Genomic DNA, 57,671 nt, shown 5'->3' on the forward strand with positions numbered 1-57,671 from the left:
TTGTTAGCTCTACCATACTTATTTGATAGCTATGAGCATTGGGAAAAGGTTGTAGATGGTGAGATTGGTGAAGAAATGGCGAAATTAGTGAATGAGAAATCAAATAACGATTTTAAAATTGTCGGATACTGGTCTGCAGGCGTGCGCCACTATTATGGTAAAAAGCCACTAAACTCCATTGACGATATGAAAGGTTTAACATATCGTACGCAAACATCAGGTGTTCTAGCAGATTATTGGAAAGAAGTTGGTGCCATCCCTACATCAATCGCATGGGGTGAGTTGTATCAAGCATTGCAGCAAAATGTAGTTGATTCATCTGAAAACTCATATCCATATTTCGTTCAACAAAATCATCATAAAACGAATAATGGAAAATACATCTCAGAGACAGGTCATGATTACACAACAAGATTTTTATTAGTAAACGGTAAGAAATTTGATTCCTATTCAAAAGAGCAACAAGAAGCGATTTTAAAAGCAGCAGATGCATCTGTTCAGGCTGAAAGAGAAGCGTTATATGCACAAGAAGATGAGTACAAGGAAAAAGCAATGGCCGAAGGTGCAGAAGTAAACGAAATTGATCGTGCGCCATTTATTAAACTAGCAGAGCCGTTACAAGAAAAAGCAGCCAAAGACATGGAAGCAGAAGAATTACTGAAGAAAATTAAGGAAATGAAGTAAATAGATTTTATAGCTGATAAAGGGGGGAGTATTCTTCCCTTTATCTTTCATAAGGGGGTAGACGATAAGCATGATCAAAATTCTAGAGAAGGTTCAGCTCACTGTTGGTGTTTTAAGCTTATCGATATTTTTTATCGCAATTATTATTCAAATTACAACAAGGCACTTAGGTATTTCGATGATTTGGACAGAGGAAGTAGCAAAGTACTCATTTATCTGGTCTGTTTTTATGGGAGCAGCTGTCATGGTAAACAGAAGAGAGCATTTTAGTTTTGACTTTCTCGTTCAAAAGCTCAAAGGAACCAAAAAAACAGCTCTACTCATTGTCATTGATACGATCGTATTCTTATTTACGGTTGCGTTATTCTACTATGGTATTGAAGCAGTACAGAACTTCTGGAACTACACTTGGACGTCTTTACCGCAATTGAAAATGGGATACGTGTGGGTGGTTATTCCCATTACAGGTCTTACGATGGCCATCTACTCTCTTAATCATTTAATTCATCACTTCAAAGAATTAAAGAGAGGGGGAGCTAAGGCATGACGGCTATTTTATTAGTTGCGTTGTTTCTTATCTTAATGTTCATTGGCGTTCCAATCGCGTTTGTCATTGGAGTCGTGGCGTTACTGGGAATCTTTACCGTTCCATACATTCCAGAAGTAACTGTTCCGATGAAAATGTTAAATGGGATTAACTCGTTTGTATTACTTGCGGTGCCACTCTTTATCTTAGCAGCAAATTTAATGAACAGCGGGAAGATTTCACAGAAGTTAATCGATCTGTCAATGGCGATTGTTGGTCACATCCGAGGCGGATTGGCTCATGCGAATATTCTCGTATCCATGATTTTTGCTGGAGTATCAGGTGCAGCACAAGCAGATACAGCGGGTGTTGGAAAAATCCTCATTCCTAACATGAAGCAAAAAGGCTATGACACGGAAACAGCCGTTGGGGTAACAGCTGCTTCTTCCACAATCGGAGTCATTATTCCACCAAGTATTCCGATGATTATCTTTGCTGGATTAACCAATGCATCAATTGGAGCGCTGTTCTTAGGAGGGATTATTCCTGGTATTTTAATTGGTCTAGGGATGATGCTCTTTATCTACTTGCGCGCAATCAAAAAGGGCTATCCAAAAGCAGAGCGAGCAAAGTTAAAAGAGTTATTGAAATTGGTCTACGAAACCCTACCAGCGTTAATTACGCCTATTATTATCATTGGGGGAATCATCTCAGGGTTTTTCACTGCCACAGAAGCTGCAGCGGTTGCATCACTTTATACGTTAATCATTAGTATGTTTTTCTATAAAACCATTAAGCTATCTGATTTACCGAAAATCATCACCGACACATTAGCGTTAAGTTCACTATCGTTATTCGCGCTTGCCGCAGCAAGTGCGCTTGGAGAGCTATTGAGCTATTATCAACTCGCAACGCTGGCACAAGACTTCTTTGTTAATAATGTAGGACAGAAGTGGGTATTTATTGCCATCCTCATTGTCTTCTTCTTATTTGTAGGGACGTTCATGGATGCCATTCCAGCCATGATTTTATTCGTTCCAGTTATTTTACCAACCGCTCTTCAATTTGGCATGGATCCTGTTCATCTAGGATTAATTGTCGTGATTACGTTAGCAATTGGGCTTGTCACACCTCCTTATGGTCTGTGCTTACTGTTGGCAGCCAAAATAGGTGGGTTGAGCATTGAGAAGTCATTTGGAGCGGTGATGCCATATATCTTAATTGTACTTGTCGTGCTTCTTTTCGTCGCCTTCTTACCGAGCGTGGCGTTCTATTTACCAAAGCTTATTAATCCAGGCTTGTTTTCATAATCCAACGTACACAGGAGGCTATCATGGTTAAACGAGAATTTTTAAATCATAACGGTTCACTAATGTTAGTTAAAGTTCAATTAGCAGCAGGGTTTAAAGGAGAGGTAGATCAGCATCCGGAAGAGCAACTAAGCTATATTGAAAAGGGAAAACTTGAGTTTTATGTAAATGGTGAAAAGCGAATTTTAGTAGAAGGCGACACACAATACATCCCCTCAAACGTGAAACACCAAGTACACGTATTAGAGGAATGCGTCATTTTAGATATCTTTACACCCATTCGTCAAGACTTGGTAGAGAGTCAATAAACAACGGTTTCTAAGTAAGTTAAACAAAAGAAGAAGAGTAATAGACAACATTCTTTGTGACGGAATTTTAGGAGTAAGGGATGTTGTGGGCTGAGCCAAAAAGGGACATTATTAATCCCTTTTGTCTCAGTCCTTTTTTTATACGTTCATCCAATCATACAGGCCATTCAAAGCAGGCTAAGAAACTACATAGGAAAAATAACCTAGATAAATTTAAGACGAAAATAAATAAATTTCATCATTCTGACATTTTTTAACTGTGTTATAGTTGAAAAGGTCGATAATTTCTATACGATAATGTTAAACGGATGACACGCTCTTTGTAGAAGGTAGTTATCCATCTAGATAGACCTTTGTGAGGGCGTTCAAAGGCTTTTGAATAGCCAATTGAAAGCTCTCTTTTTATAAAAGTGACATTAGGTTTAGATGATTAATATAAATGAATGAGTAAAAGCACAGAGATGACCTAGTAAGCTCACAAACATATGTAATGTAGAAAAATCGTATCCATGATTTAATAGATTACACATACAAAAGAAGCGGAAGTATCAAAGGAGGATCGACGTTGTCTTTATTTCATTATTATGGTCTGTTAAGAGAGAAGCAAGAGCAGTTTCAGCGCTTGCAAAACTGTCATAACCAACTGCAGGAGATTAAGCAAGAATTTTGGAGTTTTAGAAAGTCGGTTGTGGATCCTGAACTTTCACCGGCGACATGGCAAGGCTCACTTGCGGATCGATTCAATGATATTCGAACGGAAGGAATTTTTCATTTCTACCAAGATATTGAGTCAAATCAACTGACTCATATCTTATCAACGATTCGTAATCAAACGAGAATGCTACAAAATGAGATTGAATCCATTCAGCAAATTATTCACTCACTGGAGCTACAAATGTTAGAAGAATAATTGGGTCGTCGGACAATCATGTCATTTTTTGATTAACTATCAAAGCGATATTCATTAGGGATGAAGGCACTGGGTGTTTTCATTTAGAAGATTTTCTTGTGAAGCTAAAAAACCTAATAGTAAAGTAGTGATGATAATGGGAGAAATAAAATTTAAGTTTCATGACATTGAACAAGTAGTAAAAGCAATGGAGACTGCTTCCACATCTTTTGAGCCTCAGCTGCCAAAAGATGTTGTGAAAAACAATCAACTAGATGTTGTTGAGGAAATGGCGCATATGAACATGATGCTAGAAAAATTGATGACAACCTATAAAGCTCTTTTAGCTAAAAACGAAGCCATGCTTAGACATTCTGTAGAGGCAATGAAAGAAGCAGATGAGTCCTTGAAAACATCGATGTCATTAAAAGGTGTGGCGGAGGTAGAGAAATGAAAGTTTTAGATGTCTCCAGTCTGTATGCATCTCTTGAAGAAACAATTAAAGCAATTGACGAGAAAATCGAAGGATTGGAAGTAATTGAAGCATCGATGGTAGAACTTATCCATTCAAATGATTCGTTTAATGGAAAAGGGGCAGAGGCCATTAAACTTTTTTATCAGTCTTGCCATCAGCCGTTTTTATTCAAACTCAAGCACGTTCTAAGTTCTTATCAAACAAAGTTACTGGTTTGTAAAAATGCGATGAATTCGTTAGAACCAGATGAATCAGGGTTTATTCGTCAGGAATTCTTACAAGGTGAACTGATCAATAAGCTCATTGAAGTTCAAAACTATACAAATGACGTCACAATGGATGCCAATCAACTCATTTCGAGTGTATCAGATATTATTCAGCTTGAGCCGTTAGATGACACAGCATTCAATGACCATGTTTTAAAAGGGAAACATGCGGTTAATGATACAGTGAGTCACCTCGAAAGCTTTGATTTACAAAACACGTCTTCTTTGAATGAATTGATGGGTGATGTCAACGTCTTAACCACCTATATAGAAGAAATGAGTACGAAAGTAGGCATGAGTCCAAGCAGACTTGACCACTTTCATCCACTTCAAGCATTTATGAGTCCAGCTCATGCGTCGTTGCTGGCAAGCGTAAGATCAACACCTATGTATTTCTTTATGAACGGGACAATCCCTGCAAACCAATCGAATCAATCGATTTATGCCTTAAATCAATATGGCACCTCTCCGTATCACCTTTTAGGCTTAAATTTTGTTTCAAGCGGTAAAGCCTCAGAAAAAACAGTGGAGCCAAAACCTACACAGCTTGCCGGAGAAAGCGTAGAAAATGGAGATTTTACATTTGAAACGGCTGCTGGTAAAGTAGAAAACGATTGGTCTGGCTTAGATGGAGACGGTCAACTTGGAGGAAGCAGTCAGCTGACTGGTATTCATGCAGGAGTCAAGCATGATACCGCAATTGTTGATAGTAGCTTTAGCCAAGATATTGGAAAAGCTGAAGCGGAAGCAAGTATTGGTGGAAAGAGTGTGCTACCATTATTGAAAGCTGGCGGAACGGCTTATGCAGCGGAAGTACGATCTCAGCTTGATAAAGAAATTGACTATGTAGGTCGTACAGGACTAGAAGCAAAAGGAGAAATCCTCAAGGCAAGTGCATACGCTGGCGTCGATAATAGCTCCGTTGGCTTTGGTGCGAAAGCGGCAGTAGCAGAAGGTGAAGTGTCGGGGATTATCCCTATTCCATTTACTGACTACAACATTAAAGGAACAGCAGGAGCTTCTGCATTTGGTGCAGGAGGCGAAGCGAAAATTGGAAAAGAAACGATGATTGATCTTCGCCTTTTAATTGGAGTGAAGCTAGGCATCAGCTTTGAAAAAGAATAAGGCTACTACATAAGTCATTTCTTTTTCTCCTTGAGTATGATAGGACAACCTCGTTTGAAAGGAGCAACTGGACAATGGCAAACGAAATTAATTCTTTAGTAATTGACAAAGGAACGGATTTGTTACCAATTGGAACAGTCGTTTTATTAGATATCATTGCACAACCATTGATGATTTATGGAAGAATGCAACAGCAAGCAAATAAAGAGGGCGCATGGGATTATGTTGCGTGTCCTTATCCACAAGGACATATCTCAGACGAAACAAATGTGTTTTTTAACCATGTTCAAATTAAACAGGTCGTTTTTAAGGGGTTCGAATCCGAAGGTGAAAAGCTGATGAAAGAAAAGCTTAGATCGTTACAAACAAGGGACGAATCAGATGAAAGCCATCATTAATTGGTTGATTGAACCATATCACATCGTTCGGTCAGAGTTTCAAACGTTTGCATCCTTGAAGAAGCAGGAGTCGACCCCTAAAGAAGAAAAGATGAGGATTTATCAGCTACAAGTCTTTAACATCCTGCTATTGGTCGTGTACTCATTGTTTTTCATTGCGTTTTTTGTATATATCGGCATGATTTTTATCGTAAAATGGTATGCCCTGTCAGGCATCATCGTTGGCCTTGTCATGATGAGTGTTATTAAATTTATTCAAAAGAAACGATATTTAAAGCGTCGTAACGCATTTATTAAAAATGATCCAACATTAATCGAATCTTAAAAGGCAGAGAGGACAGGTTCCGTTGAAAAAACTTAGTTTAATCATCCTGGCGATTCTTTTCGTACTTGTTGGCTGCAGTGAAGAATCTTCGTCTGACAAGCAATCTAATACAGAACAAGCAAAACCTGCAGATTCATCAAAAGAGAGCGAGTTATCTTTTGAAGAAAAGCAACAAGAGATTGTGAATTTTATTAATGAAGACATGAACGAAATTGCAACGTATGAAACAAAAGCAAATGAAGCACTCGCAACCGTTTCAGGGGAAAACTTTAAAAACGATGAAGAGTTACTCACGGTTTTAACGAATGAGGTTATTCCGGAATATGAAAAGGCCGTTGAAAAAGCAAAATCACTTGATGTAAAAGTAGAAGAGCTAAAGCCAATTGTTGCTCAGATTGAAGAAGCGACAGGTATTTATCATGAAGCCCTTCTTCTTGAAAAAGAAGCCCTAGAAAAGAGCGATAAAGCGCTCATTGAGCAATCAAATGCCAAAGGCGACGAATACGTCCAAGCGATTGCTGCCTATCATGAAGAAATGAAGAAGCTCACAAGTGAATACGACATTGATTATAAGCAAGATTAACGCTACTTACTCCAGTCCTTGATGGGCTGGAGTTTTTTGTATGCAAAAAATATTTCAGAAAATTCTAATCAATCCTTGCGTTAGAAGTATTTCATTCTTTATAATCAAAAAAAGAAGTTTTTCCTTCGTCTTAAAAGAAAGGAGTTCAACATGTTTGCTCAAATGATTAAAGAGAACTATTCCTCGTTGTCACCAGGACAGAAAAAGGTGGCAGAGTTTATCGTAAACCAGATGGATGAGGGAGCATTATTAACAGCTTTTCAAATCGGACGAAAGGTTGGCGTGAGTGAGACAACGGTTATTCGTTTAGCATATGCATTAGGGTTTAGCGGATACTCTCACATGCAGGAGGCGATTCGCAAAGACTGGCTTTCAAGCAAGCAAGCGGTTGAGAGTGAAGGAAATCCTTCATCTACAGAAGAGACGAATGAAGAGCAGCTGTTTCATTACGTGATTCATAAAGAGCGTGCGATTCTACAGCAACTTCTTCAACAGTTGAACACGAATGAAGTATGGAAAGCGGTTGATGCGTTCATCCAAGCAGACCGGGTATACATTGGGGGATTCGGTAGCTCTTATGCAGCAGCTTATTGGTTTTACTACACATTAAAACAGCTAAGAGAAAACGTGTTTATCTCACAACCAACAGGGTTTTCGCTAGAAGATATATGTGAATTAAATGAGAAATCCGTTGTTGTGCTCTTTTCGTTTCCTCGTTATCGAAAAGAGTCCATGGCGTTAGCTGAGTTAGCGAAAAAGCAGCAAGCCATGATTATCAGTATGACAAATCGCCAGCTCTCACCGGTTGGCCAGCTTGCTGATGTAACATTAACAACAGAAGAACAGATGAATTCAGATTATCATTCGATTGCGTCAGTGGTAAGTTTACTAGAAGTTCTCATTGCTGGTATTCATCATAGGGATCGAGAGCGCATTAGTCAGCGTCAACAGAAATTAGAGTTTCTTTATACAGGTCAAGGATTATTTCTAGAATAAGGCTTCTTTATATGACAAAAGGGGTGGGGAATGGATGAACAGTGTACCAAAGATTCATGAAAAAGTAGAAGTAAAGTCATTTAATACGAGTGATTATTTGAAGTTTTTGATTCCGTCGTTAATTGGAATTTTATTGTTTATTGTACCGATTTCGTCTAAGGAAGGGATTACGATTCCCGTTGCATTTTTAGCGAAACAAATCAACGGAGCTATTGGGGAATTTGTTCCGGCGATGACGGTGTTTGTGATGGCCTTATCGGTGATTGGATCGGCGGTCGCCGTTTTTTTTAAACCAGCTATGATTATGAGAAGTTCTCATTTAAGCGCATTGTTGAATGTTAATAAGTTCTGGTTTGTGACGCGCATCGTCGGATTGATTGCAGCTGTTATTGCACTGACTCAAGTAGGGCCGGAAATGGTTTCTTCAGAAAATACAGGTGGCTTATTGCTTTATGAGTTGATTCCGATTTTATTTTCGACATTTTTACTAGCGGGTCTTTTATTACCGCTTCTACTAAATTTCGGATTACTTGAATTCTTTGGAGCACTGTTAATCAAAGTGATGCGTCCGCTGTTTAAGCTACCTGGTCGTTCATCATTAGATTGTTTAGCATCATGGGTAGGAGATGCAACAATTGGTGTGTTACTCACAACAAAGCAATACGAAGAAGGGTACTACACGAAGAGAGAAGCAGCTGTTATCGCAACGACGTTTTCCGTTGTCTCGATTACGTTTACCATTGTCGTTATTTCATATTTGAATTTAGAGCCTTATTTTATTCATTACTACGCAACGATTATTTTTGCAGGACTTGTTGCGGCGCTTATTATGCCTCGTATTCCACCGCTATCGAAAAAGGCGGATACTGCGTATGAACAGACTGAGTTAAAAGAAGAAACAGCGATTCCTCCAAACACATCGATAGTGAAATGGGGGATGCAAGAAGCGGTCACAAAAGCACAACGAAGCAAGGGCGTAGCTGGAACATTAAAAGAAGGAATCCAAAACGTACTCGACATGTGGATTGGCGTTTTGCCGGTTGTGATGGCGATTGGAACGGTGGCGCTTGTTGTCGCAGAATATACACCGTTTTTCACGATTCTTGGAAAACCATTTGAGCCCATTTTAATGTGGATGCAAGTACCTGAAGCTGAAGCAGCAGCACAAACGATGGTTGTTGGCTTTGCTGATATGTTTTTACCGGCTGTGATTGGAAGTGGAATTGAAAGTGAGTTAACCCGATTTGTCATCGCGTGTGTGTCTGTGACGCAGCTTGTCTATATGTCTGAAATGGGTGGCTTATTACTTGGCTCAAAGCTTCCTATCAGCATCAAAGATTTAATCATGATTTTCTTACTACGTACAATTATTACGCTTCCAATCATCGTTGTGATTGCCCATTTTATTTTTTAACGGAGGTATGAAGCATATGATTTTTGAGACAATTGAGAAACAGAAAAGTAACATCTTACACACGTACGAAGATCTTCATGAGCTAGCCGAACCGAGCTGGCAAGAAGAGAAAACATCGCATTATCTTCAAGAGAAGCTAATCAACGCAGGATTACACGTTGAACGATATGAAGGGCATTTCGGTTTTATCGCTGAAATCAAAGGACAATCGAAAGAGGTGATTGCCCTTCGTGCTGATATGGATGCGCTTGTGCAAGAAGTAGACGGCGTTGTGTGTGCGAATCATTCGTGTGGCCACGACGCACACAGCACGATGGTGTTACATACAGCCCTTGCCCTTGTTCAAAGCAAGCAAGCGTTTCAGCATACGATTCGTTTTCTTTTTCAACCAGCAGAAGAAAAAGCAGCAGGAGCACTACGGATGATTGAAGATGGAGCACTTGAAAATGTAAAGTTTCTTGGAGGTATTCATCTGCGCCCTTCGCTTGAGCTTCCATTCGGAGCGGCTGCACCAGCCATCTTGCACGGTTCAACAACTAGCTTAACAGGTGTTATTAAAGGGCGTCCGGCACACGCGGCAAGGCCAGAAGAAGGGAATAATCCAATTGAAGCAGCCGCTTTATTAATTCAAGAGCTACGTCAAATAGAGCTAAATGCGTCTTGTTCAATTAAAATCACTGAATTACATGGTGGTGAAGCATCTAATTTAATTCCAGAGACGACTCGTTTTACATTCGATCTTCGCTCTCGTACAAACGATGTCATGAATGAGCTTATTGAAAAAGCCCAGAAAATTGTTCAACAAGTTGCAGCAACAACCAAAACGGAGATTATAACAAACCTAGAAGACTATTCACCAGCAGCTACTAAACATCCAGAAGCAATAAAGCTTGCTGAAAAAGCAATTTTACAGGTGCTTGGTGAAGTCGAGCCTCCATGTGTATCTCCGGGAGCTGAAGATTTTCATTTTTATACGTTGAAGCAGAAAGAATTAGTGGCAACCATGATTGGATTAGGATGCGATTTAAAGCCAGGCCTTCATCACCCACATATGACATTTAAAAAAGACGCACTTATTTACGGAACGAAAATACTCACGCAGCTACTACTAGAAGCAGACAAGAAACAATGGTAAGGAAGGGGGAGCGTCATTGAAACACTCAGATTTAGCATCACTAGTAATTCGCTCTCTTCATACAGTTGAAGAGTTAGAGCAGGTATACGAACTAGAATCATTGATTTGGAGTCCAGAAGACGCAGTACCCGTCAATCAAACAATCACAACCGTAAAGAACGGGGGCTTTTTACTAGGAGCGTATCTTACTGACAAACTGATTGGCTTTCAATACAGCTTTCCTGGATTTGACGGAGAGAACCTGTATCTTTGTTCGCATAGTTTAGGATTACACCCTGATTATCGCTCGTTAGGAATCGGAGAGAAATTGAAAATTGCTCAAAAACAAACGGCCATTGAAAAAGGATATAATCTTATCACGTGGACATATGATCCGTTAGAAACGGTGAACGGAAATCTTAATCTTCATAAGCTACAAGCAGTGTGCTCAACGTATATTAAAAATGCATACGGTGACATGGATGACAACTTAAATGCAGGTTTGCCAACCGATCGACTTTTAGTTCAGTGGTGGATAAAAGACTTAGAGAACCAGAAAATCAAAAGCTATGATTCTAGCATTTCAAAGACAATTGAAACGAGTAGCAAAGGGAAGTATCTTGTTCCCGAACAAGTAGATATAACGAAAGAAGAGAATACGTTGTATGTGCCAGTTCCAGGTAATTTTCAAGAGATGAAACAAGAGCATTTTCAGCTGGCGTTACAGTGGAGAGAAGCAACAAGACAAGTATTTACACACTACTTACGTGCAGGGTGGATTGTGACGGACTTAGTAAAAGATCTTAAACAACATGCATATGTGTATCGATTAGAAAAAGGGGATAGAGCGTATGGAGATTAAAAGCATTGTGTTGCGTCAGATTAAAATGGATTTGCTGCACCCTTTTACAACAAGTATTGGAACGGAATACGATAAAGATATTATTTTAGTCGAAGCCAAATCGACGAGTGGACGTTCAGGGTGGGGTGAGTCGGTTGCCATTATGGAACCCATCTATAACGAAGAAACGGTACAAACAAATTGGCATATGATGAGTGATCATTTAATTCCGCTTTTACTAAAAAAGTCAATTGAACATCCAGATCAAGTGTCGGAGCGTTTTACACGTATTCGTGGTAATTTTAACGCAAAAGCAGCAATAGAATGTGCGGTTTGGGACTTGTATGCAAAAGAACAAAACATGTCCTTATCAAAAGCACTTGGTGGCGTGAACGAGAAAATCGAAGTCGGTGTAAGTGTTGGGATTAAAGAATCAGAAGAACAATTGCTTCAAGAAGTAGAGCGCTATGTAAGCGAAGGGTATAAACGCATTAAAATTAAGATTAAGCCAGGTTGGGACGTTCATATTCTCAAACTAGTACGTAATCAATTTCCAGATATTCAGTTGATGGCGGATGCAAACTGTGCGTACACATTAGATGATATTGAACACCTTCAAGCATTAGATGAGTTCAACTTAACCATGATTGAACAGCCACTCGATTATGATGACATCATTGATCATGCAAAGCTACAGGCAAAGTTACGTACACCAATTTGCTTAGATGAAAGCATATATACAGTCGAAGATGCCCGAAAAGCCATTGAGCTCGGAAGCTGTAAAGTAATTAACCTGAAAATTGGGCGTGTAGGTGGGTTAACAGAATCAAAGAAAATTCATGCCCTTTGTCAACAGCACAATATTCCAATGTGGTGCGGTGGCATGCTTGAAGCTGGAATCGGAAGAGCGCACAATATAGCAATCACAAGCCTTGCGAACTTTACGTTACCGGGCGACACTGCTCCATCTGCTCATTACTGGAAAGAAGATATCATCGAGCCAGAAGTGACAATGGAAGATGGGTATATTCGTATTCCAAACGGTCCAGGAATTGGCTACGAGCCGAACCTAAAGCGAATAGATAAGTTAACGTTGTATAGTAAGACGTTTACAAATAGAGAAGTGTAGGAAGCTGAAAAGAACTTGTGAATGTACAAGTTCTTTTTTTAGTCTTAAGGTAATAGTTAAAAAGTCTTACAAAGTTATTAGACTTCCTGTATAATAAACACGTTAAAACAAAAAATACCATATTTAGCAAACTTATTTAAAGATAAGGACGCAAAGCCACGGGCCTAAGGCATTCGCTATGGTCGCCGGGTTGCACAGTTTAACCCTTCGTCTTTTTTATATTACGAAGTTTTTTTATTTTTATCAATTTTAATAGAGGTGACATAGAGGATGAGCTCAAATGTAGTTGAAAAGCCAATAGAAATAACAAAAGTATTGAATGAATTAGATATAAATCGTAAGCAAATTGCCTGGAATCCACTTGCGAATCGTTATGCGAGAACGTTAGAAAGAGTTGAGCGTATTTTACAAGAAGGAAGTCTTGAGAATGTCATAGATAAAGGATTTATCTCAAAGATAGAGGCATTTATTAAGCAATGTCGTGAACCAGAGTTTCATATTGCCATTATCGGAGTTGTTAAAGCGGGGAAATCCACACTTATCAATGCATTATTAGGAATGGAGCTTGCTTCTACATCTGTTACACCAGAAACAGCAGTCTTAACAAAAGTTCGTTCGGGGCACGGAAAAAATAAAGTTAAGATTCGCTTTTATAATCAGGTGGAATGGAATGCATTGTGGAGAAGTGCAAATGAAAATAAGCACTCTACATTCTTTAAAGAATACAATGCTTTACAAGCTGATCACGAAAAAGTTCAGTGGGTCAATCATGAAGAAGTCACGCTCTATCCAACCTCTAATGAAGAATTAAAAGAAGTTGTGAAAGAATGGACATCATCAAAAGATCCAAAGCATTATTTTGTTAAAGAAGTAGAGATTGGCTTAGCTGATTTTAACCTTCCTGAACAAGTTGTCTTTGTAGACACACCTGGACTAAATGATGCAGTTCGCTATCGTTCAGATGTGACACGCAACTACATTGATCGTGCCAACGCAGTTATTTTATGTGCCTTTTCAAAAACATTAAACACAGGTGATCTTCAAACGATGTATAACGTATTTGCCAATTGTCGAGAGAATCCTGAAAAGGTATATACGATTGGAACTCAGCTTGATTTATTAAATGAACCACAGAAAGACTGGTCTTTAATCAAAAAGCAATGGATTTCCTATCTAGAGGGTGAAGATTGTTACGGGTCTTCGTTTACTGCTTCTAAAAATATCTTTGGTTTATCTGCCCATATGTATAACCAGGCAATTCATTATCACAAGCTCAGTAAAAAAGAACAGAGAAAGCTTGAATTTTCTCTTTTTAACTATGATGAAGACGTTGAGGACGTCGTAGAAGAAGCAAAGAAGTACTCTGAAATTCAGACGTTTAAAGAGAATTTATTTATGGAAATTGTTCAAAATCATGAATCGCTATTAATTGAAGAGTTACAATCACGTTTTCAACATTTACAAAATGAGCTTATTGATCGTCTTGTATACATAAAAACATCACAATCAGATTTATTAGAATCCACTGGAGAAGACCTAGAAGTAATCACGGCAAAAGCGAAAGCAAAAGCACAAGAAGTAAAAGAAGTAAAAGAAAATCAAGTAACATTGCAAGATATCTTAGCTAAAGTGGAAAGCAATAATGCAGGTTACTTAAAAGAGTTACGAAAAGCTTCAAAAGTATTAGTGTAGGAGGGGATTAAAAAATGGGATGGTTTTCATCATTTGTAAGTGGAGCAGTAAAAGCAGTTAAAGCAGTCGCACAGGTTGTTGCACCAATTGTAAAAAGTCCGGTTCCACCAATCTTTAAAGAGCCAATCATTTTTAAAGTAGCAAAGAAAATATATGAGTACTTTCAAGGTCGAAAATATGACAGCAGCAATGCATCAATAGAAGAAACGAAAGATATGAACCGAGACTTAGCTGAATATGCGAAAACATTTTTTAACGAAGCGAACAGGGTGGAAGAAGAACTTATGGATGTAGCGAATGCTTACTTCGATAAGGTCATTGCACAGCTTGAAGAGATGCAAGAACATGATGAATTTTTAAAAGAACTTCCTTTCAAGCAAATGAAGCAAGATGTACGCAACCTTCGTAAAGAGATGAGAGGTAGAATGAAAAAGAGTATTTCTCTTTCTTACTCACTCGACAATGAAGACTTATTAGCCATTTTGAAAATTGACTCAGATAATGAGCGCGTGCAACAACTTGAGAGTTATTCAAAAAAAGTGATGAAGGATGCTATCGATCAATTTTTAACGAAGATTGAAGAGTTAAGTGATATGCAGATGAATCTAGTAGAAGAATTAATTTTATCTAAAGTATCACAACTCTCTCTTGTGATGGACGAAGAAAGTGCGTTGCTGACTGAATTATTATCTGCTAAACAGCAAGATGAACAAGAATTAAAGAACTTGAAAATAAAAATTTCAGCAACAATTGAATTATGTGATACGGCGTTAAAAGAACTACAGTCTGCTTAGAAAGGAGGTAACAAAATGGGGTTATGGTCTTTACTTGGAATTGCGAGTAAAAAAGAAATCAATGAGTTAAATGAAACGATTAGTAGAGAACGAGCTGAACTTGAAAAAACGCTGATTCAACAATTTCAAGAACAAAAAGAACAGAATGAACAATGGATACAGGCATTTGAAAAAAGCCTACATGAACTGAAAAATGAGCATCGTGAAAAACTGAATGTAGTAGAAGATCATGTTCAGGCTGTAACTGAACGAGTACATGATTACTCTAACTTAGTGAAATCTCAAGGAGAAGATATAGCTGAAAAGCTGCGTGTTATTAGTGAAATCGCAAAGATTCAATGGGCAAGTACTCTTATTGATTACGTAGATGAGCTTGTACAAACGGCAGAAATCGAAAAACAACGAGAAGGAAACACTAAGCATCCTTACCATTACCAATTTGGAGAAGTGACAGATTTGTTTCATGCGATTTGTAATGAAACGCAACAAGCTGGAATGTATATTGATTGGAAAAACACAAAACAAACGGTTCAAATCTTTTTACACGAAGACGATGCTAGGCGAAACGTTAATCAAATTGGTGCGATTCAATATGAAGGAAGTAACGACTTCGGTCGAAAAGCGCCAACAACAGTAAGCTGGCGATTCAATCTCGCTCAATTGCCGTCAGGCTTAAAGCGTGATCTAGAAGCGATAGGTGGACAGTCATCTCTAGCTTCTTACTTAGAAATAACTACAAACTACGTTACATTTAAGTTTAAAGAAGAAACGTTAGAGACACATGAAGCAATCAAAAAAATTGGTCGCATGTTAAGAAAATGTGTGTTAGTTACAAAATAAGAAATAAAGAAGGCTACACAACATGTAGTCATGTTTAGTACAAGATATCGAGCAAGAACAGAACAGAGATAACAACACTTTTTAACTAATAGATTCTAGTGAAATCTAGAAGGTTCGGTGAAAACGCCCATGCATCAGAGGTGGATAATACAATAGGCTAGTTGACTCTTTCAATCTAATGTGGGCCGAATATAGTAGAAAAGGAACGTACCTCACTTCAGGTAGGTTCCTTTTCTACACACAAAAAACAAAAAACCTTTCCATCAACCACTACGCCATTTAAAAAGCCGTCACAGCAATACACCGCTTTTCCGCACTGTCCACATGTTCCTACGTATTCTTTCACACGCTTCTCCTCCTTGAGAGACTTCTTCTCTAAAAGAAAAGAGAACCCTGTTTTTCTCCATAAAAAAATAGAGCATGGAAACCATATCGTTTAGCTAAGAAACATGTAACCGAATTAAGAACAGGATTTTCGTGAGTATCTACCGAATGTACACAATTATATTGAAGGTAAATGGAGTGATATTTAGATGGAAAAGTGGATTGAAGAGCTTTTTAGTGAACATGTACTTGAAGATGCTGCATCGCGCTATAAAGCAGATGCGATACATGCAAAAAAGCTAGGTGATTTTGAAAACTATGTCTTTGAAGTGAAAAAGAATGAAACGCCGTATATTTTAAGACTTACCCATAGCTCACACCGGAGTAAAGAAGAAGTAGAGGCAGAATTACAATGGATTAATTATCTTCATGAACATGGAGTAACTGTGTCACTCGTTCACCATTCTGAAAATGGGCATCTTGTTGAAACCATTGATGTGAAGGGTTCTGCCTTTTATGTCTGCCTGTTTGACAAAGCACCAGGTGAACCAGTGCGAGCCAATGATGCGCTAAGCTCAACGGTATTTGAAAAGTGGGGACAAATCACGGGTAAAATGCATCGCGTCACAAAAAGCTATAAGCCAAAAGGGACAAAGCGTGCACGCTGGGATGAAGGAGACCTTTTTGACTTTGGCCGTTATGTAACGAATAAGAAAGACGCAGACATTGTAAAAGCTGCCAATGCATTAGTAAATCAAATCAAGCAGCTTCCTGAAAGTGATGATGTATTTGGCTTGATTCACTCCGACATTCATCCAGGAAACTTCTTTTATCATGAAGGAGACATCTACGTTTTCGATTTTGATGACAGCTCGTATCATTATTTAATAAGTGACATTGCTATTCCACTTTATTATCATATCTGGTTTCATCATCGAAATGAAGATGTAGAAACTCGTTCAAAAAGGGGAGAAGACATGCTCGTTCACTTCTTATCAGGGTACTTACGGGAACACGACATGTCAGATGAATGGATTTCACGCATCCCACTTTTCTTAGCTCTGCGTGACTATGAGCTTTATGCCGTTTTTCATAAAAAGTGGGATGTAACGGCGTTGGATGAGCGAGAAGCAGCGCTTTTAGACCAAATTCGTGATCGGCTTGTTCGGTATGAACCGATTGTTGAGCTGAATTACAATCAAATTATCCGAACAGTAAAAGCGTAAAAATACAGGTGAATAAATCCATGACCATTCTGTTTAATTCTAAAAAATAAGGGAACATGTTTCATAAAACTAAGAATTAGAAAGGAATGGGAACATGGGAAAGAACCGGAAAGATGAGCAGCTTGAACAATATCGCGTGGATGATACAGGAAAGCATTTAACAACCAATCAAGGCTTAAAAGTAGCAGAAGATGAATTTTCCTTAAAAGCTGGCCAACGTGGTCCGACCTTAATGGAAGATTTTCATTTTCGTGAAAAGATGACACACTTTGATCATGAGCGTATTCCAGAGCGTATCGTTCATGCCCGTGGATTTGCCGCTCACGGTGAATTCGAAGTGTATGAATCAATGAAGGAATTTACGAAAGCGAAGTTTCTGCAAGATCCATTGGTCAAAACGCCGGTCTTCGTTCGCTTTTCAACCGTAGCGGGTTCTAAAGGATCGGCTGATGCGGTACGTGATGCCCGTGGATTTGCGACGAAATTTTACACCGAAGAAGGAAACTATGATTTAGTTGGAAACAACATTCCCGTCTTCTTTATTCAAGATGCCATCAAGTTCCCAGATCTCATTCATGCGGTTAAGCCTGAGCCTCATAATGAGATGCCACAAGCGGCCTCGGCACATGATACGTTTTGGGATTTCGTCGCGAACAACCAAGAGTCCGCACATATGGTGATGTGGGCGATGTCTGATCGTGCCATTCCGCGCAGTTATCGAATGATGGAAGGGTTTGGTGTACATACATTCCGATTTGTGAATGAACAAGGACAAGCGCATTTTGTTAAATTTCATTGGAAGCCAGTTCTAGGCACGCACTCCATGGTGTGGGATGAGGCGCAAAAAGTAAATGGAAAAGACCCTGATTTCCATCGTCGAGACTTATATGAAGCAATTGAAAATGGAGATTATCCAGAGTATGAGCTCGGTGTACAGCTCATTAAAGAGGAAGATGAGTTCAGCTTTGATTTTGATGTACTAGACCCAACAAAATTATGGCCAGAAGAAGACGTACCCGTAAAGATTGTTGGAAAGATGACACTAAATCGCAATGTCGATAACGTATTTGCTGAATCAGAACAGGTAGCATTTCATCCAGGTCATGTCGTACCAGGCATTGATTTTTCAAATGATCCACTTCTTCAAGGTCGTCTATTTTCATACACGGATACGCAGCTGATTCGTCTTGGAGGTCCTAACTTTCATGAGCTTCCAATTAATCGACCGGTCTGTCCATTTCACAATAATCAACGAGACGGCTATGGACGTCACACAATTAATCGGGGGCAGGTAAGCTATCATAAAAACTCACTCGCGCAAAATACGCCATCGCCAGCAAGTGAAGCAGAAGGTGGTTATACTCACTACCAAGAGAAAATGGAAGGTCATAAGGTTCGTGCGCGTAGTGAAAGCTTTAAGGATCATTTCTCTCAGGCAGCAATGTTTTGGAATAGCATGAGTGCACCAGAAAAAGAACACATTAAAAAGGCGTTTAGCTTTGAGTTAGGAAAAGTACAAAGCAAATCCGTACAGCAGCAAGTCATTGACATGTTTTCAAATGTGAGTATTGAGCTTGTAAAAGACGTTGCAGAAGCTATTGGAGCCGATATTCGCAAGCAAGGTGGTTCAACCGTTACAAAATCATCACCAGCACTTAGTCAGGAGAACACGATGAAAACAGCGAAGACGCGTAAAGTCGGTGTAATTCTAGGCGATGGTTTTAACGGAAAAGACGTAACCTTGGTTCTTGACCAATTAAAAGATAGTGGAGCTCAAGTTGAACTCATTAGTGATCGTCTAGGTAAGCGGGTAGGACTCGATGAAGTTGAATTTGACGTTGACCATACATTTTTAACAAGCGATTCTGTCTTATTTGATAGTCTTTACGTTGTTGGTGGAAAAGATGTTAGCAATCAATTTAAGCAACAGGCAATCTATTTTACTAAAGAAGCCTTTTCTCACTACAAACCAGTCGGAGCTACACATGATGGAATGAAATGGTTTGAAGAGCTAGGAATAATTGATCAAACAGGGGTTGTCACAAATGAAGACGTGAACAACTTCGCTGGTGAATTTACTCACGCCATCATTGCACATCGCCACTGGGATCGTCAGCTTGTTTAAATAAACAAAGGCCACTGCAGAAACAATAAACTGCAGTGGTTTATTGTTTTGAAAGTGTTGCTGGATGCTGTGTTTCATTTCTTCTTTATGCTCTGCAAATTGTCGATGTCGATGACCATTTCCTCCAGACGGATGTGGAAAACCATGAAGAATTGAATGTGCGTAAATCACATGACGTTCTGCGAGAAACGTCAAATGTCGAGCTGCTTGTTCGGATCACGATTTAACAAAAATGCATCACGTTTTAAGTCTTCTTACTCAAGCGGTAGCGATAATGATTGAATGCGTTTTTTATACTCATTGAATTTTGAATACGAAGCAAGCGACAATGTATTCATCTCCTTTCATCTATTTCTCTCACATGCTTAGTTTACCCCTAAACTTATTCTAGCAAGATCTTATATCGCTTTAATAATTGATTAAAATAGACAAGCGGTGTATAGTCGTAATGGTAAAAAATGAAATTTATCAACCTAAACTGTTTATAAAAGGCACGTCACTGAAAGTAGAGTTAGTTCCTGACATGTCAGCATATGGGGGGAGTATAGATGCAAGATTATTATGACCTTTTTATCCAGAATGGATTTGAGTTAACAAAAGAAACAGCCAAAGCAGCCGAGTTTACAAGTCTTGGTCACAAAGAGGTTGTTTATCTTCTGTTAGACCGTAAAGACATGACGATGGTTCTACATCCAAAAACAGTTGAAGCTAGCAAAAGTTTGCAACGTAAATGTGAGGAAAAGAAGTCCCATAGTACAGCTCTGACACAGTTCCCAAAAGAAATACATAACGGACAAAATCCTATTCAATATGGTTATGCATTGAAGCTAACGACAGTAGGAGAGCTGGACGCTTTTCTTGCAGGGTTTAACTGTCGAGACCATTTATGATAACTCGACACGTACGAAGGTTGAGGGAGAAAGGATGCTTATTCTTTCTTCCTCAACCTTTCTTATTGCTTTTTACGTATAGAAAAGTTTCAAACAATAAGACATTCAATGAATCTTTTGCGCTTGCTCTTTCGTACAACAGAATAAAGCATGAGAATCATTGATTCATAAAAGATAGAGTTGATTTTTTTAAAAAATAAAGGTTGGTATCAGGAGTGATTAAATGTACACGCAAGTAAGTCCGCCTCAGCGGCAATTAGGAAAGAATGCAGTAAAAGTATGGGTCATAAGTGAAGTCATCATGAATCTCGTTTGGTTTATAATCCTTGGTGTGTTGTTTTATTTAGATCATCGATTTGAATGGAAAGAGTGGATCGGTTGGGTGTTAATCGGCATCACCATTTTATCTGTTCTCACTTCGATTTGGTCGATTGGCTTTCAGCCGATCTTACGCTACAAAAGCTGGCGCTATGATGTGGATGAAGAGTTTTTACGATTAAAATCAGGTATTTTTAAAGTAGAGCATCAGCTTATTCCAATGACAAAAGTACAAGCGGTTTCAACAAAACAAGGTCCATTGCTTAGAAAGTACGGGCTTTTCTCTGTTACGGTTTCAACGATGGCAACATCTCATGAAATTCCTACTCTTCCTGAAAATGTAGCAATTGAGCTGCGAAATCAAATCGCACAGTTTGCAAAAGTGAAGGAAGTGGACGAATAATGGACATGAAGAGACACCATCCTGTTCTATTAGTTTTTAAACTATGGAATATAGTGAAAAACTTCTTTTTTGTTTTTCTTTATTTGTTTGTCATTAAAATGCAGTCACAGTCGCTATTCATTGTCTATGGTCGATATCTATTCATTGGACTTTTTGTTTTTTCTCTCTTTTATATAGTAGTAAAGTGGCTAACACAAACGTATGAGTTAGATCACACATCGTTTCACCTCTATGAAGGCATTTTCAACAAATCCAAGCGCACGGTTCCATTTTCAAAAATTCAAAACGTCAATCGTCATACGTCGTTTTTTCACCGTCTTTTTCAAGTGACGTCCATTCGCTTTGAAACAGGTATGACAGGCGATGAGGCAGAAGTAGAATTTCGGGTTATTTCTCAGGCAGAAGCAAATGAAATGGAAGACTATATCAAGAGTCGTGATGAGCAGCTCATTCAGCCACTCGAATCAAGCGATGATGAGTATGTAGATCAAGAGCATGAAGCTTCTCAGTCCAATCGAATCGTTCACTTTCAACCTACAAAAAAAGATTTAGTGAAAGCTTCCTTTACGTCATTAAGCTTTTTTGCTCTCATTCCAATCATCGGTTCCATTTATTCTAATCTTAATGATGTTTTTGAAGTTGATGGGCAAGTAGAAGGGTTAGTTGTAGGCGTGATGGACTCTTGGTTTTTGATTATGCTTATCGCTATGGTTCTTATCCTTGTGTCAGTAGCATTTGGCGTGTTACGAACGATTTTAAAGTATGGTAAATATGAAATTTCATCCGATGAAGAGCGCATTTATATTAAGAAAGGAATTATCGAGGAAACGTCCTTTTCCATTTCTAAAAGCAATGTGCAAGCGGTTCAAATCATTCAATCACCTCTAAAGAGAGTGCTAGGTTTAGCGGAAGTGAAGTTAACAAGTGTTGGCCTTGGCTCTGAAGAAGATATTGAGGTCAATTCGCTTTATCCATTTTTACCTCTTCAGCGAGCATATGAGATGATTTCAGAATTGCTGCCTTATTACGAAGTTACAAAAGAGATGTCACACCTGCCTAAAAAATCGTTGTGGATTCGCCTTATTAGGCCTAGTTGGATAGGGATTTTGTCAACGGTTGCCTTAGCTTATTTTAAACCAAAAGTCTTTGGGATTGAACATTCTTGGATGTGGCTAGTGATTGCTTTGTTTAGTGTAATTATCTTGTTTCGTCTTTTTGATTTCTTAAATACGCGATACATCCTCAATCACTCATTTATTCAGATCAAAACAGGAGGCTTTACAACCAATTTGTTTATTTCAAGAAGAGAGAAGATTGTGGAGGTTCATGTGAGGCAAAGCTTGCTTCAACAATCATTAGGTCTCGCCTCGATTGGAACAGTCAATCGAGAAAACCCTGTACATCATACAACAATTGATGATGTACCTGTGGAGCTTGCAAACTCTTTTTATGAGTGGTATAGGAATCGCAACAGAACGAAACAAGTGTAATACGACTTTTATAAATCCTACTTGATTACGCTAGACTAGACGAGCTCTTCTCTTATCCGATATAGTAAGAGAGAAAGGTCGAGTTTTGTCGAATTTGGTGTAAATCGAGAGTAGGTGAAGAAGTGAAGAATAAAGATAGGTTCATAGTGAGTTTATTAGCTATGATTATCACTGTCTTATTCGCATGTGTTCAAATATTTATTGAAGGGATGGCTCTTCAATTTGTATTCATTGCAATGATGGTGGTCTCACTTTTATGGTGGGGATTCAAAAAGATGAACACCTTACAATATAAAATAAAGAGTTTAAACGAAGAAAAAGCCAAAATGGTAGCAGAACACTATTCATTAAGCTTAAAAAATGAAAACTATGAATCATTGTTTCATTCATTAGATGGGGCTGTGTTTTCAATTAATATGGTTCACCAAACGGTCACCTTTTCAAAAGGGATTGAGCAAATCTATGGGTACTCAGATGAATTGTATCGAGACAATCGGCACATTTGGAAAGAGAGACTTCATCAAGAGGATTATGAGAGGATCGCCAACCACGAGAGAAAGATCGTAGCAGGGCAAACATCTCAGGTTGAATATCGAATTATCCATGCTAAAACGAATCAAATACGATGGTTGAATGAGCTTGTGACACCAATGAAGACATCTTATGGTGTGATTTTACGTTTGAACGGGCACATCACAGATATTACAGAGCAGAAACGAGCAGAAGTGGAGCTGAAGCAACTAGCATATTACGATGATGTAACCGACCTTCCGAATCGAAAAGCGCTACATCGTCATCTTAAAAAAGCGCTAGCGCGTTCAAAGCGAAATGATCATTCTTTTGTCATCATGTTCATTGATTTAGATGGATTTAAAAATGTGAATGATACGATGGGTCATGAAGCAGGCGATCAATTATTAAAAGAAGTATCCGTACGAATAAACGAATGCATTCGAGAAGAAGACTTGGTTTCCCGTATTGGTGGAGATGAATTTGTCGTGGTGTTTGAAGAAACAGCGAGAGAAGAAGTTGAAAAAATCGCGAAACGTCTTTTAAAGCATGTTGCTCTTCCCTATATGATTCATGAAAAAGAAGCAAACATTTCCTTAAGCATTGGCATTAGTGTCTATCCAAACGATGGGGAAACGAAAGAGGTTCTTCTTGAGCATGCAGACCAAGCGATGTATTGTGCCAAACAAAATGGTAAGAACGGATACGTCATGTACAAGCCAGAACTAAATGAAATGGATTTTAAAAAGGTAAGCGTGTGGGACAGGTGGATCGATTCCATTCAAAAATCAAAGCTATTCAACTAAATAGACACTATCCGACAACTGGACCGTCATAAAAACTCAGTCATAACAAGAGTTTAGGTGGCGGTCTTTTTCTTTTTTCATTTTTTGTCAAATTCCCATTATGTTCTAAATTATTATATGAACAACACTTCACCTTTAAAAAACCATCTATAGCGCGGTTTGTTCAGCTTATCTTATCTGAATTATTACAGTTATGTAACATGTAAAGATTTTGCCGTTTTATTTTTACATTCCTTTTATAGTGTCTTTACTTTTGTACGATAACGTTATAGACAGAAGGACAAATACTAACTAAGGAGAGATATGATATGAAAAAGTCATTTAAACATAAATTATTACCCTTTGCAGTAATGTCTACTCTTGCAATCGGAAGCTTGACGGGCTGCGCAGCAGTTGAAGATAAGGTTGGAGCAGAAAAAGGTTCAGCAGAACAAGCTGTTACTAACAACCAAAGCATCACTCATGCGGAAGCCGTAGCAAAAATAAAAGAAGAAAACCCAGAAATTAAAAATGTCATCTTTTTAATTGGAGATGGAATGGGTCAGCCTTATATGACGGCTCACCGTTATATGAAAGATAACCCAAAAACACCTGAAATTGAGTTAACATCATTTGATAAGCATTTCTTAGGTGTACAAACGACACACTCAGAAGATGAAAAAGAAAACATTACAGATTCAGCTGCAGCGGCAACAGCGATGTCTGGTGGTAAGAAGACATATAATAATGCCATTGCCGTTGATCATAATCATACACCAATTAAAACGGTACTAGAGCAAGCCAAAGAAAACGGCATGTCTACAGGACTTGTATCAACATCTGAAATCACACACGCAACACCAGCGTCATTCGGTGCGCATGATGAAAGTCGTAAAAACATGGATGAGATCGCTGATGATTATTATGATGAAAAGGTTAATGATGAGCATAAAGTTGACGTCCTATTAGGTGGAGGAAAGCTGAATTTCGTACGTGATGATCGTGACTTAACGAAAGAGTTCAAAAAAGATGGCTACAATTATGTGACAAACATGAAAGAATTAAATAAAAATAAAAATGAGCAAGTGCTAGGCTTATTTGCTGATGAAGGATTAGACAAGGCGATTGACCGTAATAAAGAAACACCTTCGTTAGAACAAATGACTAACTCAGCTTTAAAACAATTAAGTAAAAACGACGATGGTTTCTTCTTAATGGTCGAAGGAAGCCAAATTGACTGGGCTGGCCATGACAATGATATCGTGGCAGCTATGAGTGAAATGGAAGACTTTGAAAAAGCATTCAATTCAGCAGTTGAGTTTGCGAAAAAAGACAAGCACACGTTAGTTGTGACAACAGCGGATCACTCAACAGGTGGCTTCTCACTAGGAGCAAACGATGAAAAGGGTGAGGGCATTTATAACTGGTTAACAGATCCAATTAAAGCAGCGAAGAAAACACCAGACTACATGGCTAAGAAAATTGTTGAAGGTGCAGATGTTGAAAAGACATTACGTGAAAACATTAAGCTTGAGTTAAAACCAGAAGAAATTGCTGCAGTAAAAGAAGCAGCGAAAACAGGTGACGAGCTAAAAATCGACGATGCAATTGAAGACATCTTTAACAAGCGTTCATACACAGGCTGGACAACATCAGGTCACACTGGTGAAGAAGTAGGCGTATATGGATATGGACCAGGAAAAGAAATGTTCTCAGGATTCATGGATAACACGGAACAAGCAGAAAACATCTTCTATATTCTAGAGAATATGCAAGGTAAAGACAAAGATAAAGACGAAAAAGACGAAGATTAAAAAGAAACCGCTCTGTTTGTACAGAGCGGTTTTTTCTTATCTCTTCTTCTTACGCGGATCTAACACAGGAACGTTCTTTTTTACAACTTCTAATTCAACTTCGACATGAATGTGTTTTTCATCCACTTGCTTCACATTCATTACTTTTCCTTTACGACCTTTTACTTTTACTTCGCTTCCTTCTGCAGGTATGTCTCGACAGAGCTGATTCAATAGCTCCACGTTGTTCTGAATAAAGTGTACAACGACCATGTTGTTTACTCCCCTTCATCCCTAGAAAATAAAAGCTGTTTATCTTTTTATAAAGGTATTTCCTAAAAGGGAAGTTCAGACCTATAAATTTCGTAAGTAATCTGCTAATAAGGAATATAAAGCTTCGTCATGAAGTTAGAAGGGGCATGTAAAGGGGAAGAAAAGAAGAAGAACGTACATCATTCTACATTATTTTTCATCTTGCAACATAAATTTTTCGACTTTTTAGATATTAAAAGTTTTATCCACATGTAAAAGCGTTTGCAAAACCTTATTTTTCTAAGATATACACAAAGTTATACACATTATCCACAATTTAAGTTTATTTCGTCCACAAAAATTATTAACGATTTATAAATTGAATAAAAGTTGATATAGCAATGGTTTAAAAAGTTATCAACATTATCCACACTTTTGGGGATAAATTGTGTGTATATATTGTATTTTTAGAAAAGTTGCGAATATAGTGTAAAGTATGTAACAACTCTGTTTCATAAAGCTCCAAAAACAGCGTGTAGATTTACTCAATTATAAAGAAGCAAGGATAGAGCCTGTGGAAAAAAAGAACGTGTTGCCTTTTTTTCCACAGGCCTAGCTTTTACTTCTTGCTATTCATATCAGACTGACGAATACCAGCTGCTTGTGCGCGTGCTTGTGCTTCTAAGTCCTCACCATCCGCAAACTCACGTGAGTACTCCGTATCATAGCCATCAGACTTCATATTTTTTGGTACTTGTGGTAAACGCGCTTTGTTGTTGTCACGCGTATGACTTCCTCTTGATCTTCCCATTGTCAATTCCTCCTCAAGAACTCGTTAAGACGGTTCTTTAGTAGGATGTGCGAAAGAAGAGGAGCTATGTATGTGCTATTGTTGCCAATTAGTGTCTTGCTTTTTTCGCTGTGTATCCACCAGCTTGATCAGCCATTTTAAAATCACGAGCGTAGTTAACCTCTTGTGAACTGCTTAATGTGCTTTTCGTTTTATCTTGTCGCTTTTTATCAGCCATTTTAATCCCTCCAAAAGATATGCTTACATAAACTACATCTTCTAGCTTGGCCAATTTTTTCTTTTTTCAAACAAAAAAAGAGTCGTTCACATGGTTTGAACAACTCTCTACGCTTCTTTTAACTGATGATCTTCGTGTACTTCTTGCTCGTGTCGTAAATAGTGCAACGTATATAAGTCTTTTGAAATCTCATATAAGTTATACACATCGCCACTTTGATTAATTTCCTCATACAAACTCTTTCGTGTCTCGTTTGCAAGGGTTACATAAGGAAGCTTTTCAGCAGCTTTCATCGAACGAACATTTACTTTACGAATACGCATGAAAATACGTTCAATTCCTAACTCATAAAACAGTTCGTTAAAAAATACTTCTTTTGCGATTTTATTGTAGCCTTTCCCGTGATAAGGTTTGCCTAACCATGTACCAAGGAAGCCAGCATTGTCTTGCACATCAAATAAGTTAATGGTGCCGATTGGATTACCCCATTCGTCTAAAATTGTACGTGAAATAATTTCTCCGTGATCTTCTGCTTCAATCGTTTGCTTTGTCACAAACAGGAATTCTTCATATGAATTTGCTTTATGACGCACAAAAGGGAAGACATCAGGGTGCACCATGAGATCGTATAAACCTTGACAATCGTGTAGGTCTCGCTTTTTTAGCATAATAATCCCTCCGCCTAGAGGGCAGACTACACGTGTTGTAGGTACCACCCTCGAAATTTTTTAGTATTAAAAAAAATTTCGGGGTGGGAATCGAACCCACTAGAACCAGTTACCTGGTGGCGCACCATTTGCCTTCCCATTACCAGTCAACAAAACGACGTTAACAAGTGAATGTTTGATATATATATTATATGTTTTTCTTCTTATTTTTTCGTCCTTACTTAACGTATCATACTAAAAATATTTTAAAAAAGGAATAGGTAAATGTTAATTTTTTTTGAATAATATTTTTCCATCTATCATTGTCAGAACAGGCTTTGCCATGTAATCGAAAGGGTAGTGATTCCATAGCACTAAGTCGGCATCTTTTCCAACTTGGATGCTTCCAACACGATCTGAAATTCGTAAATTTCGAGCAGCTGCAATGGTAATTCCTTCAAGCGCTCGTTGTTCATTTAATCCCTCACGAACAGCAATGGATGCACAAATATTTAAATATTGAATGGGTGTATACGGATGATCTGTTGTAATGGATACTTCCACACCGTTTTCCCAAAGAGCTTGATAGGTTTCCCAGCTCTTGTTTTTAAGCTCGACTTTTGAACGGCGTGTTAGTGTAGGCCCAACTGACACCTTTAAATTACGACCTTGAAGCTCTTCGGCAATTAAGTGTCCTTCTGTACAATGTTCGATACGGACGTCGAGGTTAAATTCGTCTGCAAAGCGAATAGCTGATAAAATGTCGTCTGCACGATGAGCGTGAATGCGAACCGGAATTTCTCGGCGCAATGCACGAACAAGTGGCTTTACTCGTAAGTCATCAATGTTGTCACTATGCATAGCTTGATAAAATGCTTCACGAAGCATCCCCATGATTCCCATTCGTGTAATGGAATCTTTGTTACCGTGACTGTGAATACGCTTAGGGTTCTCACCTAGTGCAATCTTTAATCCAGCCGTTTCTTGGATGAGCATATGAGAGATGTTTTTACCCGTCGTTTTAATGACAGAGGTCGTACCGCCAATAACATTAGCACTGCCTGGCATAATATGAGCGGTTGTAATGCCGTATTGTATGGCATCTTTAAATGCTGGGTCTAGCGGATGAACACTATCAAGCGCTCGAATATGAGGAGTGAGTGGCTCAATGGTTTCATTTGCATCGTTTCCGGCCCAACCTGTTCCTTCATCATACAGACCGATATGAGTATGAACATCGATAAAACCAGGGAACAAGAACTGATTTTGACAATGAATCACATGGGTTCCATGTTCAGGCTGTAGATGATAGCCGATTTGTTTGATTTTTCCATTCTCCACTAGCAAATCACAGTTTGACAGCGGGGGAGATGTAATGGGATAAATGGTTGCGTGTTTAAATAACGTATTGTTCATCACTAACTAAGCTCCTATCTGCGTAAAGACCTTCCTTCACAACAAATTCTTTAATGCACCTTCTAGTTCATTATATGTAAACTTATAATGATGTTCACCTAGTTTTTGAGGAATTACTTTTTGTCCATCTAAAATTAATGTGCTCATTTCTCCAAGCATCACTTTTAATCCAGCACTCGGTACAGGAAGCCAATGTGGACGACCTAGTACACGTCCAATCGTTTGACCAAATTCTTTCATTTGAACAGGATGTGGTGCTGTCACATTAACAGGTCCATTCACGTCTTCGTGCTCAATAACAAATGCGATGATACTTACCACATCCTCAATATGAACCCATGATACCCATTGTTCTCCTGAGCCAACCGTTCCGCCAACAAATAACCGATAAGGAAGCACCATTTTTGGCAACGCTCCTTCGTCTTTTCCTAAAATAATGCCAAATCGCGTTCGCACCGTACGAATGTGTAGTTCCTCTGCTCGCTTGGCTTCTTGTTCCCATACCTTTACCGTATGAGCTAAAAAGTCATGATCGTCACTTGCAGCAGGAGAGCTCTCGACAAACGTTTCAGTATTAGATATACCGTAATAGCCAACGGCACTTGCATTCACATAGACAGCGGGCTTTTTCTTTAATGAAGACATTATTCGTATCATTTCTTTCGTGGATGAGACACGACTTTCAAAGATGGCTTTTTTACGCTCTTCCGTCCAGCGTCCACTGTTCAACGATACACCTGCAAGATTAATGAATACATCTGCTCCTTCTAGCTCGCTTTCAGGCGAACTACCTTCCGTCAACCACTCTACGTAATGAAGCTTTGGATCATGAGCAGGCTTGTTCGTGTTTCTTGTTAAAATATACACCTCATGCTTGTTTGTTAAAAAGTGATTTGTTAAAGCAGTCCCTACAAAGCCAGTTCCTCCAGCAATGACAATCTTCATCGTTAAAAAACCTCCTTCAAATCGTGTATAATGTGAACCAATAACAATAAAAAAACGGGGTGTACATGTATGGCTGTTATTACGAAAATAACAACCCAAAAGAACAATGCCGAGCGTTACAACGTCTTTCTTGACTACGGTCAAGGTGAACAGTACGCATTTAGTGTGGACGCGAATGTGTTAATTCAACATGACCTGCGAAAAGGCAAAGAGCTCGATGAATTTGATATGACGGAAATTCAATTTGCTGATGATATGAAAAAAGCGTATAACCTCGCTGTTTCGTATTTAGCCTATCGCATGCGTTCAACAAAAGAAGTGGGCGACTATTTACGTAAAAAAGAAATGGATGACGTCATTATTCAACAAGTGCTATTAAAACTAACCGATCAGCGCTATTTAAATGATGTAGAGTTTGCGAAAGCCTACGTGCTAACGCAAATGAATACAACCGTAAAAGGTCCTACGGTCATTCGAAAAGAACTAGCTGAAAAAGGTGTTCAAGAGCAAGAGATTACTCTTAGTCTATGCGAATACCCAAAAGAACAACAACTTCAAACTGCAATGAAGGTCATTGAAAAATTAAAGAGCAAATACAAAAAGCTTTCTGAAACGATGATGAAGCAAAAAATCGAACAAACATTATTAGCCAAAGGACATGTGTTATCGGTAATTCAGCTTGCCTTTGAAGAAGTTCATGTTGAAAAAGAAAGCGATGAAGAGTGGGAAGCTCTTCAATATCAAGGAATGAAAGCACACCGTCGTTATGAACGGTACGATGGGTGGGAATACGAAAAACGCATGAAGCAAAGCTTGTACCGAAAAGGATTTTCGATGGAGCAAATCGCAGCATTTTTAGACTCTATTCGAGATGAAGACTAAAAGAGGCTCATATAACAAAAACATGCAGCACTTCTTGCTTATAAAATCGAGTCAGATAGGCAAGTGCTGCATGAAAGCTTTACTATAGGATGATGTCTTCACCTTGTGAAGATTTATCGTAAACGATGTCTGCGATTTGTGAAGCTGGTTTTAATCGCGATTTATCTTGAATATGGTCGGATTCATCCCAAAACGGCGTGTCCATGCCACCCATATAGGCTCCAATAATGGTCACGTTTTGATTGGCATATTCTGCTTTTAAGCTTTCCGTAAATCCTCTTACTGCGAATTTACTTGCAACATAAGCTGTTTCATTTACTTTTCCACGTAATCCAGCGGTTGAAACAATGTTTATTATTTGAGCAGATGAGCGCTCGCATAAATGCTGAATCAGCGCTTGTGTGACGAAAATCGTTCCTTTTACGTTTGTATCAATCATGTTATGAATGTCTTGGCCAGATAGAGAAGGGAGAGGACCAAAATGTCCAACTCCTGCATTATTTATAAGCACATCAATGTTATGACGCTGTAAAAGCGTGTCTATTGCATTTTTTACGTCATGTTCATTTTGAATATCAAATGCAGACGTGGTCACGTGAGCGCCTTGTTTCTTTAATTCAGCTTGTGAAGCTTTTAATTTCTCTTCATTTCTTCCTGTTATAACGACATGATAGCCATCACGTGCGTAGCGCTTTGCTAATTCATAGCCAAGTCCTGTACTGCCACCTGTAATTAAAACTGTTTTCATGATGCGACCCTCTTTCCATTCTTTAAAAACGTTTACAGTTATCATATACTAAAAGAAGAGTGGACAAAAGGGGGAGTCATCGATGCAAGAAAAGCGCTATAGTCAAATGAGTGAATATGAGTTAAAGCAAGAAATTGCTCATTTACAAGAAAAAGCAAGAAAAGCAGAGCAACTAGGGATTGTTAATGAATTTGCGGTATTAGAACGCAAAATGGTACTCGCAAAAGCATACTTACTTAATCCTGATCAATTTAAGCCAGGAGAAGTATATGAAATTCAAGGAGATCCTGGTATGTATTTTAAAATTGACTACATGAATGGTATATTTGCATGGGGATTCCGCCTTGGAAATCCAGAACAGACTGAAGAAGCTCTTCCGATTTCAATGCTTCGGACATCCTGATTTTTTAAAAGGACGCTTATAGTGTGGCGTAATTTCAGATGCATCATGACAGAACAAAACGTGTCACTCTCATTAGAGTGACACGTTTTTGACTAGGAGCGCTTACGTGTTTGGGCTTCAAGAATGATTAAGTCTTGTGTTTGCTGTGTTTCACCATTTACTTGTGCATGAGCGTGCTTTGGGTTCGCCCATGGTGTTGAAAATGGGTTTTGATGACGGTTCGAGAAAAAATTCTTTTGTTTTTTATGTCCCAAGATAAACCCCTCCATGATTGTAGTGAACGATGAATTCAGAACAATTATTGATTTGTACGCTGGTTCGACGCGTGCATTCTTTCTTGTGGATGAGTATTAATGGTGCCATTTGCTCGTTTAGATGCAAACTCTGCTTTTGCTCTTGGTTCGCCTTCTAATTTATTATTGTTTTGGTTTGGGAAACCACGCTCTTTATTACGCATGACATTCCTCTCCTTTTTTTAAATACTTTTATGATATAGTAAAGATACGGTAGGGAAAGGCGTTTCCCTTGTTTATAGTGTGAGTTAAATTAATGACTTTACTCATAAACAATATTGGTAACAGAGGTGGAAACTATGAACGATACGTTTGAACGCTTAACTAATTACTTATTAAGTAAAAATGATACATTATCCTATGGGCAAGCTCGCACGTGGGTAGAATTATTTTGGGAAGATTTCGAGTCCTCTTACGCAAAGGCAGGATACGAATACAAAGGAAAAGAAGCAGCGGAACAAGCTGTAAGAACGTATATTAATCATTACGGTCATCGTCTACATGATGTCGAAATTCGTAACCCAAAATTCAAGCATTTGTTAAATCAAGATGATCATTTGAAGCATTAACGTGTTCAGTAATCATGAAACATCCCTTGCCTATTCAATAGGCAAGGGATGTTTTTTTCAATAATGGCTCTTAATTAGGAAGGTAATCAAGCTTTTTACGCAGCTTTTTCTCACTGAAAATCCAGCCTGTGTATGAACAAATAATGTTTAAATCATAATCAAGTTGTACAACCGCAACAAATGGATAATAGTCCTTGCTTCGATAACGAAGATCGATAAATCGTACCTCGATATGATCGTTATACTCCTCAATCTCCCACCGGTACACAGGGGAGAAAGATAAGAACGCAGACAAGTTTTTGTCCTTCTTTGCCGCAGCAATAACATCTGAATCGGGAACGGGTACCCGGTCAAATGAATCAAATGTGACCACTTCTTTGTTGATGGCTCTTCCGACATGAAATTTCTTCTTTGTAGTAATGGCTAAATGCCAATGATGAAGGCGCATGGTCGGAGAGATAATTAACTGCTCTACATCGGGATACTTTTTACGAACCGCATTTGCAACCTGTCTTTGTTCATAAAAGCGCCATCCATAATACAGGACAATAATCGCATAAAGCGTAATAAATGTTGGCCCAGGGCTTGTTCCAAATGCCCAGCAAGCAATGGCAATGACATGCGCAATAAAAATGAACGGATCAAACGTGTTAATGACACCAAGTGCAACCCACTTTTTTGAAAAAGGTCGTAGCGCTTGTGTTCCATATGCATTAAACACATCCACAAACACATGAATAATCACGCCTAAAAAGGTCCATAGCCATAAATGAAACAAATCTGCACCTGGGAATAAAAGAGATAAAACAAATAAAATTGGGAGAGGCCAAAGGATCACGGCAGGTATGGAATGTGTAATGCCGCGATGGTTACGAATATATTGAGCATTGTTTCGCAGCTTTAAAATCGTATCAAGGTCTGGCGCCAAAGAACCTGCAATGACACCAGCCATCACAGCAGTTGCCGTTTCTGAGCTTGAAGCTACAACAGGATCAAGCGTTGCAAGCCCACCGATGGCAATACCCATCGCAATATGTGTACCCGTATCCATAACTTCCTCCTTTTACTAAAAGATTTATCTTACTATCACAAAATTTCGGTAACCATTCGTATCACCCATATGCAGAACCGAGATAATTTGCTTCCAAAATGTTCTTGTGTGCTGAGTATGCTGTTTTCCACTTCTAGATTCGATTTTCTCTGTAGATTCATATACACTGTATATGTATAGTAATACCTCGGAGGCTATAACGTGAAACAAAGTGAAAATATTGTAAATGATTTTAACATTGAACAATTTCAGCACGATTTAATCACCTGGTTTGAGCGTGAACAACGCATTTTACCGTGGAGACAAGATCAAGACCCGTACAAAGTGTGGGTATCTGAAATTATGCTCCAGCAAACAAGGGTTGATACAGTTATCCCTTATTTTAATCGTTTTGTAGAGCATTTTCCAACCGTTGAAAGTTTGGCACATGCAGAAGAAGACAAAGTCCTAAAAGCTTGGGAAGGACTTGGTTACTACTCACGAGCACGCAACTTACAAGCAGCTGTGAAAGAAGTTCACGAGCAATACGGTGGAAAAGTGCCAAATACACCAGAAGAAATCTCAAAATTAAAAGGGGTAGGACCTTATACGACAGGCGCCATCTTAAGCATTGCTTACGGTGTACCAGAACCAGCCGTTGACGGCAATGTGATGCGCGTTATGTCGAGAATTTTATCGATTTGGGATGACATTGCCAAACCGAAAACAAGAAAGCTCTTTGAAGAGATTATTCGTCTTATTATCTCTAAAGATAACCCTTCTTACTTTAATCAAGGATTAATGGAGTTAGGAGCAACGGTTTGTACGCCTACTTCTCCTTCTTGTTTATTATGTCCCGTTCGCGAGCATTGTCGTGCATTCGAACAAGGAGTTCAAGCAGAACTACCTATCAAATCAAAGAAAAAGCCACCAAAACCAAAACAAATGGCTGCTGTTGTGTTAACGAACGAAAAAGGGGAAGTGCTCATTCATAAACGTCCGAACAAGGGGCTGTTAGCAAACTTGTGGGAATTTCCGAACGTAGAAGTGGATTTAAGTATTGGCTCTGACAAAGATCAGCTAAAAGCGTTCTTATGGACAGATTACCGTACAAATGCCACCTTACATCAGCAATTTGCAACGATTCAACACGTGTTTTCTCATCTTGTGTGGAACATTGCTGTTTATGAAGGATCCATTGCAGATGACATAAGTGAAAGTGATACACGAAAGCTGGTGTCTATCGATGAGTTAGAGAACTATGCGTTCCCTGTATCACATCAAAATATTTTAAAAGAGTATCGTTTACGTTAAGTGACGACTTAAAGTAGGAAGACCCGTGAAATCAATTTTTTTCACGGGTCTTTTTACAGTAACTAGATTAGTCGTACGTGATGTGAGTACCGTGTGTGTAATCTGCTTCTTGGCGCTTTAATCCACCTCGAGTTTCAATTTCTTTCATGATTTCACGGTGAATCGTCTGACCTTCTGTATTTAAATAAGGCATAATTTGCTGCAAAGAATGGTGAAAATAGGCAAGCTCACTGTCTTTCCAATCATGCTTTGACATCATCGTCAATTCCGTCATGTCTCGTCCTACATACATAAATAACTCTCCCATCTTTTACGTTTTAATTTTAAACGAAGGGTTCGTTGTATCGAACATCCTCTTGCCAGTGATGAACAGGAAGCGAATGTTGAAGTCTGTCTGAAGTACAGGTATTTGTTCCAACACACGTACTTCATTTTATTTTTAGAAGAAAGCTTGCCAGCTATACTAGAAAATCAGTACAATAAAAATGAGAGTAAATATTAGTATCAGGTACTATAAGGGAGCTGAAAGTATGTCACAAAAAGTGGCACTTGTAACAGGAAGTAGCCGAGGAATTGGAAAAGAAATCGCAATTCGTTTAGCAAAAGAAGGATATAACATTGTGTTAAACTATGCGCGCAGTAAAACAGCTGCATTAGAAGTAGCTGAACAAATCAAAGAAATCGGTCGAGAAGTTCTTGTTGTAAAAGCGAACGTAGGAAAAGTTGATAAAATTACCGAGATGTTTACGCAAATTGATGAGCGTTTTGGACGATTAGATGTATTCATTAGCAATGCAGCTTCAGGTGTGTTGCGTCCGATTATGGAGCTAGAAGAAACGCACTGGGATTGGACAATGGATATTAATAGTAAAGGGTATTTATTTTGTGCGCAAGAAGCAGCAAAGCGCATGGAGAAAGTCGGTGGCGGGAAAATCGTCACGATTAGTTCACTTGGTTCGATTCGTTATTTAGAAAACTACACAACAGTCGGAGTGTCAAAAGCAGCTGTTGAAGCATTAACACGTTACTTAGCAGTGGAGCTTGCACCAAAGAATATCGTCGTAAATGCTGTATCAGGTGGAGCAATCGATACCGATGCGCTGAAGCATTTTCCAAATCGTGAAGAGCTTTTAGAGGATGCAAGACGTCAAACGCCTGCAGGGCGCATGGTTGAGCCAATGGATATGGTTAACACAGTGATGTTTTTAGTATCCGATGAAGCCAGTATGATTCGTGGGCAGACGTTAATTGTCGATGGTGGTCGTTCGTTGTTGATGTAAAAGCTTTGAAAAAAAGTTGAAAAAAGTTTGGATATTTTTTTCACTTCCAGGACAGATTAATTTCGTGGAGGTGATTACAATGGCAAACAAAAATCAACCTAATCAACAAAAGACTGCATCTGGAACTAGCATCCAGCATGTAAAACAACAAAACGCTCAAGCTAACCAACAATATGGTGCTGAGTTCGCGAGCGAAACAAGCGCACAACACGTGAAGCAACAAAACGCTCAAGCTCAAGCTAAGCAAAACCAAGCTTCAAGCAAAAACCAATAATGGTTGAGGGTACTCCTAAAACGATGGAGTGCCCTTTTTCATGGCAACCGACAAAACTTCTCGTAAGTCTACAGATGTCGTCAAAGGAATCATCATACATAAAGCGAATGTTAACAAAGAAATCAATTGTAGATAATAGAAAGATTTAAATAGGAACAAAGAGGCAAACAAGGAGGCTTATATAAAATGGAAGAATTCGATCAACTCGTCAGCGAACAGTTAGAAACGATGGATCAGTTGTTGTTTTTACAATCAGAAATCGAGCGTTGTCAACAGGTTGAAGTCGAACTTGCGAAGCTACAGCATGAAACAACCCTTGCTTCACTACGAGAAGAAATTACCACGATGAAAAAACAATTAAGAGAAATTCAACAAACGTTTGAACGACAAACAGAAGCCATTATTCAGTCTTATCAAAAATCGGCTCAACTTACGCCCTAATTCAATCTTATGTATGAACAAAATCGTCTTATAGTTTCTAAGGAAAAAGAGAATTTTCCTCGAAACTATAGACGAATTTTTTTACTCTAAAAAGGAAAGATTTAGCTTTAAAATGCAAATAAATTACAAGGGTAACCGACTGCTTTTGTTTTAAATTAGGACGTAAACCGTTATAATAAGAAGAAGTGAACCTTTATTGTCCGAAAGTAAATGTATAAATAAAGAGCGGCGTGTGAGTCGTCTTCGTTTTCTATTAATTTGAGCGGAATAAAATTAACGCATTATTTCGGTATAAAAAGTGGTGAGAAGAGCCACGACTTGAGCAGGATAAATATAAGAACATGGAGGTACATTATACGTAATGTCGACGTGTTAGATGAAAGTAGGGGAGTAAAAATGGGCGTTCCCATTGAAGGAGAGACAATTCAAATACATAGCTATAAACATGACGGTCATATCCATCGTATTTGGGATAGCACAAAGGTTCTAAAAGCAACAAACAGTCTAGTAATTGGCGGAAATGATCGGACCATTGTTACGGAATCGGACGGACGAACGTGGTTAACAAGAGAGCCAGCCATCTGTTATTTTCATTCGCAGTATTGGTTTAACATTATCGGAATGCTTCGGGAAGATGGAATCTATTACTACTGCAACATTAGTTCACCGTTTATTTATGATGATGAAGCGTTAAAATACATTGATTATGATCTAGACATCAAAGTATTTCCAGACATGACCTATATTTTATTAGACGAAGATGAATATGAAAAGCACCGCCAACAAATGAACTATCCAACTGTAATTGATCGAATTTTACATAACAATGTTGAGCATTTAAAAAATTGGATACGTCAGCGAAAAGGACCGTTTGCACCTGATTTTATTGATATGTGGTATGAGCGATATTTAACGTATCGCCAGCCGTAACAGTATGCCTTGTCTATAAGTCCATTCAAGTAAATGGATCGGTAGGCAAGGTGTTTTGTTGAGAACATGTTGTGTAGGCATTGATGATTTATGAGGTCATGAGTGAACAATTAATAGAAGTAAAGAAGTTTGCAAAAAATAAAGAGACAACCCTTATAGAAACAAAGGGGGAGATGTTTTGGGGGTTATTAAACGCTATTTACAATTTGTAAAGCCATACAGGTGGCAAATTGCTGGCACAATTTCAATTGGATTAATTAAATTTGGGATTCCTTTATTAATTCCGTTGCTTTTAAAATACGTGGTGGATGATATCATTGGGGCAACTACGCTATCCATTGATGAAAAAACAAATGAACTTTTTACCATTATGGGTATTTTTCTTTTTGTGTTTATCGTGTTGCGACCACCAATTGAATATTATCGACAATACTACGCTCAGTGGGTTGGAAGCCGTGTCTTGTATGATATTCGCAATCATTTATTTGATCACATTCAACGGCTCGGTTTAAAGTATTATGCCAATACACGAGCAGGTGAAATCATTTCACGTGTCATTAATGACGTGGAACAAACGAAAAACTTTGTTATTACCGGCTTAATGAATGTATGGCTAGATATGGCGACGATTGTCATTGCAGCTATTATTATGTTTACAATGGATGTTCCGCTTACGCTTGTGTCGCTCGTTCTGTTTCCTTTATATGCGTTAGCAGTTAAGCACTTTTACAGCAAGCTGCGACACTTAACACGAGTGCGTTCACAAGCTTTGGCTGAAGTACAAGGGCACTTGCATGAGCGTGTTCAAGGTATCTCGGTGATTCGAAGCTTTGCGATTGAAGATCATGAACAAGTACAATTCGATAAGCAAAATCGAAACTTTTTACAAAAAGCCATTGATCATACAAGCTGGAATGCCAAAACCTTTGCCATTGTTAACACGATTACAGACGTAGCACCTTTACTAGTGATTTTGTACGCAGGGTATCAAGTCGTACAAGAAAATTTAACAGTGGGAACGATGATTGCCTTTGTTGGGTATATTGAACGTTTATATAACCCGTTACGTCGACTAATTAATTCATCCACTACCTTAACGCAAGCCATCGCCTCAATGGATCGTGTGTTTGAATTTATAGATGAACCATATGACATTGTAGATAAAAAAGGTGCAATTGAATGTGAGAGCGTACAAGGGAATATTTCGTTTGATGATGTATCATTTGCATACGATGAGCAAGAAGAGCCAGTTTTAAAACATGTCAACCTCGATATAAAGAGAGGACAATCCGTTGCCTTTGTTGGAATGAGTGGAGGAGGAAAATCGACACTTATCAGCTTAATTCCTCGTTTTTATGATGTGACAGAAGGTAGCTTGCTTATTGATAACGTGAACATTAAAGATTATGACGTGAGAAGCTTACGAAATCAAATAGGCATTGTGCTTCAAGACACGGTGTTATTTAGTGATTCCATTCTTGAAAATATTTTATTAGGAAAGCCAGGAGCAACAAAAGAAGAAGTCATTGAAGCGGCAAAAGCGGCAAACGCACATGACTTTATTATGAAATTTCCCGAAGGATATGACACCAAAGTGGGCGAACGAGGTGTAAAACTTTCAGGTGGACAAAAACAACGAATCTCAATTGCTCGCGTATTTTTGAAAAATCCACCCATTTTAATTTTTGATGAAGCAACATCTGCTTTAGATTTAGAAAGTGAACACTTTATTCAAGAGGCACTTGAAAAACTTGCAAAAGACCGTACAACGTTTATTGTTGCTCACAGACTATCAACGATTACTCACGTCGATAAAATTGTTCATATTGAGCATGGTGAAGTCGTGGAAATTGGTACACACGAAGAGCTTATGAAGCAAAAAGGCCATTATTATGATTTATTTAGTGTACAGCAATTAGATACGTTAAATTAAGAAGATGACACATCGAAAAAACAAATTTCGATGTGTCATCTTCTTTTTTCGCCAAATTTTTCTTTTCTTTTTATAAAAATGTATGTATAATCATAAAATGTAAAATATTCTAAAAATTAAAAAATATACAGCTGAATAGGAAGTGAAAACATGACAACAAAAAAAGTACTAGACGTAGTAGGGTTAAAAACTTCTTTTTTCACAGACGATGGAGAAGTACCAGCTGTAGATCATGTTGATTTTCACATTCATGAAGGAGAAATAGTCGGAATCGTTGGAGAGTCAGGCTGTGGAAAAAGTGTCACCTCGCTATCTATCATGAAGCTCATTCCGTCACCGCCAGGGAAAATCACATCAGGTCACATTTATTTTAATGGAGAAGACTTAGTACAAGCATCCGAAAAGCGTATGCGAGAAGTAAGAGGGAATGACGTAGCAATGATTTTCCAAGAGCCAATGACGTCATTGAATCCACTCTTTACAATCGGTAACCAGCTAATGGAAGCGGTTCGTATACATAGAAAATGGAGTAAAAAAGAAGCAAAAGAGCATGTGATTAAAATGCTTAAGCTCGTTGGATTGCCTCGTGCAGAAGAGCTGATTCACGATTATCCTCATCAGCTTTCAGGTGGAATGAGGCAGCGTGTCATGATTGCGATGGCACTTTTATGTGATCCAAAGCTCTTAATTGCAGATGAGCCAACGACCGCTCTTGACGTAACGATTCAAGCGCAAATTTTACAACTAATGAAAGAGTTAAATCAGAAGTTAAATACAGCTATTATGCTGATTACGCATGATTTAGGGGTCGTAGCGGAAGTATGTGATCGAATTGTTGTGATGTACGCAGGTAAAGTTGTAGAAGAAACAAGCGTAAAAGCGCTGTTTCAGCAACCGAAACATCCTTATACAATGGGATTGATTAAATCAGTGCCAGATAAGCGTGAAAAGAAAGATCGACTTTATTCGATTCCAGGGAATGTTCCAAAGCCAGGATCTATCAAGACAGGCTGTCGATTCGCTGCAAGATGTGAATTTGTGACAGAGCGATGTTTGAGCGAAGATCCTCAACTCTATCATGTAAACGACGAACATAAGGTGCGCTGTTTCTTACATGAAGAAGGGGAGGTTAACATCAATGACCGAGTTGTTACTACAAGTTGAGGGGTTAAAGAAACACTTTCCGATTACAGGTGGCGTTTTTAGTAAACAAGTAGGAGAAGTAAAAGCCGTTGATGGCCTCTCATTTTCCGTAAAAAAAGGGGAAACACTAGGGATTGTAGGCGAGAGCGGTTGTGGAAAGTCAACGACAGGTCGACTGCTTCTTCAGCTTATTGAGCCAACAGAAGGAAAAGTCGTATTTGAAGATAAAGATGTAACGAGTTTATCAAATCAAGAGATTCGTAAATTGCGAAGAGAAATGCAAATGGTGTTCCAAGATCCGTTTGCCTCGCTGAATCCACGACATACGGTGGAGAAAATTTTAGAAGAACCGCTTATCGTTCATGGAATTGGCACGAAAGAAGAGCGAAAGAAAAAAGTGAGAGAAATTTTAGAAGTGGTTGGGTTAAGCAGTTACCATGCGAAGCGCTATCCTCACCAGTTTAGTGGAGGACAACGTCAGCGAATTGGAATTGCTCGCGCGTTAATGACCAAGCCTAAGCTCATCATAGCGGATGAGCCTGTCTCCGCGCTTGATGTGTCCATTCAATCGCAGGTGTTGAACCTACTTGAAGACTTACAAAATGAGTTTCAACTAACCTATATTTTTATTTCTCATGATTTAGGGGTTGTTCGGCATATAAGTGATAGGGTGGGTGTCATGTACTTAGGCCATATGGTAGAGTTAGCCGATAGTGAAGCGCTTTATCAAAAGCCATTGCACCCATACACAGAAGCACTTTTATCAGCCGTACCCGTACCAGATCCTGATTTCAAACGCGAGCAAATTGTCTTGCAAGGAGATCTTCCTAGTCCATCGAATCCACCAGCAGGGTGTCCATTTCACTCTCGTTGTGGCAAATGCATGGATATATGTAAAACAACCAGACCACAATTTAAAGAAGTTGAAGCCGGTCATTATGTTGCATGTCATCTCTACGAATAAAAGACTGAATGTTTAGATGATACGCAACATTTATGATATAGACAAAAACTAGAGGGGGTAATACAGATGAAGAAAAAGTGGTATGTATCAATGCTTGCGCTTGTTTTAGCGATTTCGCTAGCGCTAGTAGGCTGCGGAAAGTCATCAGAAGAAACAGGCACGAAGGATTCCGGTGGTAGTGCTGGAGGAAGCGGTGATAAAGAAACAACGCTCATCTTTGGGCGTGGTGGAGACGCAGTATCATTAGACCCTGCAACAGCAACCGACGGTGAGTCATTTAAAGTTACACAAAACATTTTTGATACACTGATTTCATTTGGTGAGCAAAGCACAGACTTAGAGCCAGGTTTAGCAACAGAATGGAATGCGTCTGAAGATGGTTTAACGTATACATTAAAGCTTCGTGAAGGTGTCAAGTTCCATGACGGAACAGATTTTAACGCAGAGGCAGTTGTTGCGAACTTTAAACGCTGGCAAAGTGGAGACAAAGAGCAATACTATTACTACAACTCTCAATTTGGCGACATTATTACAGAAGTAAAAGCAGAAGATCCAACAACGGTTGTGTTCACATTAAGCCGTCCGTTAGCTCCTTTCTTTAAAAACTTAGCAATGTCACCATTTGCGATTTCATCTCCAGCTGCATTTGAGCAACACGGAGATAAATACAATGAAAATCCAGTTGGGACAGGTCCATTTAAATTTAAAGAGTGGAAACGTAACGACCGTATCACGATTGAAAAGAACGCAGAGTACTGGATGGAAGGTGAGCCGAAGTTAGAGCAAGTTATCTTCACGGTTATTCCTGAAAACTCAGCTCGTTTAAATGCTTTACAAACAGGTGAAGTAGATTTAATTGACGGTGTAAACTTCAGTGACGTTCCATCAATCGATGGCAACGATAGCTTACAAACGTTCTTCCGTCCATCATTAAACATTGCATACTTAGGTTTAACATCAACAAGAGGTCCATTAAAAGACAAATTAGTTCGTCAAGCATTAAACCATGCAGTTGATAAGCAGGCGTTATTAGATGCATTCTATGCAGGTGAAGGTACACCAGCGAAAAACCCAATGCCAGAAGTGGTAGAAGGCTATAACGCTGCAATTGAAGACTATCCGTTTGATTTAGAAAAAGCAAAAGCATTACTTGCTGAGGCAGGCTATGCAGATGGATTCGAAATGGAACTATGGGCAATGCCAGTTGCACGTCCATACATGCCAGATGGTCAAAAAGTAGCAGAAGCACTACAAGCTAACTTTGAGAAAATCGGCGTGAAAGCGAAAATCGTCACATATGAGTGGGCAACATATTTAGACAAAGCAAGAGCAGGAGAAGCTGATTCATTCTTACTTGGTTGGACAGGTGATAATGGCGACGCTGATAACTTCTTATATGTATTACTAGACAAAGATTCAATTGGAAGCAACAACTACTCGTATTATTCAAATGATGAGGTTCATAACCTTTTAATTGAAGCACAATCAACAGTTGATCAAGCGAAGCGTAATGAACTTTATGCTCGTGCACAAGAAATCATTAAAGATGATGCACCTTGGATTCCACTTGTACACTCAACACCAGCTTTAGCAGGTAAAGCGAACTTAAAAGGGTTCAAGCCACATCCAACTGGTTCTGACAAATTAACAGGCGTTGAATTCGAATAAAAATAAAAGCGAGAAGCGAGAGTAAGTGTCAAACGAAGCAAAGCTTGACACCATCGATAACAACCTTTGCCTTTTTAACAGTAGGAAAAGGGGCAAGAGGTTCTATGTAACCACTTTCTCTCTTCATTTTTAATAACGTAAGGAAGCTTTCTTGCGTGTGAAATCGCCCAATGCCCCATATACATGGTGATCAGCCATTTATGTCGTGGCAAAGGGCGATTTCGCATATTTTGTGATGATGAAACGAAGTAAAGCGTAAAAGTCATTTGATGCCATAGCGAATCTGATTAAATCGTACTAAAACATGAAAGAAGTGATTATTATGGGTTCTTACATCATACGTCGTGTCCTTATGCTTGTCCCGGTTTTACTAGGTCTGTCACTCGTTGTCTTTTTCATGATTCGTGCCATCCCTGGTAATCCAGCTCAAGTTATTTTAGGACAGCTTGCTACAAAAGATGCGATTGAAACGTTAACGAAAGAATTAGGACTAGATCAACCGTGGTATGTGCAATATTTTAATTACTTAGGTGGCTTATTAACAGGTGATTTAGGTGAGTCATTACGAACAAAAACACCAATCAGTGAAGAAATTTGGCCGTATTTAGCAGCGACAATTGAATTGTCTGTTGTCGCCTTACTAATTGCCGTTGTCATTGGGGTTAATGCCGGTATCATTAGCGCTTGGTTTCAAAACTCATGGTTTGATTACATCGCGATGTTACTTGCATTAATCGGAGTGTCAATGCCAATCTTCTGGTTAGGTTTAATGGAACAGTGGATTTTTGCGATTCAGTTTGATCTTCTTCCAACAGCAGGCCGAGAAGAAGTTCGAAATCCAGTAGAAGCCATTACACATCTTTATATTATTGATACGATCCTTCAAGGAAGAATGGATCAACTAGGCGAAGTCGTTCAGCATTTAATTTTACCAAGCTTTGCATTAGCAACCATTCCAATGGCGATTATCGCACGTATTACACGTTCTAGTATGTTAGAAGTGATGCGTTCTGATTACATTCGTACAGCGCGTGCAAAAGGGTTACGCATGTTTTGGGTGGTGTACAAGCACTCCTTAAAAAATGCGGTTATTCCAATCATCACAATCATTGGTCTTCAGTTAGGGTTATTACTTGGAGGAGCCATTTTAACGGAAACCATTTTCAGCTGGCCTGGAGTTGGCCGTTATATTTACGAAGCAATTGGGTTCCGTGATTATCCTGTTATCCAATCCGGCATTTTAATTATTGCGGTTATCTTTGTACTTATTAACTTAATCGTCGATCTTTTATATGCAGCAGTTGATCCGCGAATTAAGTATAACTAGACGGACAGAGGAGGAACAATCGTGGCAGAATTAGCAAAAAATAACCTAGATGTCAAACCACCAATAAACGAAGAAGTGGCCATTTCTCCCTGGAAAGAAGCGTGGAGGGGGTTTCGTAAAAATAAATTAGCACTTGTTGGAGCGGGGATTGTATTGCTTTTTATCATTCTAGCAATTTGTGCACCACTTATCGCACCACAAGGCATTAACGAGCAAGATCTCTCAAAGCGACTTCAAGCACCGTCGAGTGAGCACTGGTTCGGAACGGACGACTTTGGACGCGACATCTTTTCACGTGTTTTATATGGAGCAAGAATCTCTCTATGGGTGGGCTTCTTTGCTGTATTAGGTTCAGTAGCTGTAGGAAGTGTACTAGGAATTGTTGCAGGTTACTACGGACGCTGGGTCGATACGATTATCTCTCGTGTCTTTGATATTATGCTTGCATTCCCTAGTATTCTATTAGCAATTGGAATCGTGGCGGTATTAGGACCTTCCTTACAGAATGCACTCATTGCGATTGCGATTATCAACATCCCGAACTTTGGGCGTCTCATTCGCTCCAAAGTATTGAGTGTAAAAGAAGAAGAGTATATTATGGCGGCAAAAGCAGTAGGAATGGGAGATGCTCGTATTTTATTTCATCACATCTTACCAAATAGTATGACGCCAATTATTGTTCAAGGAACACTAGCAATTGCCACCGCTATCATTGAAGCCGCTGCATTAGGCTTCCTTGGTTTAGGCGCACAAGCACCAAATCCAGAGTGGGGGAAAATGCTTGCAGACTCAAAAGCATTCTTAATTCAAGCACCGTGGACTATGATCTTCCCAGGTCTTGCGATTATGTTGACAGTATTAGGGTTCAACTTAATGGGAGACGGCTTGCGTGATGCACTCGATCCTCGAATGAAAAGCTAATCAAAGCATCATTCATAAAGATAGCGCCGTACTCAGTAGAGTACGGCGCTATTTTTATTCAATCTCATGCTGTTCTTGAATATCAAATTCGTTATCTTCTTTATGATAATTATGAAAGCTATCAATTAACTTATCAAGGTGCTCTAGCTCTTCGCTATATTCAATGATCGAAGAGACGAGAGGGAACAGGTGATAGAGTATTTTGTTTTGTTCTTCATCTTCGTATAATTTATAGTTCATAAAAGCATCAATTAAGGCACGTCTTCCTAGGCATACTTCATTTGTAATGAGTGTAGCTGGATTTGCTTTGATTTTCCCAACAAATTTCAGCATGACTTGTTCATGATACGATAATAGACACTCCAGTTCAGAATTGAGTAGCTCTTGAAACGATGGATTTGTATGATGAATGTCGTTTTCAAGTCGATGTAATAATTTTAACGTGACAAGTGCACGGCTTGTTGTCAGAATAAGCTGTCTAAATAACACAAGTTTACGTGATTTTACATATCGTTTCTTTTTAGAATGCGTACGCTCTTCTTTATAGAAACTATACAATAACTCCATCCTTGATACTTTTTCTTTAATCTTCTCAATATCTTCTTTTAATAACGTATGCTCTGATGCATGACGAATACTCATACGAATCCACTTAATAATCTCTTCCGTTGTACTCACGACTTTATAGTACAACTTTGTTTCATATTTAGGTGGGAGAAAAATTAAATTAACAATAAATGCAGCAAGGACACCAAGAATAATCGTACCAAAACGAATGAACGCAAATTGGACAAAGTCTGCTCCTGGGTTTTCCATAATGGCAATCACGGTTACGAGTGCTAGACCAATTGTGTTTTCAATGCGTAGCTTTAAATTAATCGCAATGACAATGACTGCGGTAAGGCCGATAATAAAAGGGTGATTTCCAAAAATTAGGCCGAACACAACCGCTAAGAATGCACCAATCAAATTTGCTTGAATTTGCTCTAGAATTGATAAATAAGACCTGTAAATGGAAGGTTGAATTGCAAATACAGCGGCAATGGCAGCAAAGATTGGAGACGGCAATTGTAAAAGCTCTGCTAACAACAATGAAAGGGTAATGGCAATTCCCGTTTTTAAAATGCGGGCACCAAGTTTCATGCTCTTTTATAATTCCTTTCTGTAAATAGAGTTTAGTTAATTATTATCCTATTTAAAATAAAGTAAACAATAACATACTATACAAGGTTTAGTGTATCATATCAAGTCTATAAAAAAAGAAAAATCCCGTGTGAAAACGGGATTTTTCGACGATGCTTTCCACTTATTTTGTCGATGTCTTTACTCAGTTGAAACAGACGGATCGGCTTGTTCTTTAATAGGGTTTACTTGTAGAAAATGCTGCTCAGGGTTTTGTCGTAACTTCTCAATTGCTTCGGCTTCTTCATACTGTCCTTCTTCTTTTAATCCCTCAAGATAGAAAGAGAGCAATTCCTTCACATCTTGAATGCCTTTGTCTGTTAACGCTTGAATAGTAACTTTCGCACCTTTAGCAATGCGACGCTGAAGAGCCTGCTTTGTTAAGCCCATTTCTGGTTGATGACGTAAATAAATAACGCCGCCCGTCATACCTGCGCAAATCCAAGGGCCAGGGTCTCCTACTACTAGACCACGTCCGTTTGTCATGTATTCAAACGCAAACCCTTTAATGTTTGCATTTGTTCCAATGTTTCCGTGCTCTTGTTCAGGAATTGGTGTGGTCACGGTACCGCCGATAATCATATCTGCACCTGACAAGCGAATCCCAGCACGTGCATCTGCATTTCCTTGTGCCAGTAATACTCCTTGTTGTGCACCATAACCAAAGCCTTTTCCGACGGATCCGTTGTAATAACGCCCATCTTTTCCTTTTGATTTAAAGACGAAAATATTTCCTCCAAACGATGTTTTACCCGTGCCATCTTGAGCGCCACCAGACACTTTAATATGAATACCTGAACTGTTATAAGCTCCTAATCCATTTCCAACGATTGAGCCATTTTTATACGTTAATTGAACGTTTGGTAGCCTTTTATAAGCACCGTCTAAGCGATTGCGAACGCGGTGACAAGAAACACGGCTTCCAAGAATACGCTGCTCGGATGTCACAGCTTCATACTCTCTTGATTTTGTTAACGTATCAACATGAGCATCGAGGTATTCACTTCCGGCTGCTAGGTTAAATGCTGGTTCTTCGACACTTGCTGCCACTTCTAATTGTGATAACGATTGAATGTCAACTACTTCTAACAAAGGTGTTAAATCAAGCGCATCTTGCCCACGAGCTTGAACGAGCAAATCAGAACGACCAACAATGTCTTGAAGACGTTCAAATCCTAAGCTTGCGGTTAATGCTTTCAGTTCATTTCCGAACGCTGTAAACAGGTTAATGAGCCCTTGAACAGCAGGATTTAATTCACGTGGTACAAAGCGTCTCAATCCGTGTTCTTTTGCTTGTGCCTCTGATTCAATTTGTGTAGCAATTCCAACATGACACGTGTCGAGGTGACAGCCACGACAGGTCGTACAGCCAATGGCAATCATGGAAAGTGTACCGAATCCAATACGATTCGCTCCAAGAAGCATCACTTTTATCACATCAAGCGCGCTTTTGATCCCGCCATCTGCCCAAATTTCAACTTTATGGCGTAATCCAGCTTCAAGTAAGGCGTTGTGAGCAGCTTTTACACCAATTTCAACAGGAAGACCAACATGCTGTAGGGCATGGATACGCGCTGCACCTGTTCCACCATCAAATCCACTTAACGTGATGATATCTGCCCCAGCTTTTGCAATTCCAACCGCAATGGTTCCAATATTAGGCACAACCGGAACTTTAACCGCAACCTTCGCTTGGTCATTCGCCGTCTTTAATTCTGCAATCATTTGAGCTAAATCTTCAATCGAGTAAATGTCATGGTTGTTAGATGGTGAAATTAAATCAGATCCAATGGTTGCATTACGAGCCTCTGCAATCTTCGCCGTTACCTTTGAAGCAGGAAGGTGACCACCTTCACCAGGCTTTGCTCCTTGCCCGATTTTAATTTCTAATAGATTTGAAGAGTTTAAAAGCTCTGCATTCACCCCAAATCGACCTGATGCCACTTGTTGACCTCTTGTACGAGGGTATTTGCCAAGCATATCTTTAATTTCTCCACCTTCACCGTTCAAGCTCACCATGTTTAAGCGTTCAGCCGCTTCTGCATATGCGCGAAAAGCTGTTTCATTTTGAGATCCAAAGGACATTGAGGCAATAACAAACGGTAAATCGTGACCAGCAATGCCAATATCAACAGAATCAGGCGAGACAGTATCATCTTTCTTGCTCAAATCTGTTAAGTGACGAATCGTCGTTGGATTCATTGTTTCTTGCTCTGTTAATTTGTCACGATAGGTATCATATCCTCCCGTTTGCGCAACTTCTCCAATGGCTTTCCAAATGCGAGGGAAAAGGTGAAAGCTTTTCCCAGCGCGCGCTTTCTCATCGGCAAAGTCATGAGCACGAGCCGTGGCATCTTCTTTTAAAGAAGAAAAGTCATGTTGCAATTTGTCAGAGCCGAAGAAGTTCACGATTGCTAAAACGTCTGCAATTTGCTCATGAAGGCCAATGGACGAGAATAAGCGACCATAGCCACGTAATTCATGAATGCCGATTGTTGAAATGACTTTTTCGATTCCTTTTATGAGAGCGCTATAAAGGTTCACAACAGGTTGTGGTTCTTCTTCACTTACAGTTGCAAATAAAAGATATGGATTGATGACATCAGCACCCAATCCAAATGCAACCATCACATCGTGTAACGATCGAATGGCTCCTGAACGAAGCAACAATGAACAATCGCGGCGAATATGGTTCTTCACTAAGGTTTGATCGATTGCTGATACAATCAGATGTGGATCAATCAACAACTGTCCATCTTGATGAGCTTTTGAATCATCAATAATTAAGAGAGTCTTTCCGTTTTGTACACTTTCAATTGCCTCAAGAGACAAACGTTTTAATGCTTCATTAATCGTTTCATGTTCAGTAAATGTTGCTGATAGATAGTGAACCAGCTGCTTTTGTTGAAAAGCATGAAGAAGCTGATCATAGGAAGGCTGATGAATGAGCTTGCTACATTTTAAGCCTATTGCACCTTCAATTAATAAAGGAGAAAGCAGCTCAACAATATAGCTATTATCTTCATCTCCAGTTATAGACGGCCTTTTTCCGATAACGGTTCGAGTTGAAAAGTGTTCGGTTTCACGGTCGCGATCAATCGCTGGATTTGTAACAACAGCAACGCTTTCTTTTATATAATCAGCCATGTTTTTTCGACCTGGATGAAGAGCAGCTAATGGGGCGTCATGGCCAAGTGAACGAATGGGTTCGGCTCCTTTTTCGGCCATTTGTTCAAGCAACTGAATGTGCTCACGGTCCCAGCCGAACGCTGCATATTGTCCGTTTGTTACTTTTGTGACAGATGGGACAGACACAGCATCCTCATACGTTGAAGCAGCTAAACGCTCGTGATCGTTTTGAAGAGAAATACGAGATGAAAACCGTTCATACACTTCTTGTTGAAAGAAAGAATGAGGGTACAGTTCGATTTTACCTTGATCATTCCATTTCAACCCAACTTTCTCTCCAGGAGCGAATGGCTTTGGCTCGGCTACATATTCAGAGTTTGGGATAATACCAGGCTCTGAAGAAAAGAAATACGAGCTTTCGGTTTCTAGCTGCCAAACCGGTCTAAGTCCTAGCGCATCTACACTAAAAACCGCTTCATCTTCGTAGCGTGAAATAATCCCAGCCGGTCCTTGCGCAAAATGACCCCATGATTCACGCATGTACGTATACATGTCCTGTAAATGAGAAGGGTACGCTTTTATTTCATTGATAATAGGAGGGAAGAGGACATCGACGGCTTCAAATAACGAATAGCCATCTCGGATAATGAGTGTTTCAATTATTCGGTTTAAGTCTTGAGAGTCACTGCCACCATTTGAAAGGGGGACGTTCAGCATTCGCGCTTCATCACGCAATTTAGCTACAGTGTTAATCTCTCCATTGTGTCCGAGTAAGCTAAAAGGTTGTACACGGAAAAAGCTTGTTAAGGTATTCGTTGAGTAGCGGTTATGTCCTAATGTTATCGATGAGGCAATCAAAGGATGTTTTAAATCAGAATAGTAGTTTCGTAATGTTTCGCCAGCACCCATTACTTTATAGACAACGTATGAGTGACTAAGAGAAGCAACATGAAGTGTATCGTCTTCTTCCATTTCAATATTTAACTGAAAGACAGTTGAAGGGATGGATGATAAATCATTTGCTAAAAGAGCGACTTGCCAAAAATAAGGCTCTTCATTTTTTGCAAGTGGTCCTAGTGCGTCTGAATGAACGACAGAATCGTCTGCTTCAAATAGAAGATTCAGTCCATATTTCGTAAAGAGTTGGGTGATATAAGCTTTCTTTTCAACGAGATCAGCTTGTTTGGCAATAAAAAAATGCCCAACAATAAAGGCTGGGTCATCGACAACGCCTTCATCTTTTCCTGCGTTTTTTAGCTTTTCTTTCCATAAAGCACGTGGTAAATCGATGTGAATGCCGATGCCATCTCCTTCGTCATTAATAAAGCCGGCACGATGATTCATCGTGTTTAAGGCATCAATACATTGCTCAATATTTTGTTTAGTAGGCTGGTTTACTTTCTCAATCACAGAGACAATTCCACAAGCATCATGTTCATGAAGATGATAGTTTTTAAATAAACTAGGAGTCCACTTTGTTTTCATACGAACGGCATTCAGTGCGTGTAAAATCACACGCTTCCTGCCTTCACCTCCAGTTAAAATAATCTCTCTATTTTTTGTTAAATAAAAAAGGATTAAGATCACATCATAATGATTAAAAATTTTCAGAATTGTATATAAAATAGTACCACGAAAGTAAAAAAAATACAATTATCTATTCATTTAATATAGAGAAGGGGGAAGAAAAGAAATGAGATGAAAAAGAAGAGAGAATGTTTATTTGTAAACGTTTACATTAATAGGTAATTGTACTTAAATAGGAGAAGGTTTTTCCCCTATTTAAGTATATGGATGTATATTTATGCGGATTGTAACGCCTTAAATGCATGCTCTACAGCTTGTAAAGTTTGAGTAATATCTTCTTCTGTATGCGCAATTGTGAGGAACCATGCCTCGTATTTAGATGGAGCTAGGTTAATTCCTTGATGCAGCATTAGTTTAAAGAACTTCGCAAACATTTCGCCATCTGTGTTTTCAGCTTGCTCATAGTTCTTCACTTTTTCAGTGGTAAAGTAGAGAGTAAGAGCTCCTTTTAAGCGGTTAGTTGTAATAGGCATGTTGTACTTTTTAGCAAGAGCCAATATGCCGTCTTCTAAAAGGGCACCAAGTTGATCGAGCTGCTCGTATACGCCATCTTGCTTTAACACTTCTAAACAAGCGATGCCTGATAAAATTGAAGCTGGGTTTCCTGCCATCGTTCCTGCTTGATATGCTGGACCTAGTGGAGCGACTGTTTCCATGATTTCTTTACGTCCACCATATGCCCCGATTGGTAAGCCGCCACCAATAATTTTACCAAGAGCCGTTAAATCAGGCTTCACACCTAATAAATCTTGTGCGCCTCCGTACATAAAGCGAAACGCCGTAATGACTTCATCATAAATAACAAGAGCCCCTGCTTCATGAGTTAAGTCATTGACAGCTTGTAGAAATCCTGGCTCGGGCTCTACAATTCCAAAGTTTCCTACGATTGGTTCAACTAAAACCGCTGCAATTTCATCTCCCCATTTGGCAAGTGCTTCTTTAAAGGGTTCGATATCATTGAATGGAACGGTAATCACTTCTTTAGCAATGCTTTTTGGAACACCTGCGGAATCAGGTGTTCCAAGCGTTGAAGGACCAGATCCTGCTGCTACAAGAACTAAATCAGAATGGCCATGGTAACAACCTGCAAATTTAATAATTTTATCGCGACCTGTGTACGCACGAGCAACACGAATGGTTGTCATGACAGCTTCTGTCCCTGAGTTCACAAAGCGTACTTTATCAAGCGCTGGCATGGCTTCTTTTAACATCTTCGCAAATGTAATCTCATGCGGCGTTGGTGTTCCATATAAGACACCTGATTGAGCGGCTTTTGTAATGGCTTCTGTAATATGTGGGTGCGCATGTCCTGTAATAATGGGACCATACGCAGCTAAATAGTCGATGTATTTGTTTCCATCTACATCCCAAAAATAAGCGCCTTCTGCTTTTTCCATTACAACAGGTGCGCCTCCACCTACTGCTTTATATGAACGTGATGGACTATTCACACCACCGACAATATGTTCAACAGCTTCACTATGTAACTGTTCAGATTTTGTAAATTGCATGATTTGCCTCCTAGCTATTAAAATATCAACTCTTTTATTCTAACAAAGTTTTGTTTCAGATAGAAGAAAGTGAAAGTGGACATTCTAAGCAAAAGAGTTGTTCTCTTTCTTGTTATTAGATAAAGTAAAGGTTTGGTGATAGAACTTTTTTTAGAGAAGTCAAAGCATTCAGGTGCTAAAAATAGATGGAGGAAATGAGATGCGACATGCAATCGAAGTAGAAATGTTACGAAAAGAGTTTAAGTCTTACTCAAGTCGCTCAGGCTTAGGGGGCGCTTTTCGAGATTTATTTACACGTAATTACAAAATTGTTCCTGCTGTTAACGATATTTCCTTTAACGTAAAACAAGGAGAAATGGTTGGATACATCGGAGAAAACGGAGCCGGTAAGTCAACGACCATTAAAATGTTAACAGGCATTTTAACACCGACGTCAGGTAAAGTTCTTGTAAACGGGATGAATCCACATAAAGAGCGTGAAAAATTTGCTCAGACTATTGGTGTGGTGTTCGGACAACGTTCACAATTATGGTGGGACATTGCGGTTCAAGAGTCATTTCGGTTATTGAAAAAAGTATATAAAGTATCTGACGAAGATTACAACAGCCATATGAATCATGTGATTGAAACACTAGATATCGGACCTTTACTCGACAAGCCTGTACGTAAGCTATCACTTGGACAGCGAATGAGATGTGAATTAGCAGCGGCGCTTATTCACAATCCACCTCTTTTGTTTTTAGATGAGCCAACCATCGGATTAGACGTTCTTGTGAAATTAAAGATTCGTAAATTTTTAAAAGAAATTAATGAGAAGTACAATACAACGATTTTATTAACTACGCATGATTTATCAGATATCGAAGCATTATGTGAGCGCGTAGTGATGTTAGATGAAGGAAAAATCATCTATGATGGTTCTCTTCAAAAGCTGCGTTCGACATGGGGAGATGGGAAGCAAGTCGTTTTTGAATTTGCGACGCCACCAAATCGTGAACATATTAAAATGCTAACACAAGGGCTACCTGTGACATGGACACAAGGAGAACGAGAAAATATTTGGGTTTCTCACTTAGTGAATGAAGGAGATACGATGTCTCAGCTTATTGGACGTGTCGTCGGTAAATATGAAATTAACGACATTAGCATTCATGAAGTGTCAACGGAAGAAATCATTCGCAACATTTATGAAGAAGGTGTTGTGAATGGCTAAATACATCGAAATGATTCGAATCCGATTTCTCATGATGTTAGCGTATCGGACGAATTATTATAGCGGTATTTTAATTTACGCCATTAACATAGGAGCTTATTACTTTTTGTGGTCGGCTATTTATGGAGGGAAGGAAAACATTCAAGGTCTCTCCATGGTTCAGATGACTACGTATGTAGCCATCTCATGGATGGCGCGTGCGTTTTACTTTAATAACATCGACCGAGAGATGGCGATGGAGATTAAAGATGGAAAGGTAGCGGTAGAGCTTATTAAGCCATATAGCTACCTTGGGATGAAGACGATGCAAGGGTTAGGAGAAGGAATTTTTCGTTTGCTATTCTTCTCTGTACCTGGCATGGCAATTGTGTACTTCCTGTTTCCAATTGAATTTTCAGCAAGTGCGGCAACGTGGCTATACTTTGGACTATCGCTTGTTTTTAGTTTTATTGTAAATACACAAATCAATTTACTCACAGGAATTACAACGTTCTTCTTATTCAACAATGATGGACTTATCCGTGCCAAACGAGTGGTTATTGATTTGTTTTCAGGTCTGTTATTACCAATTAGCTTTTATCCGCTTTGGGCTCAAGAAGTGATGGGCTATTTTCCGTTTCAAGCCATCAGCTATATTCCAAGTATGATTTTTACGGAAGGCTTTAAAGGAAACGAAATCATCCAGGCGCTCATGGTGCAGATTGTATGGTCTGTCGTATTACTTGTTCCAATCGCTCTTCTTTGGAATCTTGCGAAAAAAAGAATGGTTATTCAAGGAGGATAAGCGATGTTTTACGTATCAATGTTTTTTCAATATATCGGTCAATATATGAAAACAAGACTTCAATATCGTGCGGATCTATTTGTAGAAGTGATGTCTGATTTATTGTTTCAGGCCGTTAATTTAATCTTTATTTTAGTTGTATTTGGTCATACTCAATTTTTAAATGGTTGGTCGAGAGAAGAAATCATTTTTATTTATGGCTTCTTTTTAGTGCCTTTTGCTATTTTCACATCATTTTTTAACATCTGGGACTTCAATGAACGCTATATTGTAAAAGGAGAGATGGATCGTATTCTAACACGCCCCATTCATAGCTTGTTTCAAGTTATCCTCGAACGAATCGAGTTAGAGTCGTTGTTTGGTGCGTTGACAGGAATCGCGGTCATGATTTATGCAGGAACGAAATTAGACTTAGTATTTCATTGGTATGACCCCTTTATCTTTATCTTGCTTGTACTTGGGGGAGCATTAGTCTATGCGGGTATTTTTATTGCATTAGCAAGTATTGGCTTTTGGTCAGATGCCCGTACGTCTATTATGCCAACGATGTACAACATTGGAAACTATGGACGTTATCCAGTAGACATTTATAATAATGTGATTCGTTATGTGTTAACGTGGATTCTTCCATTTGCCTTTGTAGGAGTATACCCAGCTGCTTACTTTTTAGGACGTGAAGAGTGGTATGGATATGCATTTTTAACACCTTTTATGGGGATTTTGTTCTTTACCATGTCTATTTTCTTATGGAATACAGGAGTTAAACGATATCGAGGAGCAGGCAATTAATTGCCTGCTTTTTTGTTGTGTGACGAATGTTTGGACAAGACGTAACGTATATTGATTACAAACGAATATTGAAAAAAGGAGAGAAGGATATGGTCATTCTCCTTGTCGTCATCATTTGTGGCCTAATGATTGGTAGTATGCAGTTTCTATTTAAACGAGAGGTAAGCGATTTTCACGTGTTTTCTTTGGGAAGCTTTATTGCCCTTTTATATGCATACGTGACGGTCCTTATTGGGTTCGGCCTTATCTATACCGTTTTTGAAATGCACGATTTCGCTGTGCTAGCAGGAGAGTACCAAGCTGGGCAAAGTTATGGCGTCACCCTTTATAATAGTTTGTACTTTAGCGCTGTTACGTTGTTTTCTGTTGGATATGGAGACATGTATCCTATAGGAGTCGGCAAAGGGATTGTCATTATCGAGTCACTAGTTGGTTACATTATGCCAGCTTTGTTTGTGTTACGGACCGTAAACCGAACATAATAGTTGTATCTGTATTTTATTTTGGTTAACCTATGTGTACACAATCTATTTAAGGGGTGTATACATATGGCAATAGAAGTAGGTGTACAAGCACCAGATTTCACATTAAAAGCAAACGACGGAAGCGACGTGACGCTATCGGATTTTAAAGGTAAGCATGTAGTGCTTTATTTTTATCCAAAAGATATGACACCAGGTTGTACGACAGAAGCGTGTGATTTCCGTGACCAACATGAGAATTTCTCGGAATTAGATGCGGTCATTCTAGGAATCAGTCCAGATCCTATTGAAAGACATCAAAAGTTTATTGATAAACATGGTTTGCCATTTTTACTCTTAGCAGATGAAGATCATAAAGTAGCGGAAGAATATGGTGTATGGACACTGAAAAAGAATTTTGGGAAAGAGTATATGGGAATTGAGCGTTCTACCTTTATTCTTGATAAAGACGGAAAAATTGCAAAAGAATGGCGAAAAGTTCGTGTCAAAGGTCACGTAGAAGAAGCATTAACATTTGTTCGTGAACATCTATCATAAAATCTAAAAAATAGGTGATATGACTAGAGCACTTTTAAGTGTAATGCGTACAATAAAAGTGTAGGGCATACCTCCTCAGATGTTAGCACGTAGAAAAGTGTGGATTTGAAATCCACACTTCTTTTTTATGTTGGAATAATAATAAGATTTCTAAAATTTCGTATTTTGTTGAAAGACTTTCAACTTTGATCATTGTTTATTATACTAAAAATCTATGTCTTTTATAAGAAACAGAATACGAAGGAGGTTATCTTGTGGCATCATCAGCTAAAAATAAAGGCTTTTTTATGCGTCTATTAGATGGGATTGAGCGCGTAGGGAATCGTCTGCCGCATCCTGTCACATTGTTCGCAATATTTTGTTTGCTTATTATGGTCGCATCTGCTATTTTTGCAAACTTAGGCGTACAAGTTGACGACCCCGTTAATGAAGGGGAAGTATTACAAGTTAAAAACCTACTAAGTGCAGAAGGAATT

General features: G+C 38.9%; 60 protein-coding genes and 1 riboswitch (2 of these 61 only partly in view). Of the genes, 45 read left to right on the forward strand and 15 right to left on the reverse strand.

Annotation, left to right across the window (positions count from 1 at the left end):
* The 18 genes from JOC83_RS16010 to JOC83_RS16095 form a co-directional block, all read left to right on the forward strand.
* On the forward strand, positions 1-684 hold the 3' portion of the coding sequence (locus JOC83_RS16010) for a TRAP transporter substrate-binding protein (protein ID WP_205188385.1). The gene continues 345 nt to the left of window position 1, outside the view; the window shows 684 of its 1,029 coding nt (coding positions 346-1,029); the start codon falls outside the window, past its left edge; it ends in the stop codon at positions 682-684.
* A 70-nt stretch (positions 685-754) separates the two neighbouring features.
* Entirely contained in the window at positions 755-1,231 is a 477-nt protein-coding gene (locus JOC83_RS16015; protein WP_205188386.1) for a TRAP transporter small permease, read from the forward strand.
* Positions 1,228-2,520 carry a TRAP transporter large permease gene (locus tag JOC83_RS16020; protein WP_205188387.1) on the forward strand — a complete coding sequence of 431 codons (1,293 nt, stop codon included), beginning with the start codon at positions 1,228-1,230 and terminating at the stop codon, positions 2,518-2,520. Before JOC83_RS16015 ends, JOC83_RS16020 begins: the two co-directional genes overlap by 4 nt.
* Before the next feature lie 23 nt (positions 2,521-2,543).
* Positions 2,544-2,828, forward strand: coding sequence for a cupin domain-containing protein (locus JOC83_RS16025; RefSeq protein ID WP_205188388.1), 285 nt, complete (start codon positions 2,544-2,546; stop codon positions 2,826-2,828).
* A gap of 565 nt (positions 2,829-3,393) precedes the next feature.
* Positions 3,394-3,738 (forward strand): YwqH-like family protein, encoded by a 345-nt coding sequence (locus tag JOC83_RS16030; RefSeq protein ID WP_205188389.1) that lies wholly within the window; start codon positions 3,394-3,396, stop codon positions 3,736-3,738.
* 136 nt (positions 3,739-3,874) lie between these two features.
* On the forward strand, positions 3,875-4,171 hold the full coding sequence (locus tag JOC83_RS16035) for a DUF5344 family protein (protein ID WP_205188390.1): 297 nt from the start codon (positions 3,875-3,877) through the stop codon (positions 4,169-4,171).
* Entirely contained in the window at positions 4,168-5,583 is a 1,416-nt protein-coding gene (locus tag JOC83_RS16040; RefSeq protein WP_205188391.1) for an LXG domain-containing protein, read from the forward strand. The genes JOC83_RS16035 and JOC83_RS16040 overlap by 4 nt, the downstream gene beginning before the upstream one ends.
* A gap of 74 nt (positions 5,584-5,657) precedes the next feature.
* The gene (locus tag JOC83_RS16045) at positions 5,658-5,981 is read left to right on the forward strand and encodes a DUF4176 domain-containing protein (RefSeq protein ID WP_205188392.1); all 324 of its coding nucleotides are present in this window, start codon (positions 5,658-5,660) and stop codon (positions 5,979-5,981) included.
* Positions 5,965-6,306, forward strand: a complete 342-nt coding sequence (locus JOC83_RS16050; protein ID WP_205188393.1) for a hypothetical protein — start codon at positions 5,965-5,967, stop codon at positions 6,304-6,306. Before JOC83_RS16045 ends, JOC83_RS16050 begins: the two co-directional genes overlap by 17 nt.
* Before the next feature lie 22 nt (positions 6,307-6,328).
* The gene (locus JOC83_RS16055; RefSeq protein ID WP_205188394.1) at positions 6,329-6,889 is read left to right on the forward strand and encodes a hypothetical protein; all 561 of its coding nucleotides are present in this window, start codon (positions 6,329-6,331) and stop codon (positions 6,887-6,889) included.
* A gap of 150 nt (positions 6,890-7,039) precedes the next feature.
* On the forward strand, positions 7,040-7,885 hold the full coding sequence (locus tag JOC83_RS16060; RefSeq protein WP_205188395.1) for a MurR/RpiR family transcriptional regulator: 846 nt from the start codon (positions 7,040-7,042) through the stop codon (positions 7,883-7,885).
* Between the two features lie 34 nt (positions 7,886-7,919).
* Complete coding sequence (locus JOC83_RS16065; protein WP_205188396.1) at positions 7,920-9,299, forward strand: YjiH family protein; 1,380 nt, start codon at positions 7,920-7,922, stop codon at positions 9,297-9,299.
* 16 nt (positions 9,300-9,315) lie between these two features.
* Complete coding sequence (locus tag JOC83_RS16070) at positions 9,316-10,434, forward strand: amidohydrolase (protein WP_338038937.1); 1,119 nt, start codon at positions 9,316-9,318, stop codon at positions 10,432-10,434.
* A 16-nt stretch (positions 10,435-10,450) separates the two neighbouring features.
* A complete protein-coding gene (locus tag JOC83_RS16075) occupies positions 10,451-11,275 on the forward strand; it encodes a GNAT family N-acetyltransferase (protein ID WP_205188398.1) in 825 nt (274 codons plus the stop codon).
* Positions 11,265-12,383, forward strand: coding sequence for an o-succinylbenzoate synthase (gene menC, locus JOC83_RS16080; protein WP_205188399.1), 1,119 nt, complete (start codon positions 11,265-11,267; stop codon positions 12,381-12,383). Before JOC83_RS16075 ends, menC begins: the two co-directional genes overlap by 11 nt.
* Before the next feature lie 115 nt (positions 12,384-12,498).
* A riboswitch (cyclic di-GMP riboswitch) is annotated at positions 12,499-12,581 on the forward strand.
* Positions 12,582-12,653: 72 nt separating this feature from the next.
* Complete coding sequence (locus JOC83_RS16085) at positions 12,654-14,075, forward strand: dynamin family protein (protein ID WP_205188400.1); 1,422 nt, start codon at positions 12,654-12,656, stop codon at positions 14,073-14,075.
* 14 nt (positions 14,076-14,089) lie between these two features.
* Positions 14,090-14,869, forward strand: coding sequence for a hypothetical protein (locus JOC83_RS16090; RefSeq protein WP_205188401.1), 780 nt, complete (start codon positions 14,090-14,092; stop codon positions 14,867-14,869).
* Between the two features lie 15 nt (positions 14,870-14,884).
* Positions 14,885-15,709 (forward strand): hypothetical protein, encoded by an 825-nt coding sequence (locus JOC83_RS16095; protein ID WP_205188402.1) that lies wholly within the window; start codon positions 14,885-14,887, stop codon positions 15,707-15,709.
* 217 nt (positions 15,710-15,926) lie between these two features.
* On the opposite strand, the gene JOC83_RS20215 is transcribed toward JOC83_RS16095, so the two are convergent.
* The gene (locus JOC83_RS20215) at positions 15,927-16,055 is read right to left on the reverse strand and encodes a hypothetical protein (protein ID WP_338038938.1); all 129 of its coding nucleotides are present in this window, start codon (positions 16,053-16,055) and stop codon (positions 15,927-15,929) included.
* Positions 16,056-16,242: 187 nt separating this feature from the next.
* Between JOC83_RS20215 and JOC83_RS16100 the strand changes: the two genes are divergently transcribed.
* The 7 genes from JOC83_RS16100 (at position 16,243) to JOC83_RS16130 (ending at position 25,594) form a co-directional block, all read left to right on the forward strand.
* Positions 16,243-17,259, forward strand: coding sequence for a phosphotransferase enzyme family protein (locus tag JOC83_RS16100; RefSeq protein WP_205188403.1), 1,017 nt, complete (start codon positions 16,243-16,245; stop codon positions 17,257-17,259).
* 94 nt (positions 17,260-17,353) lie between these two features.
* On the forward strand, positions 17,354-19,384 hold the full coding sequence (locus JOC83_RS16105) for a catalase (protein WP_205188404.1): 2,031 nt from the start codon (positions 17,354-17,356) through the stop codon (positions 19,382-19,384).
* A gap of 548 nt (positions 19,385-19,932) precedes the next feature.
* Entirely contained in the window at positions 19,933-20,274 is a 342-nt protein-coding gene (locus JOC83_RS16110; RefSeq protein ID WP_205188405.1) for a hypothetical protein, read from the forward strand.
* Between the two features lie 223 nt (positions 20,275-20,497).
* Complete coding sequence (locus JOC83_RS16115) at positions 20,498-20,995, forward strand: PH domain-containing protein (protein WP_205188406.1); 498 nt, start codon at positions 20,498-20,500, stop codon at positions 20,993-20,995.
* Positions 20,995-22,485, forward strand: coding sequence for a PH domain-containing protein (locus JOC83_RS16120; protein ID WP_205188407.1), 1,491 nt, complete (start codon positions 20,995-20,997; stop codon positions 22,483-22,485). Before JOC83_RS16115 ends, JOC83_RS16120 begins: the two co-directional genes overlap by 1 nt.
* A 146-nt stretch (positions 22,486-22,631) precedes the next feature.
* Positions 22,632-23,801 carry a diguanylate cyclase domain-containing protein gene (locus JOC83_RS16125; RefSeq protein ID WP_205188408.1) on the forward strand — a complete coding sequence of 390 codons (1,170 nt, stop codon included), beginning with the start codon at positions 22,632-22,634 and terminating at the stop codon, positions 23,799-23,801.
* A gap of 308 nt (positions 23,802-24,109) precedes the next feature.
* Complete coding sequence (locus JOC83_RS16130) at positions 24,110-25,594, forward strand: alkaline phosphatase (protein ID WP_205188409.1); 1,485 nt, start codon at positions 24,110-24,112, stop codon at positions 25,592-25,594.
* Positions 25,595-25,630: 36 nt separating this feature from the next.
* Here JOC83_RS16130 and JOC83_RS16135 read toward each other — a convergent pair whose 3' ends face one another.
* The 6 genes from JOC83_RS16135 to JOC83_RS16160 form a co-directional block, all read right to left on the reverse strand.
* On the reverse strand, positions 25,631-25,846 hold the full coding sequence (locus tag JOC83_RS16135; RefSeq protein WP_205188410.1) for a hypothetical protein: 216 nt from the start codon (positions 25,844-25,846) through the stop codon (positions 25,631-25,633).
* Positions 25,847-26,444: 598 nt separating this feature from the next.
* Positions 26,445-26,636, reverse strand: a complete 192-nt coding sequence (locus tag JOC83_RS16140; protein WP_205188411.1) for a YfhD family protein — start codon at positions 26,634-26,636, stop codon at positions 26,445-26,447.
* An 88-nt stretch (positions 26,637-26,724) separates the two neighbouring features.
* Entirely contained in the window at positions 26,725-26,853 is a 129-nt protein-coding gene (locus tag JOC83_RS16145) for a YfhE family protein (protein WP_205188412.1), read from the reverse strand.
* A 107-nt stretch (positions 26,854-26,960) separates the two neighbouring features.
* Positions 26,961-27,521, reverse strand: a complete 561-nt coding sequence (locus JOC83_RS16150; RefSeq protein WP_205188413.1) for a GNAT family N-acetyltransferase — start codon at positions 27,519-27,521, stop codon at positions 26,961-26,963.
* Between the two features lie 267 nt (positions 27,522-27,788).
* Complete coding sequence (locus JOC83_RS16155; RefSeq protein ID WP_205188414.1) at positions 27,789-28,916, reverse strand: amidohydrolase; 1,128 nt, start codon at positions 28,914-28,916, stop codon at positions 27,789-27,791.
* Positions 28,917-28,952: 36 nt separating this feature from the next.
* Positions 28,953-29,861 (reverse strand): TIGR01777 family oxidoreductase, encoded by a 909-nt coding sequence (locus JOC83_RS16160; RefSeq protein ID WP_205188415.1) that lies wholly within the window; start codon positions 29,859-29,861, stop codon positions 28,953-28,955.
* Positions 29,862-29,930: 69 nt separating this feature from the next.
* Here JOC83_RS16160 and recX point away from each other — a divergent pair, with 69 nt between their 5' ends.
* A complete protein-coding gene (gene recX / locus JOC83_RS16165) occupies positions 29,931-30,743 on the forward strand; it encodes a recombination regulator RecX (RefSeq protein WP_205188416.1) in 813 nt (270 codons plus the stop codon).
* 82 nt (positions 30,744-30,825) lie between these two features.
* Here recX and JOC83_RS16170 read toward each other — a convergent pair whose 3' ends face one another.
* Positions 30,826-31,491, reverse strand: coding sequence for an SDR family NAD(P)-dependent oxidoreductase (locus JOC83_RS16170; RefSeq protein ID WP_205188417.1), 666 nt, complete (start codon positions 31,489-31,491; stop codon positions 30,826-30,828).
* Positions 31,492-31,573: 82 nt separating this feature from the next.
* Between JOC83_RS16170 and JOC83_RS16175 the strand changes: the two genes are divergently transcribed.
* Positions 31,574-31,894, forward strand: a complete 321-nt coding sequence (locus tag JOC83_RS16175; protein WP_205188418.1) for a YfhH family protein — start codon at positions 31,574-31,576, stop codon at positions 31,892-31,894.
* A 92-nt stretch (positions 31,895-31,986) separates the two neighbouring features.
* On the opposite strand, the gene JOC83_RS16180 is transcribed toward JOC83_RS16175, so the two are convergent.
* Both JOC83_RS16180 and JOC83_RS16185 read right to left on the reverse strand, forming a co-directional pair.
* Positions 31,987-32,148 carry a YpzG family protein gene (locus JOC83_RS16180; RefSeq protein ID WP_110114299.1) on the reverse strand — a complete coding sequence of 54 codons (162 nt, stop codon included), beginning with the start codon at positions 32,146-32,148 and terminating at the stop codon, positions 31,987-31,989.
* A gap of 44 nt (positions 32,149-32,192) precedes the next feature.
* On the reverse strand, positions 32,193-32,351 hold the full coding sequence (locus JOC83_RS16185; RefSeq protein ID WP_205188419.1) for a small, acid-soluble spore protein K: 159 nt from the start codon (positions 32,349-32,351) through the stop codon (positions 32,193-32,195).
* 135 nt (positions 32,352-32,486) lie between these two features.
* Here JOC83_RS16185 and JOC83_RS16190 point away from each other — a divergent pair, with 135 nt between their 5' ends.
* Entirely contained in the window at positions 32,487-32,756 is a 270-nt protein-coding gene (locus JOC83_RS16190; protein ID WP_205188420.1) for a YfhJ family protein, read from the forward strand.
* Positions 32,757-32,826: 70 nt separating this feature from the next.
* Here JOC83_RS16190 and JOC83_RS16195 read toward each other — a convergent pair whose 3' ends face one another.
* Entirely contained in the window at positions 32,827-33,807 is a 981-nt protein-coding gene (locus tag JOC83_RS16195; RefSeq protein ID WP_205188421.1) for a metal-dependent hydrolase, read from the reverse strand.
* Positions 33,808-34,008: 201 nt separating this feature from the next.
* Between JOC83_RS16195 and mutY the strand changes: the two genes are divergently transcribed.
* Positions 34,009-35,100 (forward strand): A/G-specific adenine glycosylase, encoded by a 1,092-nt coding sequence (mutY, locus tag JOC83_RS16200; protein ID WP_205188422.1) that lies wholly within the window; start codon positions 34,009-34,011, stop codon positions 35,098-35,100.
* Between the two features lie 67 nt (positions 35,101-35,167).
* Here mutY and JOC83_RS16205 read toward each other — a convergent pair whose 3' ends face one another.
* Positions 35,168-35,392 carry a hypothetical protein gene (locus JOC83_RS16205; protein WP_205188423.1) on the reverse strand — a complete coding sequence of 75 codons (225 nt, stop codon included), beginning with the start codon at positions 35,390-35,392 and terminating at the stop codon, positions 35,168-35,170.
* Positions 35,393-35,630: 238 nt separating this feature from the next.
* Between JOC83_RS16205 and fabL the strand changes: the two genes are divergently transcribed.
* From fabL to nikC, 10 genes are all read left to right on the forward strand, one after another.
* Positions 35,631-36,380 carry an enoyl-[acyl-carrier-protein] reductase FabL gene (fabL, locus tag JOC83_RS16210; protein ID WP_205188424.1) on the forward strand — a complete coding sequence of 250 codons (750 nt, stop codon included), beginning with the start codon at positions 35,631-35,633 and terminating at the stop codon, positions 36,378-36,380.
* Between the two features lie 79 nt (positions 36,381-36,459).
* On the forward strand, positions 36,460-36,654 hold the full coding sequence (locus JOC83_RS16215; RefSeq protein WP_205188425.1) for a gamma-type small acid-soluble spore protein: 195 nt from the start codon (positions 36,460-36,462) through the stop codon (positions 36,652-36,654).
* Positions 36,655-36,840: 186 nt separating this feature from the next.
* Positions 36,841-37,095: a YgaB family protein gene (locus JOC83_RS16220; RefSeq protein ID WP_205188426.1), complete on the forward strand. Its 255-nt coding sequence runs from the start codon at positions 36,841-36,843 to the stop codon at positions 37,093-37,095.
* 396 nt (positions 37,096-37,491) lie between these two features.
* The gene (gene ntdP, locus JOC83_RS16225) at positions 37,492-38,025 is read left to right on the forward strand and encodes a nucleoside tri-diphosphate phosphatase (RefSeq protein ID WP_205188427.1); all 534 of its coding nucleotides are present in this window, start codon (positions 37,492-37,494) and stop codon (positions 38,023-38,025) included.
* A 178-nt stretch (positions 38,026-38,203) separates the two neighbouring features.
* Entirely contained in the window at positions 38,204-39,958 is a 1,755-nt protein-coding gene (locus JOC83_RS16230; protein WP_205188428.1) for an ABC transporter ATP-binding protein, read from the forward strand.
* Between the two features lie 150 nt (positions 39,959-40,108).
* Complete coding sequence (locus JOC83_RS16235) at positions 40,109-41,122, forward strand: ABC transporter ATP-binding protein (protein WP_205188429.1); 1,014 nt, start codon at positions 40,109-40,111, stop codon at positions 41,120-41,122.
* A complete protein-coding gene (locus tag JOC83_RS16240) occupies positions 41,097-42,065 on the forward strand; it encodes an ABC transporter ATP-binding protein (protein WP_205188430.1) in 969 nt (322 codons plus the stop codon). Before JOC83_RS16235 ends, JOC83_RS16240 begins: the two co-directional genes overlap by 26 nt.
* Before the next feature lie 66 nt (positions 42,066-42,131).
* Positions 42,132-43,733 carry an ABC transporter substrate-binding protein gene (locus tag JOC83_RS16245; protein WP_205188431.1) on the forward strand — a complete coding sequence of 534 codons (1,602 nt, stop codon included), beginning with the start codon at positions 42,132-42,134 and terminating at the stop codon, positions 43,731-43,733.
* Between the two features lie 322 nt (positions 43,734-44,055).
* Positions 44,056-45,060 carry an ABC transporter permease gene (locus tag JOC83_RS16250; protein ID WP_205188432.1) on the forward strand — a complete coding sequence of 335 codons (1,005 nt, stop codon included), beginning with the start codon at positions 44,056-44,058 and terminating at the stop codon, positions 45,058-45,060.
* Positions 45,061-45,081: 21 nt separating this feature from the next.
* Entirely contained in the window at positions 45,082-45,981 is a 900-nt protein-coding gene (nikC, locus tag JOC83_RS16255) for a nickel transporter permease (RefSeq protein WP_205188433.1), read from the forward strand.
* 54 nt (positions 45,982-46,035) lie between these two features.
* On the opposite strand, the gene JOC83_RS16260 is transcribed toward nikC, so the two are convergent.
* The 3 genes from JOC83_RS16260 to JOC83_RS16270 all read right to left on the reverse strand — a co-directional run bounded on the left by JOC83_RS16260 (position 46,036) and on the right by JOC83_RS16270 (position 53,390).
* Positions 46,036-47,124, reverse strand: a complete 1,089-nt coding sequence (locus JOC83_RS16260) for an aromatic acid exporter family protein (RefSeq protein ID WP_205188434.1) — start codon at positions 47,122-47,124, stop codon at positions 46,036-46,038.
* A gap of 180 nt (positions 47,125-47,304) precedes the next feature.
* Positions 47,305-51,777, reverse strand: a complete 4,473-nt coding sequence (locus tag JOC83_RS16265) for a glutamate synthase-related protein (protein ID WP_205188457.1) — start codon at positions 51,775-51,777, stop codon at positions 47,305-47,307.
* Between the two features lie 317 nt (positions 51,778-52,094).
* Positions 52,095-53,390 carry a glutamate-1-semialdehyde 2,1-aminomutase gene (locus tag JOC83_RS16270; protein ID WP_205188435.1) on the reverse strand — a complete coding sequence of 432 codons (1,296 nt, stop codon included), beginning with the start codon at positions 53,388-53,390 and terminating at the stop codon, positions 52,095-52,097.
* Positions 53,391-53,589: 199 nt separating this feature from the next.
* On the opposite strand from JOC83_RS16270, the gene JOC83_RS16275 reads away from it, so the two are divergent.
* From JOC83_RS16275 to JOC83_RS16300, 6 genes are all read left to right on the forward strand, one after another.
* Positions 53,590-54,603 (forward strand): ABC transporter ATP-binding protein, encoded by a 1,014-nt coding sequence (locus JOC83_RS16275; RefSeq protein WP_205188436.1) that lies wholly within the window; start codon positions 53,590-53,592, stop codon positions 54,601-54,603.
* Complete coding sequence (locus tag JOC83_RS16280; protein WP_205188437.1) at positions 54,596-55,387, forward strand: ABC transporter permease; 792 nt, start codon at positions 54,596-54,598, stop codon at positions 55,385-55,387. Before JOC83_RS16275 ends, JOC83_RS16280 begins: the two co-directional genes overlap by 8 nt.
* Before the next feature lie 3 nt (positions 55,388-55,390).
* Positions 55,391-56,176 (forward strand): ABC transporter permease, encoded by a 786-nt coding sequence (locus JOC83_RS16285; protein ID WP_205188438.1) that lies wholly within the window; start codon positions 55,391-55,393, stop codon positions 56,174-56,176.
* Between the two features lie 89 nt (positions 56,177-56,265).
* Positions 56,266-56,658: a two pore domain potassium channel family protein gene (locus tag JOC83_RS16290; RefSeq protein ID WP_205188439.1), complete on the forward strand. Its 393-nt coding sequence runs from the start codon at positions 56,266-56,268 to the stop codon at positions 56,656-56,658.
* A 66-nt stretch (positions 56,659-56,724) separates the two neighbouring features.
* Entirely contained in the window at positions 56,725-57,195 is a 471-nt protein-coding gene (gene bcp / locus JOC83_RS16295; RefSeq protein ID WP_205188440.1) for a thioredoxin-dependent thiol peroxidase, read from the forward strand.
* A 287-nt stretch (positions 57,196-57,482) separates the two neighbouring features.
* Positions 57,483-57,671: the beginning of an AbgT family transporter gene (locus JOC83_RS16300; protein ID WP_205188458.1), read on the forward strand. Its footprint extends 1,308 nt past the window's final position; the window shows 189 of its 1,497 coding nt (coding positions 1-189); its start codon is at positions 57,483-57,485; its stop codon lies beyond the right edge, outside the window.

The organism is Priestia iocasae, assembly GCF_016909075.1.
Classification (GTDB): domain Bacteria; phylum Bacillota; class Bacilli; order Bacillales; family Bacillaceae_H; genus Priestia; species Priestia iocasae.

Excerpts from the sequence above, each read along its gene's own strand:
- JOC83_RS16240 (WP_205188430.1), top strand. The coding sequence starts at position 41,097 with ATGACCGAGTTGTTACTACAAGTTGAGGGGTTAAAGAAACACTTTCCG.
- recX (WP_205188416.1), top strand. The coding sequence starts at position 29,931 with ATGGCTGTTATTACGAAAATAACAACCCAAAAGAACAATGCCGAGCGT.
- JOC83_RS16100 (WP_205188403.1), top strand. The coding sequence starts at position 16,243 with ATGGAAAAGTGGATTGAAGAGCTTTTTAGTGAACATGTACTTGAAGAT.
- ntdP (WP_205188427.1), top strand. The coding sequence starts at position 37,492 with ATGGGCGTTCCCATTGAAGGAGAGACAATTCAAATACATAGCTATAAA.
- JOC83_RS16065 (WP_205188396.1), top strand. The coding sequence starts at position 7,920 with ATGAACAGTGTACCAAAGATTCATGAAAAAGTAGAAGTAAAGTCATTT.
- JOC83_RS16140 (WP_205188411.1), bottom strand. The coding sequence starts at position 26,636 with ATGGGAAGATCAAGAGGAAGTCATACGCGTGACAACAACAAAGCGCGT.
- JOC83_RS16275 (WP_205188436.1), top strand. The coding sequence starts at position 53,590 with ATGCGACATGCAATCGAAGTAGAAATGTTACGAAAAGAGTTTAAGTCT.
- JOC83_RS16155 (WP_205188414.1), bottom strand. The coding sequence starts at position 28,916 with ATGAACAATACGTTATTTAAACACGCAACCATTTATCCCATTACATCT.
- JOC83_RS16095 (WP_205188402.1), top strand. The coding sequence starts at position 14,885 with ATGGGGTTATGGTCTTTACTTGGAATTGCGAGTAAAAAAGAAATCAAT.
- JOC83_RS16035 (WP_205188390.1), top strand. The coding sequence starts at position 3,875 with ATGGGAGAAATAAAATTTAAGTTTCATGACATTGAACAAGTAGTAAAA.
- JOC83_RS16195 (WP_205188421.1), bottom strand. The coding sequence starts at position 33,807 with ATGGATACGGGTACACATATTGCGATGGGTATTGCCATCGGTGGGCTT.
- JOC83_RS16025 (WP_205188388.1), top strand. The coding sequence starts at position 2,544 with ATGGTTAAACGAGAATTTTTAAATCATAACGGTTCACTAATGTTAGTT.
- JOC83_RS16245 (WP_205188431.1), top strand. The coding sequence starts at position 42,132 with ATGAAGAAAAAGTGGTATGTATCAATGCTTGCGCTTGTTTTAGCGATT.
- JOC83_RS16070 (WP_338038937.1), top strand. The coding sequence starts at position 9,316 with ATGATTTTTGAGACAATTGAGAAACAGAAAAGTAACATCTTACACACG.
- JOC83_RS16050 (WP_205188393.1), top strand. The coding sequence starts at position 5,965 with ATGAAAGCCATCATTAATTGGTTGATTGAACCATATCACATCGTTCGG.
- JOC83_RS16215 (WP_205188425.1), top strand. The coding sequence starts at position 36,460 with ATGGCAAACAAAAATCAACCTAATCAACAAAAGACTGCATCTGGAACT.
- fabL (WP_205188424.1), top strand. The coding sequence starts at position 35,631 with ATGTCACAAAAAGTGGCACTTGTAACAGGAAGTAGCCGAGGAATTGGA.
- JOC83_RS16270 (WP_205188435.1), bottom strand. The coding sequence starts at position 53,390 with ATGCAATTTACAAAATCTGAACAGTTACATAGTGAAGCTGTTGAACAT.
- JOC83_RS16235 (WP_205188429.1), top strand. The coding sequence starts at position 40,109 with ATGACAACAAAAAAAGTACTAGACGTAGTAGGGTTAAAAACTTCTTTT.
- JOC83_RS16220 (WP_205188426.1), top strand. The coding sequence starts at position 36,841 with ATGGAAGAATTCGATCAACTCGTCAGCGAACAGTTAGAAACGATGGAT.
- JOC83_RS16045 (WP_205188392.1), top strand. The coding sequence starts at position 5,658 with ATGGCAAACGAAATTAATTCTTTAGTAATTGACAAAGGAACGGATTTG.
- JOC83_RS16145 (WP_205188412.1), bottom strand. The coding sequence starts at position 26,853 with ATGGCTGATAAAAAGCGACAAGATAAAACGAAAAGCACATTAAGCAGT.
- JOC83_RS16085 (WP_205188400.1), top strand. The coding sequence starts at position 12,654 with ATGAGCTCAAATGTAGTTGAAAAGCCAATAGAAATAACAAAAGTATTG.
- JOC83_RS16280 (WP_205188437.1), top strand. The coding sequence starts at position 54,596 with ATGGCTAAATACATCGAAATGATTCGAATCCGATTTCTCATGATGTTA.
- JOC83_RS16205 (WP_205188423.1), bottom strand. The coding sequence starts at position 35,392 with ATGTATGTAGGACGAGACATGACGGAATTGACGATGATGTCAAAGCAT.
- JOC83_RS16170 (WP_205188417.1), bottom strand. The coding sequence starts at position 31,491 with ATGAAAACAGTTTTAATTACAGGTGGCAGTACAGGACTTGGCTATGAA.
- JOC83_RS16020 (WP_205188387.1), top strand. The coding sequence starts at position 1,228 with ATGACGGCTATTTTATTAGTTGCGTTGTTTCTTATCTTAATGTTCATT.
- JOC83_RS16120 (WP_205188407.1), top strand. The coding sequence starts at position 20,995 with ATGGACATGAAGAGACACCATCCTGTTCTATTAGTTTTTAAACTATGG.
- menC (WP_205188399.1), top strand. The coding sequence starts at position 11,265 with ATGGAGATTAAAAGCATTGTGTTGCGTCAGATTAAAATGGATTTGCTG.
- JOC83_RS16250 (WP_205188432.1), top strand. The coding sequence starts at position 44,056 with ATGGGTTCTTACATCATACGTCGTGTCCTTATGCTTGTCCCGGTTTTA.
- JOC83_RS16190 (WP_205188420.1), top strand. The coding sequence starts at position 32,487 with ATGAACGATACGTTTGAACGCTTAACTAATTACTTATTAAGTAAAAAT.
- JOC83_RS16175 (WP_205188418.1), top strand. The coding sequence starts at position 31,574 with ATGCAAGAAAAGCGCTATAGTCAAATGAGTGAATATGAGTTAAAGCAA.
- JOC83_RS16160 (WP_205188415.1), bottom strand. The coding sequence starts at position 29,861 with ATGAAGATTGTCATTGCTGGAGGAACTGGCTTTGTAGGGACTGCTTTA.
- JOC83_RS16090 (WP_205188401.1), top strand. The coding sequence starts at position 14,090 with ATGGGATGGTTTTCATCATTTGTAAGTGGAGCAGTAAAAGCAGTTAAA.
- JOC83_RS16185 (WP_205188419.1), bottom strand. The coding sequence starts at position 32,351 with ATGCGTAATAAAGAGCGTGGTTTCCCAAACCAAAACAATAATAAATTA.
- JOC83_RS16150 (WP_205188413.1), bottom strand. The coding sequence starts at position 27,521 with ATGCTAAAAAAGCGAGACCTACACGATTGTCAAGGTTTATACGATCTC.
- JOC83_RS16130 (WP_205188409.1), top strand. The coding sequence starts at position 24,110 with ATGAAAAAGTCATTTAAACATAAATTATTACCCTTTGCAGTAATGTCT.
- JOC83_RS16110 (WP_205188405.1), top strand. The coding sequence starts at position 19,933 with ATGCAAGATTATTATGACCTTTTTATCCAGAATGGATTTGAGTTAACA.
- JOC83_RS16040 (WP_205188391.1), top strand. The coding sequence starts at position 4,168 with ATGAAAGTTTTAGATGTCTCCAGTCTGTATGCATCTCTTGAAGAAACA.
- JOC83_RS16260 (WP_205188434.1), bottom strand. The coding sequence starts at position 47,124 with ATGAAACTTGGTGCCCGCATTTTAAAAACGGGAATTGCCATTACCCTT.
- JOC83_RS16015 (WP_205188386.1), top strand. The coding sequence starts at position 755 with ATGATCAAAATTCTAGAGAAGGTTCAGCTCACTGTTGGTGTTTTAAGC.
- JOC83_RS16265 (WP_205188457.1), bottom strand. The coding sequence starts at position 51,777 with ATGAAAACAAAGTGGACTCCTAGTTTATTTAAAAACTATCATCTTCAT.
- JOC83_RS16135 (WP_205188410.1), bottom strand. The coding sequence starts at position 25,846 with ATGGTCGTTGTACACTTTATTCAGAACAACGTGGAGCTATTGAATCAG.
- JOC83_RS16060 (WP_205188395.1), top strand. The coding sequence starts at position 7,040 with ATGTTTGCTCAAATGATTAAAGAGAACTATTCCTCGTTGTCACCAGGA.
- JOC83_RS16285 (WP_205188438.1), top strand. The coding sequence starts at position 55,391 with ATGTTTTACGTATCAATGTTTTTTCAATATATCGGTCAATATATGAAA.
- JOC83_RS16105 (WP_205188404.1), top strand. The coding sequence starts at position 17,354 with ATGGGAAAGAACCGGAAAGATGAGCAGCTTGAACAATATCGCGTGGAT.
- JOC83_RS16115 (WP_205188406.1), top strand. The coding sequence starts at position 20,498 with ATGTACACGCAAGTAAGTCCGCCTCAGCGGCAATTAGGAAAGAATGCA.
- JOC83_RS16290 (WP_205188439.1), top strand. The coding sequence starts at position 56,266 with ATGGTCATTCTCCTTGTCGTCATCATTTGTGGCCTAATGATTGGTAGT.
- bcp (WP_205188440.1), top strand. The coding sequence starts at position 56,725 with ATGGCAATAGAAGTAGGTGTACAAGCACCAGATTTCACATTAAAAGCA.